This window comes from Streptomyces sp. NPDC005878, from assembly GCF_040629815.1.
Lineage (GTDB): Bacteria > Actinomycetota > Actinomycetes > Streptomycetales > Streptomycetaceae > Streptomyces.
On the sequence record NZ_JBEXWK010000004.1, the window covers coordinates 57672 to 112229 of the forward strand.

Here is a 54558-nt window from a genome sequence, read left to right on the forward strand (position 1 = left end):
ACCCTCACCACGGGTCCGGGTGAGCGCATCTCCTTCTCCCCCGCCGTCTCCAGCACTCCCCGCTCCGTCTCGGCCCGCGGCAGCGCCCAGTTGAACAACTGCACCTCGCCGAACGGACGTCAGAGCCGTATCCGGTCCGGCCAACTGACCCTGAGCGGTACCGGTCGGGCGAGCTGTGCCCGCGCCTCCGGGATCAGGGGCAGCGGCACCATCACCTGGTACTCCGGCCCGTACCGCAGCGGGCGGATCATCGGCCGCTCCACACTGCGCCCCGCGAGCAACGGCTCGCGCGGATACACACCGTTGGACTCCTTCCTCTCCGGCACCATCGTCTCCGGCCTCATGCAGGGCCACCCGTTCAGCGGTGTCGCGGTGCCGACGAACGACGTCCGGCGGTGCTACGGCAGCGGCGTCGGGTATGTGCAGGGCCGCGGCCGCCTCTCCGTCGCCTGACCCCACCGGACGGCCCTGCCCCCGAGCGGCGGGGCAGGGCCGTGGTCACCGGTCTCGTTCTCTGCCGCGCCGGCCGAAAGGCCGGTACGTTGAACGCCACGTTGAATGCCGGTTCTCCGGCCCGGCGCCCCAGGCCCCCCACGCACGGGAGCATCAGCATGAACCGGATCCCCGCAAGGAAATGGCTCGCCCTACCGGCACGCCCGCGCCGGACCCGGCTCCGGTTCGACGGGTGGATCGCGGGCCTGGGCACGACGAGCGGCACCAGGATCGTGCTCGGCCACTGGCAGCGGACGCCGTTCGGGCCGTTCAGCGACGTGATGCTGGAGAACGCCGACGGAGAGCGGCTGCTGCTCGCTCCCACACCCGAGACGGCCGACTTCATCAGCAGCACCTACACCTTCGACGCCGTACGTATCGCCCCTGTCGAGGTGAGCGTCACCGATGACCTCTGGACGGTGGCCGCCCCGCCGCTGGACCTGCGCTTCGTGGTCGGCCGCCGTGGCCCGCTGGGCCTGATGCTCCGCGCCGTTCCGGCACCGTTGGCCCGCCGCCCGGCGTGGAGCGCCCTGACGGACCATCCGGCGCGCGTCCTGCTCGCCGGAGTACGGACCCGGGGAAGCGCGGGAGCGGGGCGCAGGGAGTGGTACGGGGCCCAGGACGTGCGGCATCTGCGCGCGGCCTCGGCGAGCTTGGACGGGACCGACCTCGGCACGATGGCCCCCGTCACGCCGCCGGTGCGCTTCGGCTTCGCCTCGGCCCCTCGACGTCCCGCCCTCACCCGGGTCACCACGACGGTGGCGCTGGGCGGGACGTGACGACCGGCACTGGGCGCCCGCGACCGCGCGCAGTTGGTCGTCATCACGTACGAGACCAGGGGTGACGGCGACTGCCCTCGGGCGGGGCCGCACCGGGTAGAAGCACGAGGACGGACCTCTACCCCAGGGCGAGCATCGCCTCGGCCACGTCACCGACCGCCGCATCGGGGATCGTCGTGGCGGCTTCCTTGAGGACGAGCAGCCGTGCCCCAGGGATCTCGCGCGCGATCGCCTCCCCGTTGCCGACGGGGAAGACCGGGTCACGGCGGCCGTGGACGACGAGCGTGGGCACCCCGATCTCGGGCAGGCGCTCGCGCCAGCGGGGCGCGCAGTCGAGCCTGGAGAACACCATGCGCATCTGGTTGGCCATCTGCACCGGGGGTGCGGTAGCGGGCGTACGGTCCCAGATGCGTGCGGCGACGGCACGCGCGGCCCCGGGGTCGTCGCCCACGAGTTCCGCACCGGCGGCGGCGAACTCCGCAACCGCCTCGCGGTCGCGCCAATCGGGCATCGGCCGCGCGAACAGCCGGCTCATCGTCGCCTGATCGTGGTCGGGGAGGTCGTCGTCGGGCGGGCCGGGGGCAACCGCGCGGGTGCCGACCAGGGTGAGCGCCGAGAACGCGCCCGGATGGTCGAGCGCGGCCACCTGGGCGACCATCCCGCCGACGCCGATCCCCGCGAGGTGCGCGGGCCCCCCGCCGAGCGCGTCAACGAGGGCCGCCGCGTCGGCGGCGAGGTGGCGGAGGGTGTAGGTGGGCGCCTCCGGATGCGCGGTCGTCGACTCGCCGCTGTCGCGCAGGTCGTACCGGACCACACGGCGACCGCCGGCGGCGAGGCGCTCGCACAGCGCGTCGGGCCAGGAGAGCATCGTCGTCCCGCCCGCGAGCAGGACGAGTGGCGCGTCGTCGTCACCGAACGACTCGATGCCCAAAGCGATCCCCTTGACCTCGACCGTGGTCATCGGATCACCGCGAGACGTCGTAGATCGGCCGAGCCGGTGGTGGGGCGGCCGCAGCGGAAGAACGTCGCGGTCGGACCGCTGTCCGGGCCGGGCTCGGGCCCGGACACGTACGCGCCGGGAGAAACCGCGATACCAGCGATGTTTCGCTTCATGCCAGGACAGACCTGATCAGCCGCTGAAACTCATCGCTCCCGCACGCGGCGCGTCGATCCCGACCCAAGGCGGGAAAAGGGGCACGTCCGAACCGTGCGGATGAGGGAAGGCGAGGTGCTTTCGCACTCGCTGCGGATGCTGTAGATCGTTGCAGAGAGCAGCATGAGCACATGGACCATGACCACGGCGTCGCGCAGGCCGACGGGGACGGGGTGGCCCACGGCGACAAGGGCGACAAGGGCAACACGGTCGCCGGCGACCCAACCCCCCTCATCCGGACGGCACGCGAAGCCGTCGCCGGCCGCGGCTGGCACCTGATGCCCCCGGACGCGGCCTCGCCCTGCGTGAACGCCGGCCCCGCCGTGTGGGAGCGGTTCGCCGCGCACTGGGAAGACCTGGTCGTGGATCCGTACGCAGCCCAGGAAGGGACGCGCCGCCTGCGGCGTTACGGGCGGTTCCTGCTCACCCGGACGGGGGAGGTCGCACCGCTGGACCACGAGATGTTCGTGCAGCCCGGGGACAGCAACCCCCTGTATGTGGACGTCGAGCGCCGTTTCGAGCCGCTCACCGAGGCGTTCCGGTCGGAGCCGGTGCTGTACGCGCTGATCCGGTTGCTCGGCGACGTGGCCGGAGGTCTGGACGACACCGCTGAATGGATCGTCAGGGTGCATCCGTTCCGGGTGATCGCCCAGCCTGACACCCTGGGCCGGCCCACCCCTGAAGGCAGGCACAAGGACGGCGTCACCCTGGTGTCCTCGCTGCTGCTCGGCCGCGAGAACGTCACCGGTGGCCGCAGCACGATCTATGACCCGGACGGCCGGGAGATCGCCGCCCACACGCTCAGCGAGCCCGGCACCCTGTTGCTGAGCGACGACCGGGCGACCTGGCACGCCGTCTCGCCCATGCAGCCGCAGGACGCGTCCCGGCCCGGCCGCCGTGACGTCCTGGTGACGACGCTCACCGCCCGCTGACCCCACCCCCGGCGCCCCGCCCACGAGCGGTGGCCACAACCAACCGGTCCACCACCGCCTGCGGCCCGGCCCCGCCCCCCGCCGCCCAGGCGCGCTGCCGGGCCGCTCCGTCACCACGCTCGGCGAGCCGATCGAACAAATCCACGACCGCTTCCAGGTCCCCGGCCTCCTCCAGCGCCGGCCGCACGAAAGTCACCAGCTCCTCTGCCAGGGCAGCCACCGGCCTGGAGCGCCCGCTGAAGGGATCAAAACCCTCCCCACTCCACCCGTCGCGGGCGGCCCGCCAGCACGCGGCCCGCAGTACCTCCCCTGCCCACGCGGGTCCCGGGTCGCCGCCCTGCGCCCGGGCAGCGGCGGTGACCGTCAGGGCGCGCAGGAGAACAGCGACCGCGACGGTGTCGTCGAGGTCGTGCAGTACGTCCATCGCCCGGATCTCCAAGGTCGGGAGCCTCGGGTTGGGCCGCAGGTCCCAGAACGGTGTATCCGCGTCCAGCATGGCCTCGGTGTCCGCGATCACCACGGCGAGCCGCTCGTGCTCCCGCAACGACGCCGCATAGGGCGGCGGGCCCAGGCAGGGGAACCGGCTGCGGATGACCGTCCGCCAACTGGCGTAGCCGGTGTCACGGCCGCGGTCGAACGGCGAGTTGGCGCTGAGCGCGATGAGCAGCGGCAGCCAGGGCCGCAGGTGGTTGCTCGTCAAAACCGCCAGCTCACGGTCGGACAGGTGAACGTGGACGTGGAGGGCGCTGATGGCGAAGTCGTCCATCATGCTGCGGTACTGCGCCCGTCCCGCCAGGTAGCGCGGATGGTCGGCCACCAGCACCGGGCCGGCCTCCTGCATCACCGCCGTACCCGAGGCGCACAGTTCCGCACCCTCGGCGCGTGCCGCCGCGACCAGCGCTCCGCGTACCCGTTGCAGCTCCTCGCGTAGCTGACCTGCGGACAGGCACGGCGACGTGCGCCCTTCGACCTGGCACAGGGCGAACTCCTTCGTCACCAGATCGCCCACATCTCCGGCGGCACGCTCGGCCACCGCCGGACCGGCCGGGACGAGGAAACGGGTGTGGGGGTCGACGAGGAAGAACTCCTCCTCCACCCCGATGGTCGGTACGGTGGCGGACAGACCGGAGGGCGGCGACGATGTGTTCACGCGGTCCAGCATCGCGACAGCACGGCTCCGCCGCGAGGTCCGGCACGCGCGGACCGCCAGACAGACGGAGCCGTTCGGGTCAACCGACTGTTCGGGGCCGACCGCCCCTACCGCTGAGCCTGGGCGTCCGCACGGCGTTCGAGGAGGCGCGTCCTCGCGCTCGCTGGGGTGAGGGACCGCGGAAACGATCACCCGCCTTCGTACGAGGGACCAGCTTCCCCCGGAAGCCCGCAGCTCCGGCGACACGACCGAGGCAAGCGCTGCCCCGAGCGTCTTGCTCCGGGCGAGGGGCGGTCGCGCGTCGCGGCTCCGGCAGGCGGGCCATGGAGTCCATGATGCGGTTGTACGTTTTCGACGCTCCGGGAGCCATGGAGGCCGTGATCATGCTCGTCCGAACGCTGGCGGCGGCCGCGCTGCTCGTCACTTCCCTGGGAGCCACTCCCGCGGCACCGCACTCCTCGGCAGCTCGTGTCCTCTCCACGGTGACGACGGATGGCACCCAACGCTGCTTTCCCGCGCGGGTGGTCACGGGGAAGGGATCGCAGACGGCGAGTGTCAGCACGTGCGTGTCGCTCGATCACGTGTTCATGACGGTGACAGCCCCGGCGGAGTGCGGTCGTACGAAGGCCGACCACGCCGCCTGCGACACTTCGGGATCGTGGCGGATGTCGCGCGACGGCCGTCGGATCGCCGGCGGTGAACTCGGGCGACGCGTCCAGTATCCGGGGCCCGGCACCTACGACATCGTCACCACCCTGCGGCTGACATCGGTCCCCCGCGGCATCGACTTCCGGGCGGTCCACACCACCAAGGCCACCTTGAGCTGGCCGTCCCCGAAGCCGACACACCGTATTGACGTGTCGCCCCGTACGGTGAGGGCCGGCCGCACCACCACCGTGACGTACACGGTCACCCGTCTGGGAGCGGCCGGGGACAGCAACGCGCGGCTGGGACTGATCGGCAAGGCGGCCGACGGCGTGCGCCTCACATCCGCCGACCGGCAGTGCGGCAACCCCCTCAGCGGCGCATACCCGACCACCCACCGGCAGGCACACGTTCTGGACTGCGCGCTCGTCGACATCCAGCCGGGCCGCCCGAACAGCGTCAAGGTCGACGTCCGCATCGGGCGGTCGTGTTCCTCCGTGGTCTCCAAGATGGGTTACTGGCTGCCCAACGGCCAGGACACCTATACCGGCAACATGATGATGGGGCCGACGCTCACCTGCGTACCGTAAGGCGCCGCGGAACGCTACCGGGGCCCGGTCGGACGGATGGACTGTCGGTGGCGGAAGGCGTTGCGGGGATCCCGGTGGGTCTTGGTGCGTTGCAACCGTCCGTAGTTGTCGTGGCGGTAGAGGCGGTGCCAGGGTCGGCCGTTGGCCAGCGGGTTGAACGCCGGGGCGCTCAGATCGGCGTCGCGGGAGTCGATGTAGCAGCCGTCCGCCTTGCGACGATGCGACGATGCGACGAGCTAGCCTCTGCGGCCCGTCGCGGAGGCGAAGCCCAGCCAGGTGTGGCGGTTGCCCCACCAGCACCAGCCGACCTTCGCAGCGTTGCGTCGCTCGCGCCCGTCGCGCCCGGTGCCGTTGCTGATCCAGATCGCGGGGGTGCGGGCGTCCAGGGCGCCGTTTGCCTTACGGAGGCGGGACCCGATGGTCATGAAGCACCGGTTGCGTTCAAGGACTTCCGGCTGCTGGAGAACCCAGTGGATGCCCTCGGTGAGCAGCAACGGAGTGCGGTTCTCCTCGGTGAGGGCGGGCAGCGCCTCCTCCGGGCTCCAGTTGGCCAGGTGGTCACCGCGGTCGACACCGGTGATCAGGTAGAGGGGAGCGTCGGGCAACTCGACGGTGGTGGGCGCGAATTGGTCGACGTCCGGCATGTCGGTGACGACGAAGCCGGGCTTGCCCTCACGACGCAGCAGCGGTGCAAGGGCCGAGGCGGGGGCGAGGTCCGGGTGGACGGCCAGCAGGGCGTGGGCATGAGCACGGCTGTCTGTGCGATCAGCGTCCTGGACGAAGGCGCGCAGGGAGTCGGCGGGCATCCCCGCGAGCTGATGCACTCCGAGGTCGATCAGGTGCTCGGCCTGGGTGGCGAGCGGCGGCAGAGTAGGCAGAGAGGACACGGCGGCGATGGACGAGCTCTCGGGCAAGGCACTCCTTCGATTTCACGGCGGGCGCAGCAGACCAAGGATCAGACCAAGGATCCAACGAAGCAGCCCCCCGCAGAATTCCCGGCGCCCGCCACGTCTTGCAGCGGACCGGGTTCCCGGGACGTGACACCTCGTACCACGGCGCCTCACGCGCGTTGAGTGCCCGCGCTGTTGAGCTGACCGATGCCTGGCATGGAGACCTGGCTGACTCCGCCCATTCCTACGCCGGCGGAGTCCAGCAAGTAATAGTCAGTAGTCAGGAATTCCGCGCCACGCCCTTGCGCTCAACGGGAGGTGAGCATTCCGTCGCGCAGACGGGCGAGCGTGCGGGACAGGAGCCGGGAGACGTGCATCTGGGACACGCCCAGACGCTCGCCGATCTGGGCCTGGGTGAGCTCCTCCACGAACCGCATGTGAATGATCTGCCGGTCCCGCTCGCCGAGTTCGGCGAGCAGCGGGGCGAGGGTGTGGAAGTCCTCCACCAGTTCCAGCGCCTGGTCCTCGGCACCGATGAAGTCCTGGAGGGCGCTCTCGCCGTCCTCGCTCCCGCCGATCGCGGCGTCCAGAGAAGCGGAGTTGTAGCCGTTGGCGGCCAGACGGGCCTCCCGCACCTCTTCCTCGGGCAGGCTCATCAGCTCCGACAGTTCCTGGACCGTGGGCGTACGACCCAGACGGCTGCGCAGCTCCTCGGTGGCGCGGGCGAGCTGGACGCGCGCTTCCTGGAGCCGGCGCGGCACGTGTACGGCCCAGGACGTGTCGCGGAAGAACCGCTTGATCTCCCCCACGATGTAGGGGATCGCGAAGGACGTGAACTCCACCTCGCGCGTCAGCTCGAAGCGGTCGATCGCCTTGATCAGGCCGATCATGCCGACCTGGACGATGTCCTCCATCTCCTCCGCGCCGCGGCTGCGGAACCGGCCGGCCGCGTAACGGACGAGGGACATGTTCAACTCGATCAGGGTGTTGCGGGCGTAGCTGTACTCGGGCGTGCCCTCTTCCATGACCGCGAGCTGATCGAAGAACAGTCTGGAAAGCTCGCGCGCGTCCTTGGGCGCCACCCGGGAGGGTTCGGCGATCTCCGGCAGCTCGCTCGTCCGCGTGTCTGCTGTCGGAATGCTCATAAGCGCCATACTGTCCCTCCCATAGGTTGAGCCAACCGCCCCTACTGGCTGCGCAAACGGCCGACGCCGCAGCGTTTACCCCTTCATCCCGCGCTCACACCCATGTCGCAGAGGCCCGTGGCCGCCGCCCGCAACCAGAGCGTCTTCCTGCTCGGTCAGCCCGGGAGGTAGCAGCGAATGGTGGTCCCGTCGGGACCGGTGTGGACGCGGACGAGGTCGGCGAGTTGGTGGACGAGCAGGAGTCCACGACCGCCGGGCTGGGTGGGGTGCGGCGGGCGGCGGCCGGCCAGGGGGTCGGTCAGCTGTCCGCCGTCGTGGACCTCGCAGACGATCCTGCCGTCCTCGGCCCACATCCGCAGTATCCCCGAACCGGCGCCGTGGACGACGCTGTTGGTGGTCAGTTCCGCCACCGCGAGTTCCAGATCTCCCAGCCGCACGCCGGACACGCCCATGGACCGGGCCTGGGACACCGCGAAGTCCCGGGTGTTGGGCAGGCTTTCGGCGCCGAAAGAGCAGGCCGCGGCGGCCGCCGGGAAGACCAGGGGCTCGTTGTAGCGGGCGATGATCTGCTCGGGGCTGTAGGCGGTGGAGGCCGTCTCGCCGTCCGCGTCGATGACGACCGGGTGGGTCGCCAGAGCGTCACTGAGGACCTGCTTCTCCAGCTGGTCGGCGTCGTAGGGGCACAGGATGGTGACCGCGCGCCCCGTGAAAGCGGCGTTGATCAACGCCTCGTGTTGGACACACGCCGGATATTCGACGGAGGAACGGCCCTGCCAGATCGGCTCCCCGATGATGCGGATCCGCGAGGCGTCCGTATGGGCGTCGGCGAACCTGCGCAGCACGCTGGGGATGATCCGGCCGGGGTTGCGGCCGGCCTCGGTCATGTCGATGAAGCGGACGGCAGCCGCCCGCTCACCCAGACCCTCACGGATCAGCTCCAGCCGGTCCGGCGGAGCGGCGACGGCGGCGGGCTCGCCGGCGTCCAGTGCTTCCCGCAGGAAGGGGACCGTACCCGCGACGTACTGGTCCGCCCCGCGGTAGAAGAGCGCCGGGTGGACAAAAGGCTCGTGGGTGGTAGCTGTGCTCACTACGCAGCCACCTCGATCGCGTCAAGCTCGGGCCAGAAAAGCTCAAGGATGCGCGGCAACTGCGGCGGCGGTTGGTGCAGCACCATCCGCTGCCCCTCAGGGAGGTGCTGAGCGGTAACCGCCAAGTCCGTCACTCCGGCCACATCCACGAAATTCACTCGGGAGAGATCCACATGCAGCACATCAGTGCGCTGTTCGACCAGTTCCCTCAGCGCATGTTGCCAAACGGTCCGTGTGTTCATACTAATCTCCCCGATCGCCCTCAGTCCGGAACTGTCAGGCAACGGATTGATTCGCAGTACCGCGCCACGTGGCGGCGCGACGGAGGACCCGCCTGCGCCCGGTGGGACATCCACGCCCTGCCCCCCTCGTTCCCCGCACTCGGCCACACGGCGGCCCCTTTTCATCACCTTGCACGATACCCCGGCCAGGAACCCGCGGACGCCCGGTCCCACCAGGCAAAGGAACACGGCCTGCGGTCCCCTCCGCTCCAGGTGGCCGCCGGCGTTCCTCGCACCCCTGCGCGAGCTCCCGGTCGCCGGGGCATTCTGCCCGCGACACCACTCCCCCGCGTACCGGGTCCGGGCCTCGCCGCGAGCGGGCCGTCTCGCCGCGTTGGGAGCCCGGGAAGCGGGGCAGACGGGGGCCATGGATGATCATGAAATAGCCGCGCACGGGGGAGCCAGGCACATATGACCGCGCCACTGGACCGACAGGCAACGACGAGCAGGCGGGCCTTCAGCCTCCGCCAGACCGTGCTGGCCTTCGCGCTGCTCGCCCTCCTTCTGTGGGGGGCCGCGCTGACGGCCAAGACCCTCGCCCAGGCGGCCGGCGGCGGGCCTCCGGGCGCAGGCGTGGCCATGGTCGTCTGTGCGTCCGTGGCCCTGTTCGGGATGCGCCGGTCCCGCCGCCGACGCCTGACGGACCGCCTTGTCGACGCGGCCGACGCGATCAGCCAGGAGTTCGCGGAGACCCCTCAGCCGGCAGGTCCCGCAGGTCCGACAGATCTGATGGTTCCGACAGGTCCCACAGGTCCGCAGACGGATCCGGAGATCACTGCCCCGTACACGTACGAGGCGGACACGCTGCCCGCCGAGACCGTGGCCTTCACCGCGGAGGAGTACGGCGCGATGGACGCGGACACCTTCGAGCAGGCGATAGCCGCCCTGTGCGAGCGCGACGGCTGCACGGACGTGCAGGTCGTCGGCGGTGCGGGCGACCTGGGAGCGGACGTGCTGGCGACCGCCCCCGACGGCCGCACGGTGGTCATCCAGTGCAAGCGGTACGGGCCCGTGAACAAGGTCGGGTCGCAGGAACTCCAGCGCTTCGGCGGCACCTGCTTCGCCGTCCACGAAGCCCAGGTCGCCGCGGTCGTCACCACGGGTGAGTTCACACAGCCCGCCGTCGAGTACGCCGAGCAGTGCGCGATCCTCTGCGTGGACCACACGCGCCTCGCCGCCTGGACCGACGGCACCGGCCCGGCACCCTGGAACGAGGTCGCGCCATGAGCGCCACGGGGAAACCTCGCGTCGACGGCTCCGGGAACCGTTTCCCAGGATCCTGCGTGACGACGTGATGGGTAGTCGGCTAATGGAATGAGGGAGGGCTCGGATGAGAGCGCGAACGATGGTGAGCGTGGCGGTATCGGCGTGCGTGGCGGTGCTGGCGTGCGCGTGCGGCCCTGAGAAGACGAAGGAGGACGGGGACGCGAAGCCTTCGCAGCCGTCCGCGTCCACGCGGACTGCAAAGCCGGCGGTCACGCCGTCCGCGTCCGCTCGTACCGAGAAGCCCTCCCCCTCCCCGACCGGGAAGCAGCCCGCGCCCAAGACGAAGGAGCGGGCGATCCAGCGGTACGAGTCGTACCTCCACGCCCTGGGCCGCGAGGACATCCACACCGTCTGCGAAGTGGCCGGGCCCGGCGCGAAGAAGGCGGAGGAGAAGGGATTCGGACCGTGTACGTCGACGTTCGTCGCCGTGTTCCAGATGATCTCCCCCGCGCAGAAGAAGGCCCTGCGAACAGCGACGGTCGACCCGCAGCGCGTGACCGTACGTACGCTCGACCGGATCGTGATGCCGCTCGAAGCGGTCAGGTCCTCGGCCACCTTCTCCGAGAGCGACCTCGGCAGCTACACCCTGGAGTACCTCAAGAACGACTACTACATCATCGACGGATCGTGACGCTTCAGGACGCCGCGGCGACACCGACGCCGATGGCGATGAACAGCCAGCCCGTCGTCAGCTCCCACCGGTGGCGGATCCTCGGGCGGGCCAGGAGCACGCGGAGCCGTGCGGCGACGGCGACGAGGGCGAACCAGTAGGCGACGCCGATCAGGATGTCCAGGGTACCGAGGAGGAAGATCTGCCGTGCGGCGGAGCCTTCCCCGTGGACGAACTGGGGCAGGATGCTGAGGAAGAACAGCGCCGCCTTGGGGTTGAGCACATTGGTGAAGAAGCCCTGGGTGAAGCCGGAACGCCACGGGCCCCGGGCCGGTCCGTTCTCCGCCGACTCCCCCGATGCGGCCATGTCCTTGGGGCCGCCGTTCGCGTCGCGCCTCGCACACCGCCGGGCGCGGGTGGCGCGCCTGGCGGCCAGGACCGCCCGGATCCCCAGGTGGACGAGGTAGGCGGCGCCCAGCAGCTTGATGGCGTCGTAGACCATCGGGGAGCGGGCGGCGATCAGCGACAGCCCGGCAGCGGCGGCGATCATGTGGATGCACAGCCCGGCCTGGGCGCCCAACGCGGCGGCCCGCCCCTTGCCGGGAGACTCGGTGGCTGATCTGACCACCACGAGGAAGTCGGGGCCCGGGACGACGTAGGCCACCAGTACGACGCCGAGGAAGCCGACGAGGTCGACCGGCATCCGCTCTCCCTTTCGTTGGCCCTGGGACCTGCTCGCCTACCCCCGAAAGCGCTCCTCAAGAGAGCGGCCCCGGAGGGAGCATGCGCGCCTGGGCGGCGCACCAGAACCGGGTGACAATGACATGGATGGGCTCCCACCCGATCCGGCACGTTCCTTCCCGCGCTGGGGGTGGCGAACACGAAGCGGCGCCCCCATGAGCCCACAATGCCCCCATGAACGCGGATCTCCTGCCGGAATCAACGCTGCGTGATGTCGTCGATCTGACCGTGCGGCTTGTCGAGTTCGCCGGTGCTCTGATCATCTTCGCGGGTGCGGCCTGGGCGTTCGTCCAGTTCATCGGCTACGGCGCGGGCAGGCTGCGCGACTGGAAGGCGTCCTCGGGCACCGCCTTCGGCTTCAACCGGATCCGGCTGACCCTGGGCCGTTTCCTGGCGCTCGGCCTTGAGTTCCAGCTCGCCGGGGACATCCTGCGCACAGCCATCGCCCCCTCCTTCACGGAGATCGGGCAACTGGCCGCGATCGCCGCGATCCGGACCGTACTGAACTACGTCCTCGGCAGGGAGATCGAGCAGGAGCGGCGGGAGATCGACCGGCTCTCCCCTCAGCACGGTGCCCCGGCTCCGGGACCCGCCTCGTGACCGGGTTGATGGCGCAGGCCGCCGTCCTGATCACGACGTTCGGTCTGATCAGCGCCGTATGCGTCGGCCTTCGGATCCGCCGGGTGCAGCCCGGCGTGGCGGTACTGACGGACTTCCTCGTCGCCGCCGGCCTCATCCGCCTCGCGGGCCGGCCGTCCTGGACGTCCCTCGCGACCGCCTCGGCCGTCATCGGCGTACGCCTGCTCATCAACTCCGGTCTGAAAGCGCGGCCGAAGCGACAACGCTCGACCTGAGCCCCCCTTCAGAAGGTAAAGGCTTAACTCAAGCCGAAAGGAAAGTGTGCCCACCTTCTTGACCGATGCATGACCGGCGGGCATGGTTCCGGAGAGCGCTCTCCCACCTCCTTCTCTCCCTTCAACTTGCGGCCCGAGGAGGCGAGTTCGCGCCGCGCGCCCCACAGGACCGTGGCCAGCCCGCCCCCGGACCACGCCTGGCCCAGCACGCTGTTCACGACCGTTCCACCACCGAGCGGCCACGCATCCCACCCCCACTCACGGAGCCGCCAGCCGGCAGTCCCAGACCTCACATCTGCTACCAGGCGACTACCGGGCGACCCGATCCGTCAGGAGCAACCGTGCTCAGACCCTCGTCCCCACTCCCCCGCGTGCGCGGTGCCGGGACCACCCTCCTCGCACTCGGCGCACTCCTCGCCTCCTCCCTCACCGTCGCCCTCGCGCCGAGCGCGCACGCGACTGACACCCTCCTCTCCCAGGGCCGACCCGCCACGGCCTCATCGCAGGAAGGGGACAGCTACTCGGCCACCGCAGCGGTGGACGGCAACCTGACCAGCACCCGGTGGGCCAGCCAGTGGAGCGACCAGCAGTGGCTCCAGGTCGATCTGGGGCAGCAGGCCGACCTCCGTCGCACCGTCCTGACCTGGGAGAGCGCCTACGGCAAGGACTACGCGATCCAGGCGTCCGACAACGGCACCGACTGGCACACCCTGAAGACCGTGACCGGCGGCGACGGCGGCACCGACGACCTCACCGTGTCAGGCACCGGCCGCTACGTCCGTATGCAGGGCATCGCCCGCTCCGGCGGCTACGGGTACTCGCTGTGGGAGATGCAGGTCTACGGCTCCCCCGGCGGCTCCACCCCGCCCGCCACGGGGGCCGTCAAGGTCGAGGGCGGCCAGGGCAGTTGGCGGCTGACCGTGGGCGGACAGCCCTATACCGTCAAGGGGGTCACCTGGGGCCCCGCTGTCTCCGACGGCCCGGCCTACTTGCCGGGTGTCAGGGCGATGGGCGCCAACACCATCCGCACCTGGGGCACCGACGCGTCCAGCAGGGCCCTCCTGGACGCGGCCACGGCCAACGGCATCCACGTGATCAACGGCTTCTGGCTCCAACCGGGCGGCGGGCCGGGCTCGGGTGGCTGCGTCAATTACGTGACCGACACCGCGTACAAGAACAACGCGCTCACCGAGTTCGCCAAGTGGGTGGACGCCTACAGGAGTCATCCCGCGACGCTGATGTGGAACGTCGGCAACGAGTCGGTCCTCGGCCTCCAGAACTGCTACAGCGGCAGCGAGCTCGAAGCGCAGCGCAACGCCTACACCAGCTTCGTCAACGACGTCGCCAAGAGGGTACACAGCCTCGACCCCGACCACCCGGTCACCTCCACCGACGCGTGGACCGGCGCCTGGCCCTACTACAAGCGCAACGCCCCCGACCTCGACCTGTACGCGATGAACTCGTACAGCAATGTGTGCAAGGTCCGCCAGGACTGGATCGACGGGGGGTATACCAAGCCCTACATCATCACCGAGACCGGTCCGGCCGGTGAGTGGGAGGTGCCCGACGACGTCAACGGTGTTCCCGACGAGCCGACGGACACGCAGAAGGCGGACGGGTACACCAAGGCCTGGAGCTGTGTGACGGGCCATCAGGGTGTTGCCCTGGGCGCCACCCTCTTCCACTACGGCACCGAGCACGACTTCGGCGGCGTCTGGTTCAACCTGGTACCCGGTGGGCTGAAGCGGCTGTCGTACTACGCTGTGAAGCGGGCGTACACCGGCTCCACGGCCGCGGACAACACCCCGCCGGTCCTCAGCGACATGACGGTCTCCCCCGCCTCCTCCGCGCCCGCAGGCGGCGAGTTCACCGTGCACACCGACGTCCGTGACCCCGACGGCGACCCGATCACGTACAAGGTCTTCCTCAGCGGCAACTACGCCACCGGCGACAAGAGCCTCGTCCCGGCGCAGTGGCGCTCCACCGGCAACGGGAACTTCACCGTCACCGCCCCGCAGAAGCTCGGCGTGTGGAAGGTGTACGTCCAGGCCGAGGACGGGCACGGCAACGCGGGCATCGAGGCCAAGTCCGTCAGGGTCGTCGCCCCGCCGGTGAACGGCACCAACGTGGCGCTGAACCGGCCCGCGACCGCCTCCTCCTCCCAACAGTCCTACGGCGACTGCCCCTGCCCGCCGGCGCTCGCTGTCGACGGCCGCGCCGACACCCGCTGGGCGAGCGACTGGAGCGACCCGCAGTGGTTCCAGGTCGACCTCGGTGCCTCGAAGGCCCTGCGCAGGCTGCAACTGGTGTGGGACCCCGCCTTCGCCAAGTCCTACGAGGTGCGGGTCTCGGACGACGGGACCACCTGGCGGTCGGTGTACTTCACGGCCGCCGGTGACGGAGACGTCGACACCGTCGACCTCCCGGTCACCGCACGTTACGTGCGTCTTCAGCTGACGGCACGCGGCACCGGCTGGGGCTACTCTCTCCACGAGCTGGGGATCTACAGCTGACCGCTGTGCCTCTCAAGACGTAGCACACCCCGTAAAACGGGTGTCGCCGCCACCGCACTACCGATCACACCACCCGCGTGACACGTACGCGTGTGCGCGGGCCCTCTTCCCACCCCCACGGGCAGGAGATCCCATGAGATCGCGTCCGAAACGACTCCCCGCGCTCCTCGTCGGCGCCGCCCTCCTCACCAGTGCCGTCGGCATCGGCACGGTCGCCTCCGCCGCCACCGACGGCCGAGGCGAGACGGTGGCCGTGACGGCGGTCGCCCCCGCCGGGCACACGATGGCCGTGTCCACCCAGGCGTCCGGCGACGACCCGGACGGCGACGGCTACATACCTGCCGTTCCGCAGGTCACCGGCGTCGTCCCGTCCACGGCCACACCGCCCACGCGATACTTCCACGAGTTCCAGGCCAACTGCTCGGTCACCCACACCGCCCCGGACGACCCGATCGTCTACCCGGGCCGGCCGGGCAAGTCCCACGACCACACCTTCATGGGCAACACCTCGACGAACGCGGGCAGCACGACCGCATCCCTCTACGGCGGCGGCACCACCTGCAAGGCTCCGGCCGACGCCTCCGCGTACTGGATGCCCTCGCTGTACAAGGGCGACCAGAAGATCCTTCCCGTCGGCCCGCAGACCATCTACTACAAAACGGGCGTCACCGACTACACCAGCGTGCGCCCCTTCCCCAAGGGGCTGCGGTTCGTGGTGGGTGACCCCATGCAGAGCGCCGACGCGTTCCGTCACCACCGCGGTTTCGTCGAAGGGTGGGAATGCGGCGACAGCTACTTCAACGTCGACTTCCCGGCGAGCTGTCCGAACCGGCCCGACGTGCAGCTCAACATCCGCTTCCAGGCTCCCAGTTGCTGGGACGGCAAGTACCTCGACACCCCCGACCACAAGAGCCACATGGCCTACCCGGTCGTCAAGCCCGGCACCAACGACAACATGTGTCCCGCCGACCATCCGGTCGCGGTGCCGATGATCGAGTTCAAGATGGCCTTCCCGGTCAACGGCGACATGAGCCAGGTGCGTCTGGCGAGCGGCCGCGGATACTCCTTCCACTACGACTTCTTCAACGCCTGGGAGGACCGCACACTCAAGGCGCTGGTCGACCACTGCGTCGTGGGCGGCCTTCAGTGCGACGCCCGCGGATACGACCAGACTCATCCGGAGGCGGGCGCGACCCTCACCACGGACTACCGGCTGCCCTGACCGGCGTTACGGCCCGGGCCCTTTCCGCCCACGTCCGGCGGGAAGGGCCCGAGGCGAGCGAAGGGGTGCGTGCGCGACGCACGACTCTCCGGTTCAGGCGTCATCCGCCGGGCGGCGGCCGTCGTCGCCGAGCCGGCGCAGATCCTCCTCGTCCCACTTCCGTGTGTCGCGCGGCTCGGTGTAGGGCTCCTGGTGCGGTGGCAGGCCACCGGCGATCGCCCGCTGCCGTACGATCTCGGCGTCGAACTCCAGGCCGAGCAGGATCGCCAGGTTGCTGATCCACAGCCAGATGAGGAAGACGATGACACCGGCCATGGTGCCGTACGTCTTGTTGTACGAGGAGAAGTGGGCGACGTACAACGCGAAACCGGCCGAGGCGATCATCCAGATGACCAGGGCGAGGAAGCTGCCCGGGGTGATCCACCGGAATCCCTTCACCTTGGCGTTCGGAGCGGCCCAGTACAGCAGCGCGATCATGGTCGTGACCAGCAGGACCAGGACGGGCCACTTGGCGATCGACCACACCGTCAGCGCGGTGTCACCGATTCCCAGGGCCGTGCCGGCCCGGCGGGCCAGTGTGCCGGTGAAGACCACGATCAGGGCGCTGACGACCGCGAGCACCATCAGGGCCACCGTCAGCCCGACCCGTACGGGAAGGATCTTCCACACCGGGCGGCCCTCCGGCATGTCGTACACGCGGTTGGACGCGCGGATGAAGGCGGCCACATACCCCGAGGCCGACCACACCGCCAGGACGATACCGACGACCGCCATGACCGATCCGAGACCGGTGTTGTTCTGCAACTGCGTGACGGCCCCGGTGATGATGTCGCGGGCGGAGCCCGGAGTGAACTGCCGGAGGTTGTCCAGCACACTGTCGGTCGTGGATTTGCCGGTGAGGCCGAACAGCGACACCAGCACCAGCAACGCCGGGAACAGCGACAACAGGCCGTAGTACGTCAGGGCCGCGGCCCGGTCCGTCAGCTCGTCGTCCTTGAACTCCCGCAGGCTGCCCTTGAGCGCTGCCCCCCACGCCGCCTTCGGCAACTGCGTGGGTGTATCCGGTGCGCGCCGCTCCACCCCGGGCCCGGGGCCGGCCTCCTCGGGAGGCGGGACCCCGCGTTCCGCTGCCTCGTCGGTTCCGTGGTGTTCTTTGCGTCTCAGAAGATGCAGGTTCATGCCCGGCGAGTACCCCTGCGCGACCATTGCATCAGGACACCGAGGTACCGGTTTCCACGGGCTTCCCGCCGCTGGTGGCCGGAGCCGTAGCGTGTTCAGCCCGTCACGGACCGTCGAGGCGCGATTGGGGGCCGCTGAGGCCGCCCACGGCACAAGAATTCGGCGCGCCGACTGGTCGCGCTCATTCACGACCGCCTGGATGCCGTATTCGCCCGTTGCGGTTCTTGGCCTTGACCGCTTGAGCGGTCCGGAGAGGCCGTGCCGGGCCGGGGCGGCTGTCCTGTTCTCGATCTTCACGGAGAGGGAAGCCGGGGGCGGACATCACGTTGTTTCCCGACAGGGGGAACGCCGGTGTTTCCCGGGAGCGGGCTCCCCGGACAACAGAGCTGACCTTTCGCGTGCACCCACCGGCTCAGTGGCACGTCGGCACTGCGCTGCTCGGTGGAGCTGAAGCGTCAACCCTGGGGTTGACGACACCGGTTACGGCCGAAGGTAGCGTCGAGCGATGCGCACGAGGTTCGCGATGCCCGGTGGCACCTGGCCAGTCCGTCGTCGGCAGCAGATGTTCGACGTCGCGCTCGCCGGCGTGATCGCCGTGAGTGGCTGCGTCGCCGGGCACGAATACCACCCCGACGGCTGGGCCCTGTTCGACGGTCGCGCCTATCTGCTCAGCTGCCTGGTGGCCCTTCCCATCATCTGGCGACGGACGGCCCCGATGGCCACCGTGGCTGCCGCCTGCATGACGTACTCCCTGTACCTGGCTCTCGGATACCAGCCGTCGGTGAACTGGTGGGCACCGATGATCGCCCTGGTCAGCCTCACCGCGCGGCGGTCCCTGCGGACCTCGGCCCTGGGCGCCGTACTCACCGCCGGCGCCGTGCTGCACAGCGGCATCGCCGGTCATCTCTCCGTCCTCATGGCCGCCGCCCAGGCCCTACTCATCTCCCTCGTCGCGGTGTTCCTGGGCCGTACCCAGCGGCTGCTGGCCGAACGCAACCGCGAACTCAGGCGGCTCACCGAGCAGTTGCGGAGAGAACAGCGGGAACGGGCCCGGCGGGCCGTCGTCGACGAACGCATGCGCATCGCGCGGGAGCTGCACGACGTGGTCGCCCACCACATGTCGGTGATCACCGTCCAGGCCGGACTCGCCGGATATGTCTTCGCCACTGAGCCCGAGACCGCCCGTACCGCATTGGACAACATCGCGGGAGCGGGCCGTGAGGCGCTGGCGGACCTGCGCAGGCTCCTGTCCGTGCTCCGGGTCGACATCGACGAGGACGACGTCCCCGACCCGCAGCAGACCTGGGGACCCGCGCTCAGCAGACTCGACGAACTGGCCGAACGTGTCAGAGCGGCCGGCGTCGACGTGGCGGTCCACACCGAAGGACACCCCAGCCCACTGCCTCCCGGGCTGGAGATGTGCGCCTACCGGATCGTGCAGGAGGCACTCACCAATGTCGTCAAGCACGCGGGCCCGACCCGGGCCGAGATCACGGTCAGCCATCTGCCGAACGAACTGCGTGTCACCGTGCGGGACGACGGTGGCAGCGCGGATCCGGCCACCTCCCCTCACGGATCGGGACACGGCCTGATCGGCATGCGCGAGAGGGCAAAGGCCTACGGAGGTACGCTGGTTGCCGGAGCGCGGCGCGCAGGGGGATTCGAGGTCCGGCTCATCCTGCCGACCAACGCCGGGCATCCGGCAACGGAGACTGCTTGACCGCGGTGGACATCAGGGGGAGCCCGCTGTGACCAGAGTTCTGGTGGTCGATGACCAAGACCTCATCAGGGCGGGTCTGGCGGCCATCCTGCGCGCCACCCCCGGCTTCACCTCCGTCTGGGAGACCGCGGACGGCGAAACGGCCGTGACCCTGGCGATGGAGCACCGCCCCGACGTGATCCTGATGGACATCCGCCTGCCGGGCATCAACGGCATCACGACGACCGAGCGCATCCTGGCCCAGTACACCTCACCCACCCCCAAGATCATCGTCCTGACGACCTTCGACACGGACGAGTACGTTTACGGTGCCCTGCGCGCCGGAGCGTGCGGCTTCCTCCTCAAGGACATCCCCCCGGCTCGCCTCATCGCCGCCATCTCCACGATCCGCTCCGGCGACATGCTCTTCGCCCCCTCCGTCACGCGCCGCCTGATCGAGGCCTACGCACCGCAGCCGAGCGAGACGGCCCACCGGCCCGAGAGCCTGCACCAGCTCACCGCGCGCGAGACGGAAGTACTGCGGCTTGTCGGCCAAGGGCTGGCCAACGACGAGATCGCCCAGGAGCTGTACGTGAGCGAGGCGACCGTCAAGACCCATATCAACCGCACCATGGCCAAGCTCGATCTGCGCAGCCGCGCTCAAGCCGTCGTCACCGCCTATGAAACCGGCCTCGTCGTCCCGCGCGGCACGCGCGGCACGCGCTAGGAGCGGAGCCCCACCCGGCACCCGGCACCCCGCCTCCGGCGCCCGGCACCCGGCACCCGGCACCCGGTGGCCCATGCCGGCCGCCCTCTCAGCCGGTCGTCGTCCAGTCGTGCCACGGGCCGCCGGAGAGGCAGTTCTGCCAGGAGTGGCAGCCCTGGTCGACGTAGACGACGATGCAACGGCGTGGATCACCGGCGCCGTTCGGGCCCAGCATGTTGTCCGCGCGGCCGTTGCCCGGCATCTCCTTCCAGCCGCCCGCAACCTTCCCGGCGTGCCGGATGGTCCGGTCCGGCGCGATGACGACGACCTCGTCGCTACAGCCGTCCCCGTCCCAGTCGACGACTCTGGGTGCGGTGCCGGATTCGTAGAAGTCCCGGTAACCCCCGCCCCTGACGGGCCTCCTGCAACTCGCCGCGGACAGGGCGCCCTCTTGGTGCGCGACGGCCGAACTGACCGTCTCGGCCGACAGAGACGTGCCCGTCAGACCTGCCAGAGCCACCGCCATACCGAGAGCGGCCTGTGTGATGACGTGCATCGGCTATCCGTTTCTGTGTGAGCGGACCGGTTTGCGTGGGGGTGAGCGCTACGGTTTTTACGTGGGTGGTCGTCCCGTGCGGATACCGCGGCGAGCCCCAGCAGGACTCGCGGCGGGCGGACCGCGCCATCCGGCGCACATCACAAAGGCTGCTGGCCATTCCGGGGCGGGGCCAGCCAAGCCCGTACCCTTGGGACACCGTGGGACGTCCCAGGCGTTGACCTGCGAGGACGCCCGACAGAACCCGGCACGGCTGGGACGTGTACCCGTGCGGCGACTGGCCGAAAGAGAGGAAATGACACCTTGGCCGGGCGCATGGCATGTGCGCAAGGTGTACCTAGCGGAGAAAACGAAAGGGAAAGCCTCGGGGATCTTTGACACATACGGAGTGCAGCATGCCGCGTTGGCAGGAATTGCCGGATCCGCTTGACCAGAGGGTCCGGCAACTCGTCGTACAGTTACGCAGGTTGAAGGACCGGAGCGGTCTGAGCCTGGCGGCCCTCTCCTCCAAGACCGGATACAGCCGCTCGTCGTGGGAGCGATATCTCAACGGCAAGGCGCTGCCGCCGCGGCACGCGGTGGAGGAGCTGGCTCGGGTCGCGGGGGCGGATCCGGTCCGGCTGCTGGTGCTGCACGAGGTGGCCGAGGAGGCCTGGCAGCAGCCCACCGCACCGCCCTCGTCGCCCGGTACGGAGGAAGCGACCGGGCCGGCAGCAGAGAGCGAAGCTGCCGCCGCCGGCTCAGGCGCGGTCGAAGGCGCTCCGGTGCCGAGGGAGGACCCCAGCGCCCCGGAGGAGCCGCTCTCGGCAGCGCGGCCTCGCGGTGTGCGCAGAGCCGTCGCCGTTGCCGCCGTGGTGGCGGCCGCGCTCTTCGGGCTGGGCGCGGGCATGCTGATCGCCCAGTCCTGGAGCGACGGCGACGGCGGGCGCGACGAGGCGCCGGTGGCAGTGGGCAAGCCCACGCCACGCCCGAGCAGCAACGGCCCCACGACCACCGCGCAGGGACCCGGCCGGTACATCTTCACGCCCGGCAAGTCCTACCCCTGCAAAGTCCATCGGGCGAGCGCGGCGGGCGCGGAACTGGTCGCCGGGTACAGCACCACACGTACCGCCGTCCTCGCCGGCCCCGGCTGGGACGTCGTCGAGGCCCAGTGCCTGCTGAGCTACCGCAAGATGGATCCGGGCATCGTCGACGGCGTCTACGGACAGCAGACCATCGCGGCCGTGATCCGCCTCCAGAAGAGCGCCGGACTGCCGGCGGACGGCGTCGTCGGCCCGCACACCTGGAAGGCGCTGCGGGGATGACCGCTCCCGCACCGGAGTGCGTGGCCCTGGCCGAGGGGCTGCGCGAGATGAGGGCGCGTACGGGCCTGAGCCTGGCCGCTCTGGCCGAACGCACCACGTACAGCAAGTCGTCGTGGGAACGCTATCTCAACGGCAAGGTTCCCGTGCCCCGCCAGGCCATCGAAGCGCTGTGTGCGATGGCGGGAGAGCCCGCCGGGCGCCTGCTCGCGCTCTGGGAGCTGGCGGACGCCGAATGGAGCGGCCGGGCCCGCCAGACCCGCCCCGCTGCCCCATCGACCCCAGGGTCCCCGACAACCCCAACAACCGCAGCGAGCACCACAAATAACGTCGGCCGGACTCGCCGTCCGGGGGTGTTCGTCGTCGGCGCGGCACTGGCCGCAGTGGCCGTCGCCACCATGCTGGCGGCCACGACCGTGCGGGGCCACAGCGCCGGACAACCGGCGGTCCTGACATCCCCCGTCCTGGACCCCGCTCCCGGTTGCCACGGGAAGACGTGTGACGGCAAGGACCCGACCGACATGTTCTGCGGCGCACTGCCCGGCCGCGCCGACTCGCTCGGGGCGCAGCACCTCACCCGGACGGGTACGCGAGTGGAGATCCGGTACAGCCCGGTGTGCGCCGCCGCCTGGGGCCGGCTCTGGCACGCGAAGGTCGGGGACGCGATCGAGATCTCGGCACCCGGCACCCGCACGCAGCGCGTTGTCATCAGCAATCCGGCGGACGCGAGCTCCTATCACTACACCGCGATGGTCGGCGGCCCGGACCGTGCCGGAATACGGCTGTGCTTTACAGCGAAGGACGCGACGGGCCAGGAATGCTTCGGCCCCTGAAGGGGCACCATCCACCGTCCTGACCCCATCAGTGACTACAGCGGGTTTGCGTGACGCCTCTCATGGGACGGGAGACGTGTGGAGGAGACGACCGCGCCCCCGTCGGAACGGGAGAACGAGGCGCGACCACACGTCCGTATCGAGGCGCCACGGCCCTACTTCGCCACCCCGCGTGCGACCGGCGGTGCGCGGGGCTCGGGTGACTCGGCGGCGCCGCGTGCGTTGAACCACGCATGACGACCACGACAATGCGGCGCAGGCCCGTCATCGGCGCGCAGCGCAGCGGCACAACGGTCCCCCTGCCCGAGCTGGAGCCGATCTTCACCGAACTCGTCCGCCGGTGGGAGAGAACCGGTCGTCTCGTGCCCGGCCGCCATGACGAGGAATGGGCGATCCTCACCCGCCCGTATCCCTGGCCGGGGTATCCCCAGCGGTGAGCGGCCCGGACCGGCATGAGGGAGCCCTCAGCGCTCCGACCGGAACGCTGGGGCCCCCTCGTGTTCTGTGGGAGTAGAACGAGCTGTTCAACGAGATCCCGCTGCGACCGTTGCGCGTTCATCAGTCCGGCCCTGCCGCCGTTCCCCGCACGGCTCGCCGGGCCCGTATCACCATCCGCCACACCATGTACGCGGCGACGGCACCCGCTGCGAACGGCGCTGCGGCCCCCAGGGCCATCAACAGCCACCGCATAGCGGTGACGAAGGCGTGCCAGCCGCCCGCGACGGCGTCCAGGACACCTGGTCCGCCGCCGTCGGCCTCCTTGGCGGGCAACGGCGCCGTGAGTCCCATGGTGATCGTGGCGAGATCTGTGCGGTCCTTCAAGGACGCCTGCTGCGCCAGAAGCGCGTCCAAGTCGGCCTGCCGATGACTCAGTTCACCTTCCAGGGCGACGATGTCACTCAGCTTCCCCGCCCCGTCCATCAGCGCGCGTACGCGCGCGACACTCGAACGCTGGGTGGCGATGCGGCTCTCCACATCCACCGCCTGATCGGTGACATCCTGCACCTTGGCCTTGCGGCCGGCCACTTTGCCGACGCCCGACAGGCGCGCGAGGACGCTGTCGTACTTCGCCTCCGGGACCCGCAGCACGACATGCGAGACGACACGACCGCGCGCGTCCCGGTTGGTGGTCTCGTCACCCACATACCCGTCCGCCTCATGGACAGCCGCCCGGGCGGCGGCGAGCGCCTGCGCGACGTCGGGCACCACAAGCGTGAGTTCGGCGGTGCGGATCACCTGAGGGGCCTGCGACACCGACGGTTTGACGTACGACTTGCGGGACCCGGTATCCCCGGGCCGCGACGCAGGACCGCCGACCGCGCCTCCTTGCGTCGCAACAGTGGCATTCCTCCCTCCCTCGTCTTCCGATTTCGCGTCAGCGGAGCCACCCGCGCTGCAACCGGCAAGAGCCAGTGAAGCAGCCAGAAGAACGGACCCCACCGTCGCGACCGGCCGGTGCCAGACCCTCTGTCGTACCTGCATGTCGACTCCACGGGGGAAGATTGGGCGGCCTATGTACTCGCTGGACGGACCGTGCGGCGAAGTGAAGAGGATGTTTCCAGGACCCCGCTGAGGGGGTCCTGAAGCTTCCTGAGGATCCTTCAGGAACCGTCGAGCGCCGCGTGGAATACGGCATCGTGGAAGCCATGCGGATACTGGTGGTGGAAGACGACCGGCGACTGGCCGAGTTACTGCGCCGGGGACTCTCCGGGGACGGATTCGCCGTTGATGTGGCCCCTGACGGGCTGAGCGGGCTGGAGTTGGCCCTCACGAGTGAGTACGACGTGATCGTGCTCGATGTCCTGCTACCCGGCCTCAACGGCTTCCGGCTCTGCGCCCGACTACGGGAGGCCGGCGTATGGACCCCCGTGCTGATGCTCACCGCGAAGGACGGCGAGTACGACGAGGCCGAAGGGCTGGACACCGGCGCGGACGACTACGTCACCAAGCCCTTCTCCTACGTCGCCCTCGTCGCCCGGCTGCGCGCCCTGATCAGGCGCGGGCAGCGTGAACGCCCGGCCGCCATCGACATCGGCGATCTCCATATCGACCCCGCGGCCCGCCGCTGCAAGCGTGGAGAACACGATCTCGGCCTCACCGCACGGGAGTTCGCGGTCCTGGAATACCTCGCCCGCCGCCATGGCGAGACCGTCACCAAGACCGAGGTCCTCGAACACGTGTGGGACCAGGCGTTCGACGGTGACGTCAATATCGTCGAGGTGTACGTATGCGCCCTCCGCCGCAAGATCGACGCCCCGTTCGGCCGCCACACCATCCACACCGTTCGCGGCGTCGGCTACCGCGTCGAGCAGGACAGGACCACGGCATGACGGGTCCCCTCGTGTCGCGCCTGCTCCACCCCACCAGCGCACGCGCCCGCCTGACCCGGCGAGCCGCCACGATCGCCGCCCTCGGCACCCTCGCGGTGCTGTCGATGCTCGCCGTACTGCTCGCCACGGGCAACACCGTCAGCAGTGACATGGGCGGAACGGGAGCCACGGACCCGGGGACGGTGAAGTTGTGCCGACGCCTGGGGCTGGTTCCCCCCGACAGCGCACAGCCGGATCCCACCCTGTCCGGGTGGGTGTGGCTGACCGCCCTCGCCGGGGTGACCGCGGTCGTCGCGGTGACGTCCTGGTTCGTCCTCGGCAGCGTGCTGCGGCCCGTGGAGGCTGCCCGCAACCGCTTCGCCCAGCTCGCCCAGCTCCCCCCGGATGCTTCCCGCCGCCGCGTTCCCCTGCCCCGGCACGGCGACGAGATCGCCGGCCTCGTCCAGACGATGAACACCGGCCTCGGCCACCTCCAGGCCACCGTCGAGCAGCAACGCAGGTTCGTCGCCGACGCCTCCCACGAACTGCGCAGCCCCCTCGCGGCCCTCCAGGCCGAACTCGAGATCGCCCTGACCCGCCCCGACCGCGCCGACTGGCCCGAGGTGGTGCGCGCCGCGCTGGGCGACACCCGCCGCCTTCAGCGCCTCACCGAGGACCTGCTGCTCCTGGCCCGGCTCGACCTCGACAAGCCCGGCGGGCGTCACCGTATGGAGATCGTGGACCTGACCGACCTGGTCCGGGAGGAAGCCGCCCGCCACCGTCCCGCCCCGAACCTCGCGCTCCACCTGGAGGTCCCGGAGGCCTCCCTCCCGGTCCGCGGCCACCCCGCCCTGCTCGCCCAGGTCCTCGGCAACCTCCTCGACAACGCCGAGCGCCATGCGACCAACAGCATCACCGTCCGTCTGAGGCACGAGCCCGAAGAGCGACAGGCCGTCCTGGAGGTCCTGGACGACGGCCCGGGCATACCGCCCGCCGACCACGCCCGCGTGTTCGAACGCTTCACCCGCCTCGACTCCGCCCGCACCCGTCAGACCGGCGGCACCGGCCTCGGCCTCGCCATCGCCCGACGCATCACCACGCTCCACCACGGCACGCTCACCGTCACACCCACCGACCGCGGAGCCCGCCTCACCGCTCGCCTCCCCGCCGACTAGCTCGCGCCCTACGGGCTGAACCTGAGGGAGACCTTGAGTGTCTCCACTTCTGCATGCCATGGGGGCAGGACGGGCAAATCAGGCATCCTGTCACAGAAAGACCTCCTGCGGCGGAGCGCTGAGCACCGCGTCCAGACGGCGCAGGGTGGTGCGCGTTTTCGCTAAGGTGCCTGCTCGACGAAGCCAGGGAAGACCGAGCTCGGGCGCGGTGCGCCCGGACCCGCCGCATGAGGGAGAGAGGCGCATGGACGACGCGATCGAGACCGTGCTGGAGAAGGCGCTGGCGATCGAGGGCGCCACCGGGGTGGCCGTGGTCGACTTCCACCAGCGCCGCGTCCTGGGCTCCCTGGACAGGGGTAGCGGCCTTGACATGGACAAGGTCGCCTACGGCGACAGCGACGTCATGCGCGCCAAGCTCTACACCCTGGAACTCCTCGGCTACGCACCCGACAGCGTCGAGGACATCCTCATCACTCTCCGGAGTGAACTTCACATGATCCGGCCCCTCCCCCGACTGCGTGAGGACGGACTCTTCATCTACCTCGTCCTCCACCGCGACCAGACGCCGCCCCTGGACGACATCCGTCGGCAGCTGCACGCCCTGGAACCTCTGCTGGAGCTTTAGCCACCCGTATGCGGGCGTACATATGTGCACCCCTGCACACGGGGTGGCTACGGCGGGCTCGGCCGCGCGGACCGGAGCGGACTGGAGCAGCTCAGACGCGCGTCCTGGCCGCGGCCAGGGCTTCCCTGACCTCTCGCACCACGCGGGCGGCGTCCTCGTGGTTGTTCACCACGTCGGTGTTGTTCATGTCGATGACCAGGACGTCGCTGGCCGCGTAGTGCTGGTGCACCCAGTCGTCGTACCCGGACCACAGCGTCCGGTAGTACTCGACGAGGTGCTCGTCCTGCTCGAAATCGCGGCCTCGCAGCCCGATGCGGCGCAATACCGTCTCGAAGTCGGCCTTGAGATAGACCATGAGATCGGGTGCCTTGCGGTACGGCAGGCCCTCGATTTCGCGCATCATCTCGGCGAGCAGCCCCTCGTACACCTGCATTTCGAGGGAGCTGATCCGGCCCAGATCGTGATTGACCTTCGCGAAATACCAGTCCTCGTAAATGGACCGGTCCAGGACGTTGTCGCCCTGCTTGTACGCCTCCTTGATCGACGCGAATCGCGTCTGGAGGAAGTAGAGCTGAAGGAGGAAGGGGTAGCGCTTGGCCTGGATCTCCTCGGGGCTCGCCGTGTAGAACAGCGGAAGGATCGGATTGTCTTCCACACTCTCGTAGAAGACGTTGCTGCCCAGCTCCTTGGCGAGCAGCTCGGCAACGCTCGTCTTGCCGATCCCGATCATGCCTCCGACGCAGATCACTGCCATACCTCACTTCTCCCCGGGGGGTCCTCTGCCCGCGGGCGGATGCGCTGGGCGGCCCACGTCACCCAGAGACATGCCGACGGGGGCCCACTCATTCTCTCGCCATGATCATGCTCAGCCGAACGCGGTCCCCGTCCAAGCCGAGGCGCCGACGCCGGCTGCGGTCCCGCACCGGTCGAGGACCAACCATTTCGGAGGGGTCACGCCCACGCGAAGAGCCCATCCCCTCTATGGCTGCCCTGAAGCATAAACGGCTCTCCGCGCAGCGGCCGCCAGAGCAGTGGGTAGCCTTCATCCTCATGACCCGCGTTTGGATCTTGCCGGTGCTCCTGCTGCTCTGCGGCTCCCTCGTCGCGACCAGGCTGATCTTCAGCGGGTCGCCCGGCGCCGCCGCGGGACTCCTCCTCGTGTTCGCGCTGCTCGCCGGGGTGAACTCGCCTCTGGTCTTCCCCACGTCGATCGACGCGCCGGAAGCACAGCGCCGCAGCCTGGCCGATGGCCGACCGGTCGTCTACTGGCGGCCGGGCTGCGCGTACTGTCTGCGCCTGCGCATCCGCTTGGGCTCCCGGGCCCGTCGGCTGCACTGGGTCAACATCTGGCGTGACCCCGCCGGGGCGGCCGTGGTGAGAGCAGCCAACGACGGCAATGAGACCGTACCCACCGTCGTCGTCGCGGGCCGACCACACACCAACCCCGATCCCGCTTGGGTGCGCGAACAACTCTCCCGTCACATGTGAGGGAGCAGAGCGAAGTCGGCCGGGAAGCCGATGGTGGAGCGTTCTCGGTGCGCCCAGACGTATCCGCGCGAGGACGGGGTAGGGCACGGGAACGAGACGGCGTGAGGCGTCGCCGCGACCGCAGGAGGAGGAGAGCCGATGACGTACCAACAGCCCTTGCCCGAACCCGAGTCGGCGGTGGAGGGACCCACCGAGGCCGAGCACGCGGGGCGGGCGGCGGTACGTCGCCAGGCCCAGGGGATGACCCATCATGAGGCGGCCAAGGCGTTCCACCGGCTGGCCGCGCGTCCGGACAGCCCGGCGCCGGAGGACATCGGGGACCCGTCGGCCCAGCCGGACGGCGGGCGCCGGGCCGCCGAACTCGCCGAGTGGGAACGCATCGTGGACCAACTGGCCGTCCACGCGGGCACCTACGACGTCGAGCTGGACCCCTACGTACAGGGTGAACGCGCCGCTTCCGGCGAATCGTAGGGGCGGCGCCCAAACGCAGCACGGGGCGCCGTCGTCTGCATATGGCCACGGCGTGACGCGCTGCTCTGATCCGCCACCCTCTCCCCTCGCCCTCCCCCGCGCGAGGTGATCCGGCTGCGGTCAGGGCGCACTTTCTCGCACGTAGGCGGGCGCAGGCTCCGGTGTCGCCATGGTTGTCAGTTCCTGCGCCACCGCGTCGGCGATCAGCCTGGAGGCGTCCGGGCGGAGGTGGCTCACCACGGTGAGCATGTAGGCGTCAGCGGTCTGGACGAGGGTGAGGTTCGCCGTTCCGGGTGAGGAGACCGCCGGCAGGGGGACGATGCCCGTCAGGCGGCGACTGTGCAGGTGGCACGGGTTGTCACGCCATTTGAACGCCGTACACACCGCTGTGGTGACATCGGGCCGAACCATGCGTTTAGCCAGCGCTGTCGTCAGCCACGGCATCGCCCGTACCAGCCCGTCGACGAAGGGAAGTACCACCGTGTGGGCCCGGCGACGGTGGGGCAGCGCCGCCATGAGGCGTTGGCACGCGTGCAGGCGTCCGGCTGGGGAGTCGATGCCGACAGGCAGCCGGACACGGATGGCGGTGATGAAGTTGCCGAGTCTCTGCGCCTCGTGCCGACTCCGTAGGTCCACGGGGACCGTCGCGTAGAGAGCGACAGGCCCTTGGGGCCACGACGTGGAGGCGGTGCTGTAGCAGGCGGGGAGAGCGCCCGCCACGGCGCCGAGGAGCAGTTCGTTCAGGGTTGCTCCGCGTCCGTCGGCCGGGCGGCGGCGGGCGGAGCGCATCACGTCCGGGTCCAGTCGGGCGACAGCGACGGAGGGACGGAGGTCTCCGGGGGCCACCGGCAAGGACTGGCCCAACACGTTGTTGTCACGGAACTCCCTGAACAGCGCGGCGGGGCGTGCGCGCTGGCGCGGGACCTCGGGGAGTCTCGCCAACGGCCCGCTTCGGGCGAGCGGGGAGTCGTCCATCAGCAGACGCAGGAGAGTCTCCAGGGAACTGCCGTCGAGGAGCGCGTGGTGGGCCAGCAGAACCAGGGCGTGTTCGCGGGGGGAAGCGGATTTCGGGAGCAGGAGCTGCCACAGGGGCCGGTCGGTCGGCAGCCGTTGGCTGACTGCCGCGGTCAGGAGCGGCTGGAGTTCCTGTTCGGACGCGGTGACATGGAACGCGGGGTCGAACGGTTCCCCCGTAGCCCAACGGTGGCTCGCCAGGGCGGCCGGCCCACGGGGAGGCAGCAGAAGCTGACGCATCCGCTCCAGGTCTCCCCAACGCTCACTGACGCGTGCCTGGAGCCCGGCCAGGTCGAAGGGGTCTCCGGTGAACACCGCGGCAACGCCGATCGTCCCGGGCAACCCACTGCGCACATAGGCTTCGTCGACCCCGGACAGCCCCGACGTCCTTGACACCCCTGACACCCATGACACTCGTGACAGCCGTGATGGCCTTGACAGTCCCGACAGCCCCATGGTGTACGCCCCTTCTCGCTCTCTATCGACGTGGAGCTGCTCGGTCAGCGCTGGGCCGAGTCGAAGACGACGCAGGCGTTGTGTCCTCCGAAACCGAAACTGTTGCTGATCGCCGGGCCTGCGGAGAGCTTGCGGGGCTGGACGACCACGTCCAGCTCGCACTGGGGGTCCAGCCGCGCGAGATGGGCGGTGGGAGGCACGAGTCCCTCGTGCAGCGACAGAGCGGTGATCACGGCTTCCAGCGCTCCCGCTGCCCCGATGGCGTGCCCGGTGACCGACTTGGAGGCGGTCACCGGTACGGCGGCCGGGCCGAACACGGCGGTGATGGCGCGCGCTTCTGCCGCGTCGTTGAGGAGAGTGCCGGTGCCGTGCGCGTTGACGTGGGTGACGGCCTCGGCAGTGGTGCCGGCGTCGGCGAGTGCCTGCTCCATGCACGCTCTCGCACCGGCGCCATCGGGATGCGGTGCCGTGATGTGGTAGGCGTCGGACGTGCACCCGTACCCGACGAGCGTGGCGTAGATCCGCGCGTTGCGGAGGAGGGCGTGGTCCAGTCGTTCGAGCACCAGGAAAGCGGCCGCCTCGGCGAGGAGGAAGCCCTGCCGGTCCGCGTCGAACGGCCGTGAGGCACGGGCCGGATCCTCGCAGTCGGTGACCATCGCGCCCGACCGTCCGAAGGAAAGGGCGGTCGTCGCCGTCAGCGGGCTGTCGTGACCTCCGGCCACGACGACGTCGGCGCGCCCGGCGCGGATCAACTGGAGCGCTTCACCCACTGCGTACGTACCCGAGGCACACGCCATGGCGAAGGTCAGGGTGGGGCCGGTGACGCCGCATTTGGCGCTGATCCAGTGCGCGGCGGCATTGGACATCAGCCGGGTCGGATAGAGCACATCGGGCCGGCCGAGACCCTGCTCCTGGCTGATCAGTCCGCCATAGCCGGTGCCGGTGACGACCGCCCTGCGCCCCGCGGGCGGGTGCAGGCCTCCGGCGTCCGTGACCGCGTCCATGGCGGCACAGACCGCCATCTGCACGGTCCGGTCCGTACGGCGCACCTCCTTCGCCGCGAGGTAGCCCTCGGGCGTGAACCCGGGCATGGGGCATGCGGGATAGACGACGGTTCCCTCGTCGTCGAAGGCGTGCATCGTGGCCGAGGAGCGGCCGTGCAGCAGGTTCTGCCACAGTTCGCTCGGCGTCGATCCGGCGGCGCAGCGCACTCCCAGGCCCGTGACCGCGACCGCGTCCTTGGGCGTCATCGAACCACCGCGCCGGAGACGGATCGGGTGCGCTGCTCGATGATGAGAGCGGCGACGTCGCCGACGGTGGACACCGCAGCCGGTTCGGCGCCTCTGAGAGAAACGCCGAAACGCTCCTCCGCGGCGACTTGCAGTTCGTTGACGTCCAGGCTGTCGGCTCCCAGGTCCGCGACGAGCCGGGCGTCCGGGAGTACCGACTCCAGGGGGACGGCCATGATGTGCGCGCAGAGGACGCGCAACTCGGCCCATACGTCCGCGTGTTCTGCTTCCACGGTGCTTTTCTCTCTTCTGGTGGCGTCACGCACAGCCACTGGCCCCCTCAGCACCGTTCGGCATCTGCGCGGATCGTCGTCACAGAAGGAACGAGATGAGGAGCGGGAAGTTACGAGTCGGTGCTCGCGGCGGGCCAACTAATGGGTTGTGCCCACCAGTTCGGCTTCGTCATGACCGGTCGTGTCCGGTCGTCAGCACCTGTCTGTCAGCCTGTGGTCTGGTATGGCGTGCCGGTCATGCGTGTCGGCACGCTGAGGGTCGGCTTGCCCATGTGGGCGAGGGACGCCAGTTCGCGCACAAAGGCGTCCGCCAGTGGCTGGGCGTAACCCGTAGGAGTGTGACCGACCACGCAGAGGGTGAAAACACCCGCGCAGTCCGTCAGGACCAGATTGACCCTCCCCCGCCCCTGTGCCGACGACAGGGGAATCACGCGTTCCATCAGTGCGCTCCCCAGGGTCCACGCACCCCGGCGCCATTTGATGGCCGTACACAACACAGGATTCCAGCTGGGCGAATTGGCTCGCTGGGAGAGCCGGCGCACCGCCCAGGATCCCAGACGGGCGGCGGCGCGGATCGCACGCACCGACTTCTCCGCGCCACGCCCGAAGACCGAGGCCGCCAGCAGGGCGCGGCATACCCGCAGCCGTTCCTGCGGGCCATCGGTCGCCACGGGCAGCGGTACGCGCACCACGGAGACGATGTTGCCCAGCACCTCGGCCTCCTGCGGGGTGCGCAGGTCGACGGAGAGCACTGCGTACAGCGGGTGGCGGGCTCCGGGCCAGGCGGCCGGATCGCCGTGGACAGCCCGCAGGGCGCCCGCGGACACTGCCATCAGCACCTCGTTGAGGGTGGCACCGAGGCCGGGGAGGGCCCGTCGGGCAGCGCGTACCGTGTCGGCGTCCAGGTCCACCCAGGCCAGGTCCCTCGTCGGGCACGGCGCTTCGGAGGGCAGCGGGAGAGCCTGCCCCGGACTCAACAGACGCGGCAACCGGTAGGTGCCCGCCGCTGCCTTATTGGCCGTCAGCGCGTCTCTCAGATGGGTTACTTGACGCTTTCGAGCGAGCGGTCCGGCGTCGCTGACCCTGCCTGGGCGACCGGATCCGCCGTCGAGGAGCCTACTCAGCAGGGATTCGAAGGAGCGTCCGTCAATGAGGGCGTGATGGGCGGACAGGACGAGGGCGAATCGCGCATCCCCGTGGGGGTGCGGCTCCAGGCGGACAAGCCGCAACCACCAGGGCGGCAACCCCTCTGGCACGGGCCGGGAGACCAGTCGGCCGAGGAGGTCCGTGAAGGCTGCGTCATCCAGGCCCTCACTTCCGCACTGCCCTTCGGCGTGGGCATCGAGGACATGGGTGCGTACGTCGAAGTCATCGAGCGGTAACCAGCGATGCCCACGCAGCCCGCCGTGTCGGGCGGGTCGCAGCAGCGTCCGGTGCAGCAACGGAATGCCGCCCCACCGCTCGGCCACACGGTCACGCAGCTCGTCCAGGCGCGGTGGCTCCCCCGTGAACAGGACGGCCATTCCGCTGGGAGCCTCGGGGACCGGTCCCGTACCGCAGAGGAATTCCTCGACCGGAGACAGGGGGATGCTGTTTCTCATGCGTAGGCTGCTCGCATTTCGCGTACTGGGCGGGGGCCGGGCCTGCCGGGGCGTGGAACCGCCCCGCGCACACTCACGGCACCGGAACCTCGGCGTCGGCGGCGGCACCGGAAGAGGCATCGATGACCGCGGCGATCTGGCCCACTGTCGTGTCCAGCGTGATCTGACTCTCGTGGAACCGCAGACCGGTCCGCTCCTCCAGGGCGACGGCGAACAGAACCTGCGCCAGGGAGTCCAGGTCCACGTCCTCCATGGTGGCGTCGGGCGACAAATCGCCCTCCACGCACTGGAATTCGTTCACCAGAACGCTGACCACAGTGCCGTATCCCTTGCCCATCACTTCTCCTGGTGGCGTGAATCAAGCTCGCTACTGTCCCCGTAACGTCCCATATTCACGACACGGCTCTCCCATGACCGTCACTCAGGGGTATTTCACCTGGATGAGGGAGGGGGGTGCGGCCGGCGCAGGGCACTCACGTTCATAGAACGGACATACGAGTGCGCCTCGCCCGCCGATCAGGCCGCGGCCGCGGCTCCGTGCTCCGGTGCGTGGCGGTCGGGGTCGCGGTCGCGGCCGCCGGGGTGGCGGTGGCGCCAGAACCAGAAGATCCCGCACGACAGCAGGGACCACCCCGCCAGGACGAGGTAAGGGAAAGCGTGCTGGGCGTCGGCGAAGTACACCGCGGTGTGCTGGGCGTTCACCGACGCTCCGGGCGGCAGCCACCGCCCGACATGCCCGAAGACGGACGGCAGCAGCGGCCAGGACACCGCGCCTCCGGAGGAGGGATTACCGAGCAGCACCATGAGCCCCCAGGTCGGCAGCATGGCCCAGCGGCCGATCAGGGTGTTGAACATCGTGAAGACCATCCCCGAGGTGAACATCGTGAACGCGAGGATCAACCAGGACTGGACGAACGGCAGGCGTACCGCGCCGAGTCCCCAGTCGACCACCGCGGCGATGGCGAATCCGCCGAGCAGGGAGTACGCCATCGTGAAGGCGATGCGTTCCAGTGGGTTCAGTGCGCGCGCGTGCACGCTCAGCTGGATGGATCCGACGAATCCCAGTACGACGGCGGCCAGGGAGATGTAGAACAGGGCGAGGCCGCGCGGGTCGCCCCGCTGGAGCGGCTTGACATCGGTGATCGTCATGGGTACGCCGAGAGACTTGGCCACCTGGGGCGCGGTCTGCGTGAGCACCTGCGCCACAGAGGCGCCGGCCGCGCCCGCGACGTGCAGGCGCACCCCGTCCGGCCGTACGTCGATGATCGCGAAGACGCTCTGGTCCTCCATGGCCTGCCGGGCGGCGTGCTCGTCCGCGTACCGGCGCGGCGCGAGCGAGGTGTTGAGGGCCCGGTCCATCCCGGCCACGAACCTCTTCGCCACGACCGAGTCGGCCGGTGCGACCAGTGCGCTGGGGATGTGGTGCGGGGTGGGGTTGGCCATGGAGTACGTGTACGAGCCGGCGAACAGTCCCGCTGCGGCGGCCAGGATGAAGACCAGCACGGTCGCCGGCAGGAACGGCGAGTCCTTGAACTCCGTCCAGGCCCGGCCGGCCGCCCCGCGCCCTCCGGCGGGCGCGGCGTGCTTGCCATGCCCGCCGGACGGTTCCTCCTGCTCGGCCCTGCGGCCGGTGTCCTCTTCTTCCATGGGCATGTGCGACCGCTCCGTGACCGGGGACGTTGTCTGCGCCGTCTACCCCGCCCGGCCTCCCCGATCACGGGGCCTTCGGCATGTCACCCCGACGGCGTACCCATGACCGAGCACTGTTCATGTGTCCAGCGGGAACAACGAGGACTGCCGCCGCTGTTACACCGGCCATGACCGGCGCCGCGCGGCGTGGAACACGATGAGCGGCAGGCCGTCCTGGCATGGTGCGGGTCCACGGGGTCGCGGCACACCGGCCATCCGACAATTCGACAGTGAGGGGCGGTCGCTCACGCGCCCGCCACCGCCTCGGACCGAGACCTTTCCCTGCTGGAGGACAGTTTCATGAACAACCGGCCCTTGACACTCATGGCCGTGCACGCCCACCCGGACGACGAGGCCACGGGAACGGGCGGTGTCCTCGCGCGGTACGCGGCGGAGGGCGTTCGGACGGTCCTGGTGACCTGTACCGACGGCGGTTGCGGTGACGGCCCCGGAGGCGTCAAGCCGGGCGATCCCGGACACGACCCCGCGGCCGTCGTCTCGATGCGTCAGCAGGAACTCGAGGCCAGCTGCGAGATCCTGAAGATCAGTCACCTGGAGACGCTGGACTACGCCGACTCGGGGATGATGGGCTGGTCCACCAACGACGCCCCCGGCTCCTTCTGGCAGACACCCGTCGAGGAGGGCGCCGCACGGCTCGCGGAGCTCATGCGACGCTATGAGCCCGATGTGGTCGTCACGTACGACGAGAACGGTTTCTACGGCCACCCCGACCACATCCAGGCCAATCGCATCACGATGGCGGCCCTGAAGATGACCGGGCTGACTCCGAAGGTGTACTGGACGACGGCGCCCCGCTCGATGATGCAGCGGTTCGGCGAGGTCATGCGCGAGTTCGGTACGGAGGGTCAGGAACCGGACCCCGCCGAGGCCGCCGCGCTGGCCGAGATCGGGCTTCCCGACGAGGAGATCACCACCTGGGTGGACACCACCGCGTTCGGCGGCCAGAAGTTCGAGGCGCTGGCGGCGCACGCCAGCCAGGGCGAGAACATCTTCTTCCTCAAGATGGGCCAGGAGAGGTTCACCGACTTGATGGGCGTGGAGACCTTCGTACGCGTCCAGGACACCACCGACGCGCCCGTACCCGAGAACGACCTCTTCGCCGGGCTGCGCTGATCCGATCCGCTCGCCCTACCGGGGTGAGTCCCTGCCTGGAGAGTCAGGGCCCGCACCTGCGGGAATAGCCCGAAACCGGGTGGGGAACCGGTCGCATGCCAGGCTGCCCGTAGGACGGTGGCCTGGCATCGGCTGTCGGACCGATCGCAAGCCCATCGAGTGCACGGGCCGGGGGTCAGGACATGCAGGAGGTCGGGTTCGGGATCCCACTCGGGCGGGGCGTCCCCGGTGGCGAACTCCCGGGTCTGGTGCAGGTGATGATGGGCAGGCGCCATGATGCTCCCCTTCTTCGGGCGGACCGTCAGCCCGGCCGGACCGAGCACCCCGCATCCTCGTGCGCTGTTTCTGCCCTGCCCATTCTGGAAAGCACGGGCACGACGGTCCGACCCGTGGGGGACTTCCGTCCCGCGCTCAAGGACACTGCGGGTGACGGGAGGGTGGTCAGGCCGCCTCGTAGTGGTGGGCGCGGCCGCCGCGCCATTCGATCATCTGCGAGTCCCCCGCCACCATGTCCTCGGCCACGCTCTCCTCGATCCCGGCCCGGCGCAGGATCTCCGTCAGGTCCCGGTCGGAGTAGGCCAGGCCCACGATCTGCCCGCGGATCGTCACCCGCCGTCCGCCCGTGCCGCGCGGCGGGTGCACGACTATCGGCGCCTCACTCATGGTTCCAGGGTGCCCCGCACGGGCGGTCGCAGCACACCGGGGCCATAGCGAATCAGGTGTGGGCGGGGGCGGGGTTCGCGGGAGACGCGGAAGGTGAGCGAGGAGCGGCGAGAAGGAGGAGTATGGAAGGTGCCGATACGTGGCGATACCCGAGGGCGGCTACCTACCCGGGTACCGTATCCCGCCGCAGTTCGCCCACTGCCGCTTTCCTCTGGCTCCTGGCTCATGTCATTCCTCGCGCGGATCTTCTGGAGATCACTGACCGCCGTACTGGTGAGTATCACGGTCGCGTGGGCACCGGCGGCCTCTTCCGCGCCGAACCCGGTCCTCAAGGAGGAAGCACTCCTCCTGACCCCGGCCACGGGCCCGCCCGAGACTTCCGTACGCGTCAGTTTCGCGAGCTGTGTCGCACCGACCTATATCAGTGGCATCACGTGGGACGGAGATCCGTTCGACTTCTCGGGAACAGATGAGCCCGGCGTCGTCGACATCACCGTGCCGGCCAAGGCCGCACTCGGCTCTCATGACGTGAGGGCCCGGTGCGCCACGAATTCCAAACTGGGGCCGATATACGGCACCGCTTCGTTCACCGTCACGGCACCGGATCCCCCCGCAATCACACTGGACCCCACCCAAGGTGAGGAGCAGACCACTGTCACGGTGAACGGTTCCCAATTCAACTGCTCACATGTGGATCTGTTGTGGGACAGCACGTCGCTTCCGGGAAGCGACGTAGCGAGCGAGGGGACCTTCAGCGCGCAGTTCCAGGTTCCGGCGGGGTCAACTGCTACGACGCACACCGTGCGAGCCGCCTGCACGGACTATCCCGAGTGGAGCGGTCAGGCTGAGTTCACGGTCACGGACCCAAGCACGAACGAAACCTCGACCACCGGCGAGACCAGTAATGGAGACAACAGCACGGGGAGCACCAACGGGGACAGCAACGGGAGCACCACGGGAGACACGAGCGGTGACACGAGCGGTGACACCAACGGTGACACCAACGGAAGCACCACGGGAGACACCAACGGGGACACCACGGGCAACGCCACAGGCACCACTGGCAGCACCGACGGAGACAGCAACGGAACAGGGAGCACCACCGGCGACTCCACCGGCGACTCCACCGGCATCTCCCACGGCGGCACGGCGACCCCGGTCGGCTGGGTCGTCGGGCCCAGTCTCTTCGGGGCCCTGCTGCTCCTGGCCGTCCTGTTCTCCCTCATGAACCATCGCCACCGCGGGCCGCGCTGGGTCCACGACCACATCCGTGCGACGCTCCGCTCCGGAGCCGCGGCAGTCGCCCTGCAAGAGCCTCCGGAGGACACCGGTTCAGCGAATCGCACCGTACGACTCGAACCCCACACGGATCCAGGTGATCAGCGCCTCTATTGATACCTCTACCGGTCTCCTGATACCTGTACCGGTCTCCGCTGACCTTCGTACCTGCGTCGACCCGCATCAGCGCCCGTCCGCCTCCTCCGAGGTGAAGCCCATGACCACGACCGCCGCGGCCACAGAACCGTTCACCGCCCGCGCTTTCCTTTTCGGTCGGGAGGAGGGCAGCCCGCCCGACGCGCTCCTCGGCCCGCTCCAAGGCACCGGGGCGGCCGGAGTGGTCCTCGCCGGAACGACCCGCCCCCTCACAGCGGCAGCTCAACGGGCTGTCGAAGGTGAGATGGCGTCCGTCGTCGACTCTTTTCTCAGCCTGGATCTCTTCGACGTGGCAGCGGGCGGCTGGCGTAAGCACGTTGCTCTCAGGGACGCCGCGCGCCGCACCCGAGCCACCCCGGGCAGCGAGGAGGTGGTCGCGCTCGCGACCCACGAGATCACCTCGCGCCACCGCCCTTACGTCGACGTGCTCGTGGACGGCGTCAACCTCGGCACCCTTGACGTGGGGCTCGACCTGACCTTCCGGATCACCGGGCTCGTCGCCGTCGTACGCGACGCCCAGTTGGTCGCCCTGCGCAGCGGGGAGTGCAAGCTGACCGGGTATCTCACCATCCAGCAGATCCTGTTGGCGAAGCGCCAGGCGCAAGTGGACCTCCCGGGCATCTGGCGCCTGCACCGCCCGCTCGCGCTACTCCGCAACGAGGCACCGTCACCACCTCCCACACCTCCCCCGCCTCCCCTTCCCCCGCCTCAAGACACGTACTGGCGCGGGCCGCGCGGCCGATAGACGTGCGGGGGGCTCCAGGAGGCGGGCGAGAAGCAGCACCGTCGGCCGGCGGGGGTCGGCCGGGCGCGTGCGGGGCCGCGTCGCGCCCGGCTGCGTCCCGCCTCGTCACTCCCGGTTCTCGTCGGCCGGTGGCAGGTCCTCGTCCGAGATGACGTGCATCGCGGCCTCCTCGGCGCCCGCCGCGCCCCCGTCGATGCCCTCGTCCGTGGCGACGGCCTCCTTGGTGGTGTCCGGGTGTGCGCCCTCGTCCGGGGCCACCAGCCGGCCCGCGCGCCTCTCGCCGGACTCGGGGTCGATGGGCTCGCCCTCTCCCCCGGGCAGATCGCCGATGCCGTCACCAGCGGGGGGCTCCACGTCCGGCACCTCCTGCTTCAGCCGCTCGTCGAGCGACTCGCCCTCGCGCTGCTCCCGGGCCGTGGTGCCCGTCTTGGTGACGCCCAGGGGCTTCTCGGGGGGTGAGTAGCCCTCGTCGAGCATGTCGTCGTACGTACGCTCGTCCACCGCGTCCTGGAGGTCCAGCGGGGACGCGTCCTCCTGCTCCTCGTTGGTGCCGGTGGGCTGGTAGGCGTCGTCCGCCATGTTCTGGTCGCTCATGACTACCTCGCGTCAGGGGTCTCGTTGAGATCGCGCTTCGCCCTCTGATCGTCGCGCGTAGATCCTCGGGGTGCCCGCGGCGCACTCCTCCAAACGCCCCAGCGCGTGATCACCGGCGTTCGTCCGGGCCGTAGGTCCGTCGGAGAGAAGGCGCCGTAAGGAGGAGAAGACGCCGTAAAACCGTGCCGTGGGGCGTTTACGAACCCACCTTCGCAAGAACACATCACTCATGGACCACTCGAAGGCTCCCGTACTGGAAGCACTGGCCGCCTACCACGCCGAGGGACAGACACCGTTCACCCCGCCCGGCCACAAGCAGGGACGCGGCACCGACCCGCGTGTGCGTGCGGTGCTCGGAGACGCGGTCTTCCGCTCGGACGTGCTCGCCACCAGCGGCCTGGACGACCGCACCTCCTCGCACGGCGTCATCGAACGGGCCCAGGAGCTGATGGCGGACGCCGTCGGAGCGCAGCACACCTTCTTCTCCACCTGTGGCAGCTCCCTGTCCGTCAAGGCGGCCATGCTGTCCGTCGCGGGCCCGCACGAGAAGCTGCTCGTCGGGCGGGACGCGCACAAGTCCGTGGTCTCCGGGCTCGTCCTCGCCGGCATCCGCCCGGTCTGGGTGGATCCGCAGTGGGACCCCGAGCGCCACCTGGCGCACCCCCCGTCGGCGGACGCGTACCGCGCCGCACTGGCCGAGCACCCCGACGTCCGGGGCGCGCTGGTGACGACCCCCACGCCGTACGGCACCTGCTCGGACCTCGCCGCGATCGCCGACGCCTGTCACGAGCACGGTGTCCCGCTCATCGTCGACGAGGCCTGGGGCGCGCACCTGCCCTTCCATCCGGACCTGCCGACCTGGGCCATGGACGCCGGTGCGGACGTGTGTGTCACCTCGGTGCACAAGATGGGCTCCGGACTCGAACAGGGCAGCGTCTTCCACCTCCAGGGTGACCTGGTCCAGGCGCACGTCCTCGAGAGCCGCGAAGACCTGCTGGGCACCACCAGCCCGTCCGTACTGCTGTACGCCGCGCTCGACGGCTGGCGTCGGCAGATGGTCGAGCACGGCCGCGAGCTGTACGACGCCGCCCTCGCCCTGGCCACGCGCACCCGCGCCCGCATCGGGGAGCTGGACGGACTGCATGTGCACGGCAGGGAGGACTTCTGCGGCCCCGGGCGTGCCTTCGACCTCGATCCGCTCCAGATCACGATGGACGTCACGGCGCTGGGGACGACCGGGTACCGACTCGCCGACTGGCTGCGCGAGCACCACCGCGTCAACCTGCACCTGGCCGACCACCGGCGCATCAGCGCGCAGCTGACCCATGCCGACGACGAGCGGAGCGTGGACACGCTGCTGACGGCGCTGTCGGACATGGTGGCCCACGTCGGGGAGCTGCGTCCCGCCCCCGAGGTGGAGGTGCCCGACCCGCGGGAGCTGCGGCTGGAGCAGGCCGTCCTGCCGCGCGACGCCTACTTCGGGCGGGTCGAGGAGGTGCCGCTGGCCAAGGCCGTCGGCCGGGTCGCCGCGGAGATGCTGACCCCGTACCCGCCGGGCATTCCTGCCGCCCTGCCCGGCGAGCGGCTGAACGACGCCGTGGTGCGCTATCTGCGGACCGGCGTGGACGCGGGCATGGTGGTCCCGGACGCGGCGGACTCCGAGCTCTCCTCGGTGCGGGTGACCGTGGAGGAGTGAGGGTGGCCCGTTCCGCCGGACTGTGTCGGCGGTGGTTTCGTCCACCACCGCCGACGATGCCGGGTGGGCAGGCAGCCGGACGGGCGGGGTGTCGCACGTGTCGGCCCCGCGCGCCTTCAGGTCATAGCCGCGCCGTTCAGGTCACAGCCCCGCCGCGGCCTTCTCCCGCAGCCGCGCCCAGGCCTCCTCCCGGACACCGGGTCCGATCAGTACGTCGGCGGCCGTGCACGCCAGCGCCTCGGCGGCGGCCAGCATCACGCCGCGGGCCCGCGTCCCGCCCGCCGCCTCCGCGAACTCGGGCGTGTGGTCGGAAGCACCGGCGTCCAGGATCGCGACGAACGGGTGGATGGCGGGCAGGCGGGTGCTGACGTTGCCGATGTCGGACGAGCCCAGGTACACCCCCGGGACGGGCTCGGTCAGCTCGATCCCGTGCCGGGCGATGTGGTGGGCGAACCGCCGCGACAGCACGTCGTTGTCGCGGAAGTGCTCGTACGTCGCCCCCACGCGCTCCACCACCACCCTGGTGCCCGTCGCCGACGCCACCCCGCGGGCCGTGGAGTCCATGTGGGCCACCAGTTCCTCCAGCGCGGCGGTCGTGGCCGCGCGCAGCCCGAAGAGCCCCTCGGCGTACTCGGGAATGATGTTGGTGGCCTCGCCGCCGCGCGTCACGATGCCCTGGATGTGCGACCCGGAGGGCAGCCGCCTGCTCAGTACGGAGACGGTGTTGAAGAACTGGATCAGCGCGGCCAGCGCGTCGATGCCCTCGGTGGGATTGCCCGTGGGGTGCGCCGCCCTGCCGTGGAACCCCAGCCGTACCTGAGACTGCGCGGTCAGCGGCGCCCACGACCAGTTCTGCACCCCGGGGTGGAACATCAGCGCGCAGTCCGCCCCCTCGAAGAGCCCGGCGGCCACCTCGGCCACCTTCCCCCCGCCCCGCTCCTCCGCGGGCGTGCCGACCGCCAGCACGGTCCCCGGGATCTCCGCGAACGCGTCACGCAGCGCGAGCGCCGCGCCGAGCCCGGCTCCGGCGATCAGGTTGTGCCCGCAGGCGTGACCGAGCCCGGGCAGCGCGTCGTACTCCATCAGCAGCGCCACACGCGGCCCCTCGCCGGTGCCGGCGCGCGCCAGGAACGCCGTGGGCAGACCGGCCACGCCGCGCTCCACCCGGAACCCGGCGCCCTCCAGCTCCCCGCTCAGTGCCGCCGCCGCGCGGTACTCCTCGTAGGACGGTTCCGGATCCTTGTGCAGGAGCGAGCTCACGTCCCACAGCCGGTCGGCGCCGGTGGTGATGCTGCGGCCTATACGGTCGTACGTCGATGCGAGAGTGTCCGGCACGTACCTCTCCTGCCCTGGTGCGCTGAGTGCCCGGCGGGCCGGGCCGTTCACGCAGCCGGGTTCCACGCCAGGCGCACCTGATGCCTGCGCGCCGACGCGGGACCCGTCTCGCTCGCATGGCCTAACGCCATCCAGTCGAAGGGGTGAGCCCCAACACGGCTCTCCGCGGCACGGAAGCGCCTGGTGCGCCGAGCCCGGGGAGGGCGGCCACCGTTTGCGGGACTGCCCGGTACGGGCGGGAATGGGTGGCAGGGCGCGGCCTTTCCCACGGGGCGCACCGAATCCCCTGGGCCGCATCCTCCAAAGGAGCGATGAAGCATGACTGCAGGATTCCTCCATACCGGCGAGCTCAAGGACCTCACCGTCCGCGACCCGAAGGGTGACAAGATCGGCACCGTCGAGCAGGTCTGGCTCGACGACCACACCGGCCGCCCGGAATGGGTCACCGTCAAGACCGGCCTCTTCGGCACGAAGGAGACCTTCGTACCGCTGTCCGGGGCGCGCAGCGACGGCGACACGCTCACCGTCGCCCACCACAAGGCGCATGTGCACGACGCCCCGCACGTCGACGCGGACCAGCACCTGGACGCGGAGGAGGAGCGGGCCCTCTACCGCCACTACGGCCTGTCCGGCAACGGAGCCGCCGGCACGGACCAGACCGGTACGGCGGCGGCCGCGCGCACGACGCGTGGTGAGGACGAGCTGATCCGTTCCGAGGAGCGTCTGCACGTCGGCACCGAGGAGCAGGAGGTCGGCCGGGCGCGCCTGCGCAAGGTCGTGGTGACGGAGAACGTGGCCACCACCATCCCGGTCAGCCACGAGGAAGTCCGTGTCGTGCGCGAGCCGATCCGCGACGGCGACAAGGTCCGCGCGGACATCGGCGAGGCCGAGTCCGAGGTGACCCTGCACGCGGAACGCCCCGTCGTCGGCAAGGAGAAGGTCGCCGTCGAACGCGTCCGCCTGGAGACCGACAAGGTCACCGAGCAGCAGGAGATCTCCGAGACGGTCCGCAAGGAGCAGATCCAGTACGACGACGGCACCGGCAGGCGCGGCCGCCGGGGCAACGAGCCGGGTCGTGGCGGCGGGCGCGGTCCGCAGCACTGAATCACCGGCATCGAGCTGTCGGGCGTCACCAGGGTGACGGCCCGAGCGAACGAGACGCCCGGCCACGGCGAGGAGGCGGCGACAAGCCCCTCGACGTGGTCGGGCACCCGCATGCCCGGACACCGGACGAAGCACGACGGGTTCGCCGACATCACCGACCCTGTGCCCCCGACGTCAGCGAATGGCTCGACGCGCAGCCCGGGCGCTGACACCCCGGCTCCGCACGGCCGGGCAGGGGCGGACAGGGGCGGACAGGGCGTCGGGCAAACCACGGGGCAGGCAGGTGGGGGCAGGGGGTTAACCCCACCTCAAAGCGGGTGGCTGACGGGATCCCGGGCACGGGTCCTGACCGAAAATACTGGGTCCCACAGTCCAGTTGTCGCCCACCGGCCTCCCGGGAGCCTTCGTGTACGAGCACACCCATGCAGCAGACGGATCACTTTCCCGCACGAGGAAGGTGGGCCGGAGGACCGGGGCTGCGCCGAGGCTGCGGGTGGGCGCTGTCGGGGCGGTCGCCCTGGCGGTGCTGGCCGCCGGATTCACCCTGCCCGCGTCGGCGGCGAGTGCTGAGGACACCGGTAAGGCGCCGACCACGCGCGCCGCCCACGATGCCACGCAGGCGGCCTTGGACGGGGTGGTCCAGGGCGGGCCGCCCGGCGGGATCGCGCTCGCCCAGCGCGGGCACGACGTCTGGGCAGGCCGTGCGGGCACCGCCGATCTGGCAACCAGCCGCCCGGCACGCCCCGATGACCGCTTCCGGGCGGGGTCGATCACGAAGACGTTCGTGGCCACCGTCGTCCTCCAGCTCGAAGCCGAGGGCAGGCTGAGCCTGGACGACACCGTGGACCACTGGCTGCCGGGCCTGGTCCGGGGCAACGGCCACGACGGCGCGAAGATCACCCTGCGCCACCTCCTCAACCACACCAGCGGCATCTACAGCTACACCGAGGACGAGGACTTCAAGCGCAGGGAGTTCAGCACCGACTTCCTCCGGCACCGCTACGACACCTGGACGCCGCGGCAGATCGTCCACCTCGCCATGTCCCATCAGCCGGCCTTCGACCCCGGCGCCGGGTGGAGCTACTCCGACACCAACTACGTCCTCGCCGCCATGGTGATCGAGAAGGCCACCGGGCACACGTACGCCCGCGAGATCGAGCGGCGGATCCTGCGCCCCCTGCACATGGACGCCACCACCATGCCGGGCACGCGAACCCGCGTGCCCGGCCCCAGCGGACGCGCTTACTCCAAACTGACGGGGGAACTCGCCGGGCCGGGCGAACCGAACAGCACCACGTACGACGTCACGGAGTTCAACCCCTCCCTCGCGGGCGCCGCGGGCGAGATCATCTCCAGCACCCGTGACCTCAACCGGTTCTATCAGGCCCTGCTCTCCGGTCGGCTCCTCGACAGCCGTCAGCTGGCGAAGATGACCACGACCGAGCCGATCAAGGAGATGCCGACCGTCTCCTACGGGCTGGGCCTGATGAAGATCAAGCTGTCCTGCGGCGTCGACGTCTGGGGGCACAACGGCGGCATCCAGGGTTCCGTCTCGCAGACCATGGCGACGGCGGACGGCGGCCACGTACTGTCGCTGAACTTCAACGGCGACTGGAACGTCCACGAACAGCGGCTCGTCGAAGCCGAGTTCTGCGGCGCGTGAGAGGCGAGCACGTGCGGCGAGCGCCGTCCCCTCGCACCCGCGCACGCCCCACACGGCGGACGGCCTCCAGAGCACGGTGACGGCCGCCGTACTGGACGGGCCCCCAGGTCACGGCCGCTGGTCACCGGTCGCCCGCGCCCGCGCGGCGCGCCCCGGCCCGCCCGGCGAGAACCGACTGCTGGTCCGGTTCCCGGCCGGGCGGGCGGTGACGGCCGGGGGAAAGTCCCCGAACCCCTGAGGAGGCCGCGGGGTCGTCGGCACTATGGGGTCATGAGCCATGGGCGTAAGGGGCCGAACAGGGCACGGCGACTGGTCGTGCGGGTCCCGGTGGAACCGGTGGAAGCCGTCATGGAGGCAGACGCGGTGGACGCGCTGCGGACGGAGAGCCTGGCGGTGCGCGGTCCGCTGTTCGGCATCGCGGCACAGAGCGCACAGGACGGACCGCGGTGGCGGGTGGTGGTCCCGGTGACGGCCGACAACCCCCAAGAGGCCCGCGACACCCTGAACTCGCGGCTGTGGTTCCGCGCGAAGGACCGCGCCGCGGACAGGGCGGAGCGCCGTGCGCTGCTGGCGGCGGTCGCTCGCCTCGACCGTGAGCGGGTCACCGAACTCACGGTGCTGGGGACCCGTTACCGCGTCGTACGTGCCGAGGAGTACGCGGGCATGGGCGACGACGGCCTGGAGCTGCCGCGTCCGACCGACCCCGAGCCGGCCGTGCCCGACTGGAGTCCGGCCATCCCGACGGCGCGGACCGACGACGGCCTGGTCCTGGACCCGGACGCGCCGGTCACCCCGGCCCAGGCCGCGGAAAGGCTGGCCCTACGGCAACTGTCCTATTCCGGCACGCGGTTCCCCCGGTCCGTCCTGGACGACTCGCGCCGGGCACTGGCCACCCACCCTGATGTCCTCCTGATGCCCGTGGCCTTCACGGTCGTAGAACGTGGGAGAGAGGGATGGACGCCGTCCAGCTCGCTGCATCCCACCGCTCACGACGCCCGCAGGACCCTGGAGTTCACCCTGCTGCAATGGCGGCCACGCCAGCGAGGGCTCGTCAAGGACGTACACGCCGACGCCCGTACCGTACTGGCCGCAGAGGACTGCGATCCGCGGACCGCCGCGGAGCTGGCCGTATACGTGGCGGCTGCCGACCGCCTCCGGGCCGGATCGCTCAACGAACTCAAGGTCCGGGGCATCGTCTACCGCATCGCCCGGACACGCCGCATGCTGCGCTGGGGCCCTGACGGTCCCGAAAGCCCCCGCCCTTCCGACCCGAGAGGCGAAGCCCCCTGCCCGATCCACGTGCCCTTGGACGAGGACGGCAACTATCTGCCCGAGGATGACGAGGATGACGCGGAGGATGTATGAGCGAGGCGGACCGCGCGGAGCCCGGGGCGGGCGCGCCTCGGCGGGCGGACTCAGGAGCTGCCGACGAGTACGGCAGTCGTCGCCAGGGTGGTGTAGGTCATCGTGAAGCGTCCGCCCAGGGAATCGATGGCGTCGCCTACCGCGTCCAGGATCCCGGTCAGTTGTCCGGGACGGAGTCCGGTGAGGCCACCGGTCGTGGGGAGCAGGTCCAGCCATTGGTCACGTGTGTAGGACTGCACCCAGTCGTACCGCCACTGCTCGGGTTCGTCGAACCGTTCGGTCTCGCGGATCCTGTCGGCGAACTTCGCGTACGCCGCCTGGTAGAGGCCGAGCGGACGTCGGGCCGGCCCGCCGTTGAGCGGGGAGTCCGGCGCCGCCCGTCGGTACGCGGCGGCGAACGGCTCGGCCACTTCAGCAGGCGGCTCGTAGACGTGACCGAAGATCGCCAGCCGTCCCCCTGGGCGCAGTACCTGTGCCGCCTTCACGGGGCCTGCGACCGGATCCACCCAGTGCCACGACTGGGCGGCGATGACGGTGTCGAACCTCCGACCGGCCGGCTCCCAGGTCTCGAAGCCCGCCACCTCCACCTCCAGACCGTGGACTCGGGCGCGGTCGGCCATCCGTGCATCGGGCTCGACACCGAGGACGGCGCAACCCGCGGCCTGGAACTGACGGGCTGCGATGCCGGTCCCGCAGCCGACGTCGAGCACCTCGGGTCCGGGGCTTCCGGCGATGACCCGCGCCACCAACGTATCGGGGTAGCCGGGCCGGGACCGGTCGTAGCGCCGCGCGTCGGCGCCGAACGATTCGGCCATCCGCCGGGCCCTGTGCGGCTCGTTCGAGGACGACTCCGAGGGCTCCTGCCGTAAAGTGGGCATGCGCCCACCTTAATGGGCGCATGCCCACTGGGCAACGGATACCAGAGGGCCGACGCACGAAAGGACCTGTCCCTTGCCGACCGGGGTTCACCTGCGCGACGCGCGGCAGCAACTGTTCGAGGCGGCCGAACGCGTACTTCTGCGGGACGGCCCGAACGGGCTGACCAGCCGAGCCGTCACCGACGAGGCAGGCTGCGCCAAGGGCGTTCTGCACCGCCACTTCAGCGACTTCGACGCCTTCCTCACCGACCTCGTGCTCGACCGGGCCGCGCACCTGGAAAAGCAGGCGGGCGCACTGCGCGGATCCGCCGGGAGCGGGGCGGTGGTCGACAACCTCACCACCGCGCTGACCACCCTGTTCGGGCCCGTTCCGGTAGCGCTCATCCCGCTCATCACTTTTCGGGATGAGCTGCGTGCACGTCTGCGGAGAGCGAGACCTGGAGGCGGCATCGTGATCCTGGCCCAGGCCGCGAGCGAGTTCTCCGCCTATCTGGCCGCCGAGCGTCACCTGGGGCGCATCGCGGCCGACGCCGACATCGATTCCCTCACCCTCTCCCTGGTCGGCGGCGGGCATCTCCTCTTCGCGGACCGGGACTCCGGACCGCCCACCAAGGCGGCCGTCAGCAGACTCGTGACGGCAGTCATCGCGGACGCGGTACGACGCGGAACCGTAACCGGAACCGCCTGAGACGACACCGGCCCTCGCATGGCGCGATCCTGTACGTGTGTGGTGATCACATCGGGGCACGGGGGCTGAGAGCGTCCGAAACACGCCGCCCCAAGGACCCGAGGAAGAGGACCCATGGACAACGGATTTCCGAGCGGGGACTTCCGGATCATCAACGTCGAAACCGGCCTGTGTCTGTACGCCCCGCGCGAGACCCGCGAGGCACAGAGGGCTCTTCGCGACACCCATGATGCCCGTGACACCCGCGCTGCCAGCGATACCCCCGCCGCCCCTGAGACCCCGGGCGGTCAGGCAACCCCCCGTCGGGAACCGGCCACCGGCCCCACCCCCGAGCTCGCCATCCGCGAGCCGCAAGGAACAGAGGACGAGAAGTGGTGCTTCGACACGCGCCGTGACCGGGAAGGCATGGCCCCGGCCAACCAGCTGGTCTGCGCGCCCACGCACGCGTCCGGCGGCCAGTACGCCCTCGACGCCGGGCAGGCCGGTCTGTATGCCACGGAGAAGGACGAGGCCCGGGCCGCCACGCTGAGCCGGCTCATCCAGGCGGAGGAGGAGCAGGCCAGGCTGGAGGCGATGACCACGGATCCGGACAAGGAGGAAGAGGCCGTACGGCGGCTTCAGGAGCTGGCCGCCGACGAAGAGCTGGAGGATCTGCGCGAAACCGTCGGGTTCGTGGGTCTGGGAGCGCTGCGCGCCCAGCTCCGTCTGGCGCGGGGGCTGGACCTCCTCCCGCAGGACGTGGCTCACCTGCTGGGCGGTGTCGGGCTGGTGGGGGCGGACACGTCCCCCGTGTCGAAGTGGGCCGCCCAGGACGGGGCGTTGGTCCTGGAGGACAAGCCGGACCAGCAGGTCGTCATCTACGAGTTGCCCAACACCGGCGAATACCGGCCCGCACTGATCCACAAGAAGGCCACGGGTCCGGGTCTGCACCGGACGTGGCGCTTCGAGAAGGCGTGAGCGCCGGAACACCGGTACGGGCGGGCGGATCAGCCGTGCGCCCGCCCAAGAAAGGCATGATGACCAGATGGACAAGCAGCTTCCCGCCGCCATCGAGCAGACGCTCGTCGCCCGCAACCACATGAACGAGGCGCGGCCCTACAACCACACGCGCCAGGTCATGACCTTCCTCTACCAGCGGGGCGACGAGGCGATCGACCTCGGCCTCTTCGAAGGCCCCTTGCCCATTCCCAGCGTGGGCCAGGCGGTGACGCTCTGGATCACCGGCAACCCCCTGATCGTGACCCGCGTCGAGACGCATTACGGGATCGGCCAGCACGGCGAGGACAAGCAGGGCGCGCAGGTGGCGTCTGTTCTGGTGTTCGTCGAGCCTGCCGCCGAGCACCCGTAGGCATGTTCGGCGGCACCCGGCCGTTCTTCCCCCGGTGCGCGCTGCTCTCGGCCATGCTGCTGGCGACGTCGAGTCAGGTGACCCGCTCCTCGCGCCTCTCCCCCAACGGAGGGGCGGCCGTGGTCGAGTGGACCGGAACCGCATTCCCGGCCGCACCGTCCCAGGGGCAACTCACTACCGAGAGGCCCGCCCTGCCATGAGAAGCCCGCGAACGTCCCTGCTCCTCGCATCCGCCGGACTCCTCCTTGCCGCTGCCACCGGCTGCACCGCGGCCGAGACGCGTCCTGCCCCCGAGCCAACGTCCTGGTCCGAGCCGGACCGGTACACCTACCGGCTGCTCTCCACCTCCGGGGACCGCCCGGGCACCGGCGACTTCCAGGTCACCGTGGACCGGGGAAAGGTCGTCAAGGCACTCGGCCTGGACGACGGACACCGGCACACCGTCGAGCGGAACCCCCGCGACATCCCGACGCTGAGCGGTCTTCTCACCCGGGTCGCAGAGGCCCGTGCGGCCCACGCCGACGTGGCGCGCACGATGCTCGCCGCGGACGGGCACCCCACGGAGGTCCACATCGACTGGCTGAAGAAAGCCATCGACGACGAGGCCGACTACTTCGTCACGGAATACCGCGTGCTGACCTCCTGACCTCCTGACCCGTGAACGGTCGGCGAAGAGAGCGTGCAGAGCGGCCTGTTCAGCGTGCTGCGCCGCCGCAGCCACGTCGTGGGCGGCTGCGGCTGCGGCGACACCGTGTGCCCCACGGGCTAGGACCCGGCGCGGGTCAGTTCGCACCTTCCGTTCGCGCACGACCGGCGCAGCCGCGCACCCGAGACCGTCTCGACGAGGCCGATGATCCAGCACATCGGGCAACCGCGTAGCGCGATCAGGCCGACCGGGGCGAGCAACAGACTCACCAGCCCGATGACCGGCAGCAGGACCAGGGAAGCGGCGAGCGCGCCGAAGCCGATGGCCCCGCGGGCCAGATGGCGCGGAACGGTGACACTGGCGAAGCCGGCGCTCACCGGCGCGGTCTGTGTTCCGGCGGGACGCGGCGCGGAGGTGCGGGTCGCCCGGGTCGTGTCCTTTCGCACGTCATGCCTCATGGTCGGTCCCCCTCGTTCCGGCGGGTTCGTCGCGCAGTACCTCGCGTACCGTCGAACGGGCCCGGTGCAGCCGGGACTTCATCGCGGCGGTGCTCAGCCCGAGCCGGTCGGCGACCATACGGCCGGGAAGGCCCTGGATGTCCCGCATGACCAGCACCTGCCGCTGGTCCTCGGGCAGGGCGGCGACGGCGGCCGCGACGCGTTCGGCCTCCAGGCGCAGCAGGACGTCCTCCTCCGCGGACCGCACCGCTCCGCCCACCGCGTCGGAGTCGGTCTTCGTGTCGCAGGGGTCGGGCTCGTGGACCGGCGCGTGCCGGAGCAGTGCGCGGGTACGGCGCAGGCACTCGTTGCGTACGATCCGGAACATCCACGACGCCAGCGCCCCGGAGGCACGCAGCATGCCGATCTTCCGGTAGAGAATGATCAGCGCTTCCTGGGCGGCGTCCTCCGCGTCCTGCGGTGTGGCACACAGGGTGTGAGCGAACCGCTGCACATGCGGGTAGGAGCCGTACACCAGGGCGGTGAGCGCTTCGACGTCGCCGCGCTGTGCCGCCGCGACCAGGGTCCCGCCGGGCCAGGTGTGCTCAGCCACGCCGACGGCTCCGGCGGCGCAGCAGCGTGACGGTGCACGCGCACAGCAGCAACGCGGCGGCAGCCGCGGCGATGACGACGGTGGTCATGGTGTCCTCCCGGTGGGGTGTGTGCGGACCCGTTCGTCCGCACACCTATGAGAGGCACGGGGGGGCGCGGAAGGATTCACCCCTGTCGTGCAGTGCCGTCGTCCCGTGCGGGGCGCTGCTCACGCGGCCCGTCATCCGGACCGCTGCCGCCCGGACCGCCCTCGCCCTTACCGTCGCCGTCCGCGACCGGCCCGGGACCACCAGGGGCCGGGCCGGTCACGGTCGCCGCGACCACACTCCCCGCTCGGCGAGGGGGCTTCGGATCGGATCAGCCGAGCTTCTTCATCTGGGCGTCGATCACGGCCTTCGGCTGCTCCGCCTTGCCGGCCAGGCTCCAGGCGTAGAACGTGGCGAGCGTGGCGCCCTTGCGGATGGCCACCAGGTGGAACGTGCTGGGGGTACCGTCCAGGTCGGCGGTCAGCGTGTAGGCAGCCGCCTCGTCGCCCCCGGTGTAGGCGGCGGGAGCGACCTTGGTGATGGCGCTCTTGTCGCCTTCGGCGATCACGCTGAAGCCGCCCGCGCAGTCCGTTCCCGCCTTCTTCAGCGTGGCCAGGGCATCGGCGGCGCCGGTGCCGTCGTAGGAGGCCAGAGTGTCGGAGGTCATCGTCGTCCCCAGCGCGGCGAGACCGGCCTTCGCCTTCTCCTCGGCGGACGCGCCCGCGGCCGGGCCCTTCGGCACCGCGATGACCTTGCGGGTCACGGACGCGGCCGGGGCGCCGACCGTACGCAGCGACATGACGTCGTTGAGCGGCTTGCAGGCGGGCTTGTCCGTGGTGACGGTCTTGCTGGACGCGACGTCCGCCGCGGTGGGCTTGGTGACCTTGTGGTCCTTCAGGTCGGCCTCGGTCAGGGCGAGCTTGTCCAGCTCGCCCTGGGACAGGGCCTTCTGGCCGCCGGTCGCGGGCGCGCCCGACGACGCCTTGCCCTTCGGCTCATCCTTCGCCGACGACCCGTCCGAGCCGCAGGCGCTGACGAGCAGGGCGAGCGAGAGCGTGGACGCGGCGAGGGCGGTGCGGCGGACAGTGGTGCGGCGCATGACTGAAACAGCTTCCTTCGCGTTGGGGGACGACGACCCTTCCGCGGACCGCCCACTGACGCGTGGACCTGCGGAAAACATCGTGTAAAGATCAATCTATGCGCGACCTGGCCCGCCAAGGGGCGGTCGCCTTCGCAGCGCCCTGATCGTGACGACAGCGCAACCTCACCTGCATGCGATCGATATTCCGACGCGTACAACCTTCCGCGTACGGCGACGGGCACCGCGGACGCCCCGGACCGGTCCCACCCCGGCCTCAGGGCTTCAGCGTGTCGACGAACCGGTACCGCCCGCCCCCGTCGTCGCGTGCCGCGGGAGGCCCGAGTTCGACCAGGGCCATCGGGCGGTCGGACGGTTCACCCGTGTCCGGTGTGAACGCGATCTCACCGCTGACGCCCCGCACCTTGTACGTCCCGTTGGTCTGGCCGAGCAGGTCGAGGACCGTGCTCGCGGTGGCCTTGTCCAAGCCGTAGGTGTCCACGGCCCGGCGGGCGGCGATACCGGCCGTGTACACCGCGTCGTGGCCCACCATGGCCTGCCCATTGGCGAGTTGCCCCGCGCTGCCGCCGCGCAGTGCCAGATAGCGGCGCCGGAAGTCGGGGAACGGGCCGCGCTCCTGGCCCCCGTATATCCGTGCGGAGGCGTCGGGGTGGGCGTACGCCGTGTAGTACGCCCGCAGGCCGCTGGCCTTCCAGCGCCGGCCCAGCTCGTCGAGTCCGGCCGTCTCCGTACGGCCGCTGGTGCCGAAGTACATGCCCACGGCGCTGGAGCCGGAGAGGACGGTCACCGGGCAACTGCGCCGGTTCTCCCCCGCCGCCTCCACGAAGCTGCGCAGCTCCCGCCCCCGCGCGGCGAAGTAGACGCCGTCCGGAGTGGCGCCGGGGACGCAGATCTTCTCTGCGACCACCCGCAGGGCGTTGCCGCTGCCCGGTGCCGCGCCCGAGGTGAACGGCACCACCGTCTCGACCTTGAGGCCCGTGCGCCGCGCGGCGGCCATGAACCCCGAGTACAGCGAGGCGTTGTAGATGTCCCCCGCCTTGTTGTCCTTCACGACCTGGAGGCGGTATCCGGGCCGTCTGTCCTGCTGCTGCTTGAAGTAACGGGCCGCGGCCGAGGCCTGCTCTCCGGCGGGGAACGACACACGGAAGAACCCGGGCGTGGCCGACCTCATCTCGTCCCCGGCGACCGTCGCGCCCACGACCGGCACCCCGGCGGCCCGCAGTTTCTCGACCGCCGCGAGCGTACGGGCGTTGCTCTGCCCGATCCCGGCGACGGCCACGAGGTGCTGCTCGTCCTTCATCCGCAGGAGCTGGTCCACCACTTCGGCCGCGTACGCGTCGTTGCGGCCGGTGTTGGCGAGCAGCAGGCGTACCCGGGGCAGGGTGCCGCGCTCGTCGTTGATCTCCTGCTGGGCGACGAGCGCACCGGTGACCGACTGGCGGGTGCCTTCGGGGCCGCGGTCCTCGGAGCCGCCGGACATCGACTCCAGGTAGGCGAGGGTCACCGACCTCTCGTGGGACTTCTCGACCTCGCGGTTCTCGTCGTGGATCCTCGCGCTGAGGTCGCCGACGGCGGGGAAGGCGAACGACCCGTCGGTCACCCCGACACACTCGCCGCCGGACTTCCTGGCCACGCCCCGGGCGCAGTCCGTCTCGGGCGCGCAGGCCCTGACCAGGAAGAGGGTGAGCAGCGCCACGAGTGCGACGCCGAGGACCGACCACAGCACCTTGCGGCTGGGCGGTCGGGGCAGGGTGAGGGTCGGTGTGCTCATCGCCAGGGCTCCTCGGTGTACTGCTGCGCCTTGTCCTGCAGCACGTTGGCCCAGGAGACGCGCTGGGTGTGGGCTGCGGCGAGGGTGTGGAAGCGGGCGTAGACCTCGCGGTAGAGCGAGGCGTACGGGTCGCCGAGCGGGTCCCGGTAGGGGTCCCCGACCAGGTCGGTGGCCGGGTCCTCGGCGGGCTCCGGGGCGATCCAGCTCGCGGCGAGCAGGCGTGTGACGGTACGCAGCCGGGGCGCCGTGTCGTCGCGCAGATGCCGTACCAGGGCCTCGTAGCGCTCCCAGGGATCGCTTCCCGGGCCGGAGACGGAGTGGGGCAGCGGTGCCCGGCGCAGCCGG

59 protein-coding genes and 1 pseudogene (2 of these 60 running past the window's edge) are annotated in these 54558 nt (G+C 70.3%); 31 read left to right on the plus strand and 29 right to left on the minus strand.

Features of this window, described 5'->3' with window-relative positions:
- On the plus strand, positions 1 to 453 hold the 3' portion of the coding sequence (locus ABZ404_RS08735) for a hypothetical protein (protein WP_358832242.1). 156 nt of this gene lie to the left of the window's left edge; 453 of the gene's 609 nt are visible here — the last part of the coding sequence; the start codon falls outside the window, past its left edge; the stop codon is at positions 451 to 453.
- A 158-nt stretch (positions 454 to 611) separates the two neighbouring features.
- Positions 612 to 1271: a hypothetical protein gene (locus ABZ404_RS08740; RefSeq protein WP_358832243.1), complete on the plus strand. Its 660-nt coding sequence runs from the start codon at positions 612 to 614 to the stop codon at positions 1269 to 1271.
- A gap of 118 nt (positions 1272 to 1389) precedes the next feature.
- Here the strand turns inward: ABZ404_RS08740 and ABZ404_RS08745 are convergent, their stop codons facing one another.
- Positions 1390 to 2232: an alpha/beta hydrolase gene (locus ABZ404_RS08745; RefSeq protein ID WP_358832244.1), complete on the minus strand. Its 843-nt coding sequence runs from the start codon at positions 2230 to 2232 to the stop codon at positions 1390 to 1392.
- Positions 2229 to 2384 (minus strand): hypothetical protein, encoded by a 156-nt coding sequence (locus tag ABZ404_RS08750; protein ID WP_358832245.1) that lies wholly within the window; start codon positions 2382 to 2384, stop codon positions 2229 to 2231. Before ABZ404_RS08750 ends, ABZ404_RS08745 begins: the two co-directional genes overlap by 4 nt.
- A gap of 171 nt (positions 2385 to 2555) precedes the next feature.
- Here ABZ404_RS08750 and ABZ404_RS08755 point away from each other — a divergent pair, with 171 nt between their 5' ends.
- Entirely contained in the window at positions 2556 to 3356 is an 801-nt protein-coding gene (locus ABZ404_RS08755) for a 2OG-Fe dioxygenase family protein (protein ID WP_358832246.1), read from the plus strand.
- Here ABZ404_RS08755 and ABZ404_RS08760 read toward each other — a convergent pair.
- Positions 3343 to 4506: a YbdK family carboxylate-amine ligase gene (locus ABZ404_RS08760; protein WP_358832247.1), complete on the minus strand. Its 1164-nt coding sequence runs from the start codon at positions 4504 to 4506 to the stop codon at positions 3343 to 3345. The two genes, ABZ404_RS08755 and ABZ404_RS08760, sit on opposite strands and share 14 nt — an antisense overlap.
- A gap of 383 nt (positions 4507 to 4889) precedes the next feature.
- Between ABZ404_RS08760 and ABZ404_RS08765 the strand changes: the two genes are divergently transcribed.
- Complete coding sequence (locus ABZ404_RS08765) at positions 4890 to 5741, plus strand: hypothetical protein (RefSeq protein ID WP_358832248.1); 852 nt, start codon at positions 4890 to 4892, stop codon at positions 5739 to 5741.
- Between the two features lie 14 nt (positions 5742 to 5755).
- Here ABZ404_RS08765 and ABZ404_RS08770 read toward each other — a convergent pair whose 3' ends face one another.
- The 5 genes from ABZ404_RS08770 to ABZ404_RS08790 all read right to left on the minus strand — a co-directional run bounded on the left by ABZ404_RS08770 (position 5756) and on the right by ABZ404_RS08790 (position 9514).
- On the minus strand, positions 5756 to 5935 hold the full coding sequence (locus tag ABZ404_RS08770) for a BBE domain-containing protein (protein ID WP_358832285.1): 180 nt from the start codon (positions 5933 to 5935) through the stop codon (positions 5756 to 5758).
- 42 nt (positions 5936 to 5977) lie between these two features.
- Positions 5978 to 6655 (minus strand): DUF5701 family protein, encoded by a 678-nt coding sequence (locus tag ABZ404_RS08775; protein WP_358832249.1) that lies wholly within the window; start codon positions 6653 to 6655, stop codon positions 5978 to 5980.
- Positions 6656 to 6939: 284 nt separating this feature from the next.
- On the minus strand, positions 6940 to 7785 hold the full coding sequence (locus ABZ404_RS08780) for an RNA polymerase sigma factor SigF (RefSeq protein WP_358832250.1): 846 nt from the start codon (positions 7783 to 7785) through the stop codon (positions 6940 to 6942).
- 146 nt (positions 7786 to 7931) lie between these two features.
- Complete coding sequence (locus ABZ404_RS08785) at positions 7932 to 8864, minus strand: anti-sigma factor RsbA family regulatory protein (RefSeq protein WP_358832251.1); 933 nt, start codon at positions 8862 to 8864, stop codon at positions 7932 to 7934.
- Positions 8864 to 9514, minus strand: coding sequence for an STAS domain-containing protein (locus ABZ404_RS08790; RefSeq protein ID WP_358832252.1), 651 nt, complete (start codon positions 9512 to 9514; stop codon positions 8864 to 8866). The genes ABZ404_RS08785 and ABZ404_RS08790 overlap by 1 nt, the downstream gene beginning before the upstream one ends.
- Before the next feature lie 42 nt (positions 9515 to 9556).
- Here ABZ404_RS08790 and ABZ404_RS08795 point away from each other — a divergent pair, with 42 nt between their 5' ends.
- Together ABZ404_RS08795 and ABZ404_RS08800 are read left to right on the plus strand one after the other, a co-directional pair.
- A complete protein-coding gene (locus ABZ404_RS08795; RefSeq protein WP_358832253.1) occupies positions 9557 to 10372 on the plus strand; it encodes a restriction endonuclease in 816 nt (271 codons plus the stop codon).
- Positions 10373 to 10475: 103 nt separating this feature from the next.
- A complete protein-coding gene (locus tag ABZ404_RS08800) occupies positions 10476 to 11042 on the plus strand; it encodes a hypothetical protein (protein WP_358832254.1) in 567 nt (188 codons plus the stop codon).
- A gap of 4 nt (positions 11043 to 11046) precedes the next feature.
- On the opposite strand, the gene ABZ404_RS08805 is transcribed toward ABZ404_RS08800, so the two are convergent.
- Positions 11047 to 11724, minus strand: coding sequence for a LysE family translocator (locus tag ABZ404_RS08805; RefSeq protein WP_358832255.1), 678 nt, complete (start codon positions 11722 to 11724; stop codon positions 11047 to 11049).
- A gap of 212 nt (positions 11725 to 11936) precedes the next feature.
- On the opposite strand from ABZ404_RS08805, the gene ABZ404_RS08810 reads away from it, so the two are divergent.
- The 4 genes from ABZ404_RS08810 (at position 11937) to ABZ404_RS08825 (ending at position 16351) form a co-directional block, all read left to right on the plus strand.
- Positions 11937 to 12362: a DUF1622 domain-containing protein gene (locus ABZ404_RS08810; protein ID WP_358832256.1), complete on the plus strand. Its 426-nt coding sequence runs from the start codon at positions 11937 to 11939 to the stop codon at positions 12360 to 12362.
- Positions 12359 to 12616 carry a hypothetical protein gene (locus ABZ404_RS08815; protein WP_358832257.1) on the plus strand — a complete coding sequence of 86 codons (258 nt, stop codon included), beginning with the start codon at positions 12359 to 12361 and terminating at the stop codon, positions 12614 to 12616. Before ABZ404_RS08810 ends, ABZ404_RS08815 begins: the two co-directional genes overlap by 4 nt.
- A 371-nt stretch (positions 12617 to 12987) precedes the next feature.
- Entirely contained in the window at positions 12988 to 15129 is a 2142-nt protein-coding gene (locus ABZ404_RS08820; RefSeq protein WP_358832258.1) for a discoidin domain-containing protein, read from the plus strand.
- Between the two features lie 133 nt (positions 15130 to 15262).
- Positions 15263 to 16351 (plus strand): DUF1996 domain-containing protein, encoded by a 1089-nt coding sequence (locus tag ABZ404_RS08825; RefSeq protein WP_358832259.1) that lies wholly within the window; start codon positions 15263 to 15265, stop codon positions 16349 to 16351.
- A 93-nt stretch (positions 16352 to 16444) separates the two neighbouring features.
- Here the strand turns inward: ABZ404_RS08825 and ABZ404_RS08830 are convergent, their stop codons facing one another.
- Positions 16445 to 17530, minus strand: a complete 1086-nt coding sequence (locus tag ABZ404_RS08830) for a YihY/virulence factor BrkB family protein (RefSeq protein ID WP_358832260.1) — start codon at positions 17528 to 17530, stop codon at positions 16445 to 16447.
- 505 nt (positions 17531 to 18035) lie between these two features.
- Between ABZ404_RS08830 and ABZ404_RS08835 the strand changes: the two genes are divergently transcribed.
- The gene (locus ABZ404_RS08835; RefSeq protein ID WP_358832261.1) at positions 18036 to 19250 is read left to right on the plus strand and encodes a sensor histidine kinase; all 1215 of its coding nucleotides are present in this window, start codon (positions 18036 to 18038) and stop codon (positions 19248 to 19250) included.
- A 28-nt stretch (positions 19251 to 19278) separates the two neighbouring features.
- A complete protein-coding gene (locus tag ABZ404_RS08840; protein ID WP_358832262.1) occupies positions 19279 to 19956 on the plus strand; it encodes a response regulator transcription factor in 678 nt (225 codons plus the stop codon).
- 88 nt (positions 19957 to 20044) lie between these two features.
- On the opposite strand, the gene ABZ404_RS08845 is transcribed toward ABZ404_RS08840, so the two are convergent.
- Entirely contained in the window at positions 20045 to 20491 is a 447-nt protein-coding gene (locus ABZ404_RS08845; protein ID WP_358832263.1) for a hypothetical protein, read from the minus strand.
- Positions 20492 to 20886: 395 nt separating this feature from the next.
- Here ABZ404_RS08845 and ABZ404_RS08850 point away from each other — a divergent pair, with 395 nt between their 5' ends.
- The 3 genes from ABZ404_RS08850 (at position 20887) to ABZ404_RS08860 (ending at position 23062) form a co-directional block, all read left to right on the plus strand.
- Entirely contained in the window at positions 20887 to 21795 is a 909-nt protein-coding gene (locus ABZ404_RS08850) for a helix-turn-helix domain-containing protein (protein ID WP_358832264.1), read from the plus strand.
- Positions 21792 to 22625 carry a DUF2690 domain-containing protein gene (locus tag ABZ404_RS08855; RefSeq protein ID WP_358832265.1) on the plus strand — a complete coding sequence of 278 codons (834 nt, stop codon included), beginning with the start codon at positions 21792 to 21794 and terminating at the stop codon, positions 22623 to 22625. Before ABZ404_RS08850 ends, ABZ404_RS08855 begins: the two co-directional genes overlap by 4 nt.
- 233 nt (positions 22626 to 22858) lie before the next feature.
- A complete protein-coding gene (locus ABZ404_RS08860) occupies positions 22859 to 23062 on the plus strand; it encodes a hypothetical protein (RefSeq protein WP_358832266.1) in 204 nt (67 codons plus the stop codon).
- Between the two features lie 121 nt (positions 23063 to 23183).
- Here ABZ404_RS08860 and ABZ404_RS08865 read toward each other — a convergent pair whose 3' ends face one another.
- A complete protein-coding gene (locus ABZ404_RS08865) occupies positions 23184 to 24107 on the minus strand; it encodes a DUF4349 domain-containing protein (RefSeq protein ID WP_358990288.1) in 924 nt (307 codons plus the stop codon).
- 164 nt (positions 24108 to 24271) lie between these two features.
- On the opposite strand from ABZ404_RS08865, the gene ABZ404_RS08870 reads away from it, so the two are divergent.
- The 3 genes from ABZ404_RS08870 to ABZ404_RS08880 all read left to right on the plus strand — a co-directional run bounded on the left by ABZ404_RS08870 (position 24272) and on the right by ABZ404_RS08880 (position 26734).
- Positions 24272 to 24955, plus strand: coding sequence for a response regulator transcription factor (locus tag ABZ404_RS08870; protein ID WP_358832268.1), 684 nt, complete (start codon positions 24272 to 24274; stop codon positions 24953 to 24955).
- Positions 24952 to 26109, plus strand: a complete 1158-nt coding sequence (locus ABZ404_RS08875; RefSeq protein WP_358832269.1) for a HAMP domain-containing sensor histidine kinase — start codon at positions 24952 to 24954, stop codon at positions 26107 to 26109. The genes ABZ404_RS08870 and ABZ404_RS08875 overlap by 4 nt, the downstream gene beginning before the upstream one ends.
- Before the next feature lie 244 nt (positions 26110 to 26353).
- On the plus strand, positions 26354 to 26734 hold the full coding sequence (locus tag ABZ404_RS08880; RefSeq protein ID WP_358832270.1) for a hypothetical protein: 381 nt from the start codon (positions 26354 to 26356) through the stop codon (positions 26732 to 26734).
- A 91-nt stretch (positions 26735 to 26825) separates the two neighbouring features.
- Here ABZ404_RS08880 and ABZ404_RS08885 read toward each other — a convergent pair whose 3' ends face one another.
- A complete protein-coding gene (locus tag ABZ404_RS08885) occupies positions 26826 to 27488 on the minus strand; it encodes a deoxynucleoside kinase (RefSeq protein ID WP_358832271.1) in 663 nt (220 codons plus the stop codon).
- A 296-nt stretch (positions 27489 to 27784) separates the two neighbouring features.
- Between ABZ404_RS08885 and ABZ404_RS08890 the strand changes: the two genes are divergently transcribed.
- Positions 27785 to 28222: a glutaredoxin domain-containing protein gene (locus ABZ404_RS08890; RefSeq protein ID WP_358832272.1), complete on the plus strand. Its 438-nt coding sequence runs from the start codon at positions 27785 to 27787 to the stop codon at positions 28220 to 28222.
- Positions 28223 to 28360: 138 nt separating this feature from the next.
- Positions 28361 to 28693 (plus strand): hypothetical protein, encoded by a 333-nt coding sequence (locus ABZ404_RS08895; RefSeq protein ID WP_358832273.1) that lies wholly within the window; start codon positions 28361 to 28363, stop codon positions 28691 to 28693.
- Positions 28694 to 28813: 120 nt separating this feature from the next.
- On the opposite strand, the gene ABZ404_RS08900 is transcribed toward ABZ404_RS08895, so the two are convergent.
- From ABZ404_RS08900 to ABZ404_RS08930, 7 genes and pseudogenes are all read right to left on the minus strand, one after another.
- Complete coding sequence (locus ABZ404_RS08900; protein ID WP_358990291.1) at positions 28814 to 30103, minus strand: wax ester/triacylglycerol synthase domain-containing protein; 1290 nt, start codon at positions 30101 to 30103, stop codon at positions 28814 to 28816.
- Positions 30104 to 30207: 104 nt separating this feature from the next.
- Positions 30208 to 31413, minus strand: coding sequence for a beta-ketoacyl-[acyl-carrier-protein] synthase family protein (locus ABZ404_RS08905; protein ID WP_358832275.1), 1206 nt, complete (start codon positions 31411 to 31413; stop codon positions 30208 to 30210).
- Complete coding sequence (locus ABZ404_RS08910; protein WP_358832276.1) at positions 31410 to 31685, minus strand: phosphopantetheine-binding protein; 276 nt, start codon at positions 31683 to 31685, stop codon at positions 31410 to 31412. The genes ABZ404_RS08905 and ABZ404_RS08910 overlap by 4 nt, the downstream gene beginning before the upstream one ends.
- Positions 31686 to 31891: 206 nt before the next feature.
- Positions 31892 to 32596, minus strand: a complete 705-nt coding sequence (locus ABZ404_RS08915; protein WP_358832286.1) for a hypothetical protein — start codon at positions 32594 to 32596, stop codon at positions 31892 to 31894.
- A 138-nt stretch (positions 32597 to 32734) separates the two neighbouring features.
- Positions 32735 to 33406 (minus strand): annotated as a pseudogene (locus tag ABZ404_RS08920) (wax ester/triacylglycerol synthase domain-containing protein); the annotation flags it as partial.
- Positions 33360 to 33623, minus strand: coding sequence for an acyl carrier protein (locus ABZ404_RS08925; protein ID WP_358832277.1), 264 nt, complete (start codon positions 33621 to 33623; stop codon positions 33360 to 33362). The pseudogene ABZ404_RS08920 and the gene ABZ404_RS08925, both read right to left, overlap by 47 nt.
- A 179-nt stretch (positions 33624 to 33802) precedes the next feature.
- Entirely contained in the window at positions 33803 to 34939 is a 1137-nt protein-coding gene (locus ABZ404_RS08930; RefSeq protein WP_358832278.1) for an ABC transporter permease, read from the minus strand.
- Between the two features lie 336 nt (positions 34940 to 35275).
- Between ABZ404_RS08930 and ABZ404_RS08935 the strand changes: the two genes are divergently transcribed.
- Positions 35276 to 36109, plus strand: a complete 834-nt coding sequence (locus ABZ404_RS08935; RefSeq protein WP_358832279.1) for a PIG-L family deacetylase — start codon at positions 35276 to 35278, stop codon at positions 36107 to 36109.
- A 441-nt stretch (positions 36110 to 36550) separates the two neighbouring features.
- On the opposite strand, the gene ABZ404_RS08940 is transcribed toward ABZ404_RS08935, so the two are convergent.
- A complete protein-coding gene (locus tag ABZ404_RS08940) occupies positions 36551 to 36772 on the minus strand; it encodes a hypothetical protein (protein ID WP_358832280.1) in 222 nt (73 codons plus the stop codon).
- 225 nt (positions 36773 to 36997) lie between these two features.
- Here ABZ404_RS08940 and ABZ404_RS08945 point away from each other — a divergent pair, with 225 nt between their 5' ends.
- Both ABZ404_RS08945 and ABZ404_RS08950 read left to right on the plus strand, forming a co-directional pair.
- The gene (locus tag ABZ404_RS08945; RefSeq protein ID WP_358832281.1) at positions 36998 to 38167 is read left to right on the plus strand and encodes a hypothetical protein; all 1170 of its coding nucleotides are present in this window, start codon (positions 36998 to 37000) and stop codon (positions 38165 to 38167) included.
- Positions 38168 to 38267: 100 nt separating this feature from the next.
- Complete coding sequence (locus ABZ404_RS08950; protein WP_358832282.1) at positions 38268 to 38951, plus strand: hypothetical protein; 684 nt, start codon at positions 38268 to 38270, stop codon at positions 38949 to 38951.
- Between the two features lie 105 nt (positions 38952 to 39056).
- Here the strand turns inward: ABZ404_RS08950 and ABZ404_RS08955 are convergent, their stop codons facing one another.
- On the minus strand, positions 39057 to 39545 hold the full coding sequence (locus tag ABZ404_RS08955) for a DUF5709 domain-containing protein (protein ID WP_358832283.1): 489 nt from the start codon (positions 39543 to 39545) through the stop codon (positions 39057 to 39059).
- Between the two features lie 229 nt (positions 39546 to 39774).
- Between ABZ404_RS08955 and ABZ404_RS08960 the strand changes: the two genes are divergently transcribed.
- Positions 39775 to 41241 (plus strand): ornithine decarboxylase, encoded by a 1467-nt coding sequence (locus ABZ404_RS08960; RefSeq protein WP_358832284.1) that lies wholly within the window; start codon positions 39775 to 39777, stop codon positions 41239 to 41241.
- 141 nt (positions 41242 to 41382) lie between these two features.
- On the opposite strand, the gene ABZ404_RS08965 is transcribed toward ABZ404_RS08960, so the two are convergent.
- A complete protein-coding gene (locus tag ABZ404_RS08965; RefSeq protein WP_358990294.1) occupies positions 41383 to 42576 on the minus strand; it encodes an amidohydrolase in 1194 nt (397 codons plus the stop codon).
- Between the two features lie 318 nt (positions 42577 to 42894).
- Here ABZ404_RS08965 and ABZ404_RS08970 point away from each other — a divergent pair, with 318 nt between their 5' ends.
- The 3 genes from ABZ404_RS08970 to ABZ404_RS08980 all read left to right on the plus strand — a co-directional run bounded on the left by ABZ404_RS08970 (position 42895) and on the right by ABZ404_RS08980 (position 46708).
- On the plus strand, positions 42895 to 43680 hold the full coding sequence (locus tag ABZ404_RS08970; protein WP_358832125.1) for a PRC and DUF2382 domain-containing protein: 786 nt from the start codon (positions 42895 to 42897) through the stop codon (positions 43678 to 43680).
- A gap of 493 nt (positions 43681 to 44173) precedes the next feature.
- Positions 44174 to 45343 (plus strand): serine hydrolase domain-containing protein, encoded by a 1170-nt coding sequence (locus tag ABZ404_RS08975; RefSeq protein WP_358832124.1) that lies wholly within the window; start codon positions 44174 to 44176, stop codon positions 45341 to 45343.
- 270 nt (positions 45344 to 45613) lie between these two features.
- Complete coding sequence (locus ABZ404_RS08980) at positions 45614 to 46708, plus strand: DUF5954 family protein (protein WP_358832123.1); 1095 nt, start codon at positions 45614 to 45616, stop codon at positions 46706 to 46708.
- Positions 46709 to 46758: 50 nt separating this feature from the next.
- On the opposite strand, the gene ABZ404_RS08985 is transcribed toward ABZ404_RS08980, so the two are convergent.
- Positions 46759 to 47586, minus strand: coding sequence for a class I SAM-dependent methyltransferase (locus ABZ404_RS08985; protein ID WP_358832122.1), 828 nt, complete (start codon positions 47584 to 47586; stop codon positions 46759 to 46761).
- Between the two features lie 73 nt (positions 47587 to 47659).
- Here ABZ404_RS08985 and ABZ404_RS08990 point away from each other — a divergent pair, with 73 nt between their 5' ends.
- The 4 genes from ABZ404_RS08990 to ABZ404_RS09005 all read left to right on the plus strand — a co-directional run bounded on the left by ABZ404_RS08990 (position 47660) and on the right by ABZ404_RS09005 (position 50268).
- Entirely contained in the window at positions 47660 to 48274 is a 615-nt protein-coding gene (locus ABZ404_RS08990) for a TetR/AcrR family transcriptional regulator (RefSeq protein ID WP_358832121.1), read from the plus strand.
- Positions 48275 to 48388: 114 nt separating this feature from the next.
- Positions 48389 to 49231, plus strand: coding sequence for a hypothetical protein (locus ABZ404_RS08995; protein ID WP_358832120.1), 843 nt, complete (start codon positions 48389 to 48391; stop codon positions 49229 to 49231).
- 67 nt (positions 49232 to 49298) lie between these two features.
- Positions 49299 to 49622: a hypothetical protein gene (locus ABZ404_RS09000; RefSeq protein WP_358832119.1), complete on the plus strand. Its 324-nt coding sequence runs from the start codon at positions 49299 to 49301 to the stop codon at positions 49620 to 49622.
- 196 nt (positions 49623 to 49818) lie between these two features.
- A complete protein-coding gene (locus ABZ404_RS09005) occupies positions 49819 to 50268 on the plus strand; it encodes a DUF6174 domain-containing protein (protein WP_358832118.1) in 450 nt (149 codons plus the stop codon).
- Positions 50269 to 50387: 119 nt separating this feature from the next.
- Here ABZ404_RS09005 and ABZ404_RS09010 read toward each other — a convergent pair whose 3' ends face one another.
- From ABZ404_RS09010 to ABZ404_RS09030, 5 genes are all read right to left on the minus strand, one after another.
- The gene (locus ABZ404_RS09010) at positions 50388 to 50726 is read right to left on the minus strand and encodes a hypothetical protein (RefSeq protein ID WP_358832117.1); all 339 of its coding nucleotides are present in this window, start codon (positions 50724 to 50726) and stop codon (positions 50388 to 50390) included.
- On the minus strand, positions 50716 to 51318 hold the full coding sequence (locus ABZ404_RS09015) for a sigma-70 family RNA polymerase sigma factor (protein WP_358832116.1): 603 nt from the start codon (positions 51316 to 51318) through the stop codon (positions 50716 to 50718). Before ABZ404_RS09015 ends, ABZ404_RS09010 begins: the two co-directional genes overlap by 11 nt.
- A 356-nt stretch (positions 51319 to 51674) precedes the next feature.
- Positions 51675 to 52442 carry a hypothetical protein gene (locus tag ABZ404_RS09020; protein WP_358832115.1) on the minus strand — a complete coding sequence of 256 codons (768 nt, stop codon included), beginning with the start codon at positions 52440 to 52442 and terminating at the stop codon, positions 51675 to 51677.
- 256 nt (positions 52443 to 52698) lie between these two features.
- Positions 52699 to 54213 carry a hypothetical protein gene (locus ABZ404_RS09025; RefSeq protein ID WP_358832114.1) on the minus strand — a complete coding sequence of 505 codons (1515 nt, stop codon included), beginning with the start codon at positions 54211 to 54213 and terminating at the stop codon, positions 52699 to 52701.
- Positions 54210 to 54558, minus strand: the final stretch of a protein-coding gene (locus ABZ404_RS09030; protein ID WP_358832113.1) for an ATP-binding protein. 1655 nt of this gene lie beyond the right edge of the window; only the last 349 of its 2004 coding nucleotides appear in the window; the start codon falls outside the window, past its right edge — the gene reads right to left on this strand; it ends in the stop codon at positions 54210 to 54212. Before ABZ404_RS09030 ends, ABZ404_RS09025 begins: the two co-directional genes overlap by 4 nt.

Excerpts from the sequence above, each read along its gene's own strand:
- ABZ404_RS08740 (WP_358832243.1), top strand. The coding sequence starts at position 612 with ATGAACCGGATCCCCGCAAGGAAATGGCTCGCCCTACCGGCACGCCCG.
- ABZ404_RS08745 (WP_358832244.1), bottom strand. The coding sequence starts at position 2,232 with ATGACCACGGTCGAGGTCAAGGGGATCGCTTTGGGCATCGAGTCGTTC.
- ABZ404_RS08750 (WP_358832245.1), bottom strand. The coding sequence starts at position 2,384 with ATGAAGCGAAACATCGCTGGTATCGCGGTTTCTCCCGGCGCGTACGTG.
- ABZ404_RS08755 (WP_358832246.1), top strand. The coding sequence starts at position 2,556 with ATGGACCATGACCACGGCGTCGCGCAGGCCGACGGGGACGGGGTGGCC.
- ABZ404_RS08765 (WP_358832248.1), top strand. The coding sequence starts at position 4,890 with ATGCTCGTCCGAACGCTGGCGGCGGCCGCGCTGCTCGTCACTTCCCTG.
- ABZ404_RS08780 (WP_358832250.1), bottom strand. The coding sequence starts at position 7,785 with ATGGCGCTTATGAGCATTCCGACAGCAGACACGCGGACGAGCGAGCTG.
- ABZ404_RS08790 (WP_358832252.1), bottom strand. The coding sequence starts at position 9,514 with ATGGCCCCCGTCTGCCCCGCTTCCCGGGCTCCCAACGCGGCGAGACGG.
- ABZ404_RS08795 (WP_358832253.1), top strand. The coding sequence starts at position 9,557 with ATGACCGCGCCACTGGACCGACAGGCAACGACGAGCAGGCGGGCCTTC.
- ABZ404_RS08800 (WP_358832254.1), top strand. The coding sequence starts at position 10,476 with ATGAGAGCGCGAACGATGGTGAGCGTGGCGGTATCGGCGTGCGTGGCG.
- ABZ404_RS08805 (WP_358832255.1), bottom strand. The coding sequence starts at position 11,724 with ATGCCGGTCGACCTCGTCGGCTTCCTCGGCGTCGTACTGGTGGCCTAC.
- ABZ404_RS08810 (WP_358832256.1), top strand. The coding sequence starts at position 11,937 with ATGAACGCGGATCTCCTGCCGGAATCAACGCTGCGTGATGTCGTCGAT.
- ABZ404_RS08825 (WP_358832259.1), top strand. The coding sequence starts at position 15,263 with ATGAGATCGCGTCCGAAACGACTCCCCGCGCTCCTCGTCGGCGCCGCC.
- ABZ404_RS08830 (WP_358832260.1), bottom strand. The coding sequence starts at position 17,530 with ATGAACCTGCATCTTCTGAGACGCAAAGAACACCACGGAACCGACGAG.
- ABZ404_RS08835 (WP_358832261.1), top strand. The coding sequence starts at position 18,036 with ATGCGCACGAGGTTCGCGATGCCCGGTGGCACCTGGCCAGTCCGTCGT.
- ABZ404_RS08845 (WP_358832263.1), bottom strand. The coding sequence starts at position 20,491 with ATGCACGTCATCACACAGGCCGCTCTCGGTATGGCGGTGGCTCTGGCA.
- ABZ404_RS08850 (WP_358832264.1), top strand. The coding sequence starts at position 20,887 with ATGCCGCGTTGGCAGGAATTGCCGGATCCGCTTGACCAGAGGGTCCGG.
- ABZ404_RS08855 (WP_358832265.1), top strand. The coding sequence starts at position 21,792 with ATGACCGCTCCCGCACCGGAGTGCGTGGCCCTGGCCGAGGGGCTGCGC.
- ABZ404_RS08860 (WP_358832266.1), top strand. The coding sequence starts at position 22,859 with ATGACGACCACGACAATGCGGCGCAGGCCCGTCATCGGCGCGCAGCGC.
- ABZ404_RS08865 (WP_358990288.1), bottom strand. The coding sequence starts at position 24,107 with ATGCAGGTACGACAGAGGGTCTGGCACCGGCCGGTCGCGACGGTGGGG.
- ABZ404_RS08870 (WP_358832268.1), top strand. The coding sequence starts at position 24,272 with ATGCGGATACTGGTGGTGGAAGACGACCGGCGACTGGCCGAGTTACTG.
- ABZ404_RS08875 (WP_358832269.1), top strand. The coding sequence starts at position 24,952 with ATGACGGGTCCCCTCGTGTCGCGCCTGCTCCACCCCACCAGCGCACGC.
- ABZ404_RS08880 (WP_358832270.1), top strand. The coding sequence starts at position 26,354 with ATGGACGACGCGATCGAGACCGTGCTGGAGAAGGCGCTGGCGATCGAG.
- ABZ404_RS08885 (WP_358832271.1), bottom strand. The coding sequence starts at position 27,488 with ATGGCAGTGATCTGCGTCGGAGGCATGATCGGGATCGGCAAGACGAGC.
- ABZ404_RS08890 (WP_358832272.1), top strand. The coding sequence starts at position 27,785 with ATGACCCGCGTTTGGATCTTGCCGGTGCTCCTGCTGCTCTGCGGCTCC.
- ABZ404_RS08895 (WP_358832273.1), top strand. The coding sequence starts at position 28,361 with ATGACGTACCAACAGCCCTTGCCCGAACCCGAGTCGGCGGTGGAGGGA.
- ABZ404_RS08905 (WP_358832275.1), bottom strand. The coding sequence starts at position 31,413 with ATGACGCCCAAGGACGCGGTCGCGGTCACGGGCCTGGGAGTGCGCTGC.
- ABZ404_RS08925 (WP_358832277.1), bottom strand. The coding sequence starts at position 33,623 with ATGGGCAAGGGATACGGCACTGTGGTCAGCGTTCTGGTGAACGAATTC.
- ABZ404_RS08930 (WP_358832278.1), bottom strand. The coding sequence starts at position 34,939 with ATGCCCATGGAAGAAGAGGACACCGGCCGCAGGGCCGAGCAGGAGGAA.
- ABZ404_RS08935 (WP_358832279.1), top strand. The coding sequence starts at position 35,276 with ATGAACAACCGGCCCTTGACACTCATGGCCGTGCACGCCCACCCGGAC.
- ABZ404_RS08940 (WP_358832280.1), bottom strand. The coding sequence starts at position 36,772 with ATGAGTGAGGCGCCGATAGTCGTGCACCCGCCGCGCGGCACGGGCGGA.
- ABZ404_RS08945 (WP_358832281.1), top strand. The coding sequence starts at position 36,998 with ATGTCATTCCTCGCGCGGATCTTCTGGAGATCACTGACCGCCGTACTG.
- ABZ404_RS08950 (WP_358832282.1), top strand. The coding sequence starts at position 38,268 with ATGACCACGACCGCCGCGGCCACAGAACCGTTCACCGCCCGCGCTTTC.
- ABZ404_RS08955 (WP_358832283.1), bottom strand. The coding sequence starts at position 39,545 with ATGAGCGACCAGAACATGGCGGACGACGCCTACCAGCCCACCGGCACC.
- ABZ404_RS08960 (WP_358832284.1), top strand. The coding sequence starts at position 39,775 with ATGGACCACTCGAAGGCTCCCGTACTGGAAGCACTGGCCGCCTACCAC.
- ABZ404_RS08970 (WP_358832125.1), top strand. The coding sequence starts at position 42,895 with ATGACTGCAGGATTCCTCCATACCGGCGAGCTCAAGGACCTCACCGTC.
- ABZ404_RS08980 (WP_358832123.1), top strand. The coding sequence starts at position 45,614 with ATGAGCCATGGGCGTAAGGGGCCGAACAGGGCACGGCGACTGGTCGTG.
- ABZ404_RS08985 (WP_358832122.1), bottom strand. The coding sequence starts at position 47,586 with ATGCCCACTTTACGGCAGGAGCCCTCGGAGTCGTCCTCGAACGAGCCG.
- ABZ404_RS08995 (WP_358832120.1), top strand. The coding sequence starts at position 48,389 with ATGGACAACGGATTTCCGAGCGGGGACTTCCGGATCATCAACGTCGAA.
- ABZ404_RS09000 (WP_358832119.1), top strand. The coding sequence starts at position 49,299 with ATGGACAAGCAGCTTCCCGCCGCCATCGAGCAGACGCTCGTCGCCCGC.
- ABZ404_RS09005 (WP_358832118.1), top strand. The coding sequence starts at position 49,819 with ATGAGAAGCCCGCGAACGTCCCTGCTCCTCGCATCCGCCGGACTCCTC.
- ABZ404_RS09010 (WP_358832117.1), bottom strand. The coding sequence starts at position 50,726 with ATGAGGCATGACGTGCGAAAGGACACGACCCGGGCGACCCGCACCTCC.
- ABZ404_RS09020 (WP_358832115.1), bottom strand. The coding sequence starts at position 52,442 with ATGCGCCGCACCACTGTCCGCCGCACCGCCCTCGCCGCGTCCACGCTC.
- ABZ404_RS09025 (WP_358832114.1), bottom strand. The coding sequence starts at position 54,213 with ATGAGCACACCGACCCTCACCCTGCCCCGACCGCCCAGCCGCAAGGTG.